This window comes from Microbulbifer sp. ABF4_143 (genome assembly GCF_056160225.1).
In genome coordinates this window covers 1-57,267 of sequence record NZ_JBSWWT010000009.1, presented here as the reverse complement: position 1 = coordinate 57,267, position 57,267 = coordinate 1, and the positions used below count along the sequence as shown (strand labels likewise).

The following is a 57,267-nucleotide window of genomic DNA, read 5'->3' as shown; positions in this document are numbered from 1 at the left end:
GGAGATCAACCGCAGCTCCGCCGGCTCCAGATAACCGGCGTGGGCCGCGCCGGCGGCGAAGATCTCGAAGAAGCGGCTGCCGTTGGCGGAATTGCCCATCAGCCGGTCGATATTGACGGTCACCATAACCGGAATCGGATTGCCGTCGCTATCGAGAATCAGATTGCCGTCCTCGTCGGTTTCGAACACCGGGTTGCCGTCGTCATCGCGCTCCTGCACCAGTATCTCTCTCAGGGCGCCGTCCACCAGCTCCTGGCTCGGGTTGTCGAACAGCAGCTCCACATAGGAGGTCATCCAGTCCGCATTGGCCGGCGACGCCGCCGAGGTCAGATCCAGCTGCGCCGCCGGTACCCGCGGCATGCCGGCGGCGTCGCGGCTGGAGTGGCAGACGGTGCAGGTGCGGTCCTCGATTACATTGCCGCCCGCGTCGGTAATTTCCCGCGCCCGCTCCCAGAGCGGCTGTATATGCACCGGGTAGTGGATCACGCTGCGGCAGCTGCCGCTCCAGTCGTCCAGGCAGGGGGCCGGAATCGGCAGCGGCGTGGCCAGGTCCGCGTAGGCGATACTGCTGCTCGGATCCTTGCCGAGGGCCGGATCGGTCCACAGGTCGCTGAAATTGATATCGCCCTCGAGATCCGCCTCTCCGGCGATGCGCGCCAGCAGCTGCGCCATGGTCTCGCCCATCTCGGCCACCAGCGCCGGCTCTGTGTTCGGAAACGGAATGCCCGAGGTGGGCGCTCCGGCCCAGGCGGAGGCGGGCTCCTTGTCCGGGCGGCCGTGGGGCACTTCACTGTCGCCGGTGTGGCAGCCGTTGCAGGTGCGCACCTCGCCGGCGCGCAGCTGCAGCCAGCTGCGGTGGCGGCCGACGATGCGGCGGCCGTCGGCGTCGACGACGGCAATCGCCAGCGGCATATCCGCCGGCAGTTTGACCCGCACCGAGCCGTCCGGCTGAATCGGCGTGTAGCCGAGAATTTCACGCATGCCGTTGGCGCGGTTGCGGCCGAAGGCGGAGCGGTCGAAATCGAGGGTGTCGTCGTCGGGAATGCCCACCGCCTTGAGCACGCGCAGGTAGCGCGCCGGGCGCTGATCGGCGCCGGTGATCGCCGGGTCGGCGAGGGCCGGGATACCGGCCCCGCCCTCTGCCGCCAGAATGTCCACGCCGTCGAAGTCGTAGACACTGCGGATATCCAGAATGCCGACGCCCTGCTGCACCAGGTCGCCATCGATATCCACGCCGGGCACCGGCTCGGGCCTATAGGCCGGCTCGGTGCGCGGCTCCAGCGTGACCCCCTCGGAGATCATCTCGCCTTCATCGGCGACGACGATCGGCAGCTGGGTGCCCTGCGCATAGTCGTAAATCCACAGACCGTAGAGCGGGTCCGCCGGCACCACTTCCTCCTGACTCAGCCACTCGTCGGTGCAGGGGCGCGGCAGCTCGGTGCCCATCTCCAGCACCCGGCATTCGCTCCAGCTGACCAGCAGGCGGCTGCTGCCGTCGTAGAAAGGCCAGGCGGAGGCGAACAGGCCGTGCGGCGACAGGCTGCCGTCGGTGATCACCTCCTCGACCGAAATCGAGGCCTGGCCCACCAGCTCGCCCTCGCCCTCCGGCTCGCTGAAGGCCTCGGTGTGCTCGGCGCTGTCGATGGCCACCAGGTCGCCGCCATAGGCCAGGCCCGCGGGCGAGCGCAGGGTGACCAGCAGCCTGCCGTCGGGCATCTCGCGCGGTTTGACGAAGGCGGCCGCCGTCCGTTCGCCGTCGGCGTTGAGGCTGCCGGTCTGCTGGCTGTGGTAGCCGTAGTGGAAGGCGAGGCCGGTGCCATCCGGCTCTATTGTGTAGAGGCTCAGGTTGTCGACGCCGCCCATATTGTCCCAGCGGTTGAACAGTATGCGGCCATCGTTCAGTACCGTCGGGTGCAGGTCGTGGCTCTGGTTGAAGGAGATCTGCCGTATATCGCTGCCGTCCGCGTCCATGACGTGCAGCACCATGGCCTCCTCCTGCAGATCTTCGTTCAGGGAGGAGAACTGCGGCTTGTTGTCGTCCAGCAGCAGCGCGCGGGCGCGGCGCTGGCGGGTCGAGGAGAAGACGATGCGGCCGTCCGGCAGGAAGGCCGGCGCCATATCCTGGCCCTCCTCGGCGATCAGGTCCGATTCGATCACGCGCTTCAGTTCGCGGGTTTCGAGATCGTAGAGCCAGATATTCCAGGTGGGCTGCTCGTCCTCATCGGCGTCCTCGATTTCCGGCGCGCGCATCGCGAAGACCAGGCGCCGGCCGTCGGCGGAGGTGTTCAGGTCCTTGACGTCGTAGTCGCCATCGAAGAGCCCGGCGGTCAGCACGGTTTCCGGCGCGCTGGGCGTGGCGCGGTCCTTCAGCACCAGTTCGGCGCCGGGGTTGAAGCTGGCCGGGGAGTAGATATCGTCCTCGACCAGTGCGCCGTCGTCCTCGAAGTTCAACTGGCGGCGCACGAAGGCAACGGGATAGTCCACCACCACCGGATCTTCGGCCTGGTCCCCGCCGGCGGAGGTGTCGCCACCGCCGCTGCACGCCGCCAATAACAGCAGTGGCGGCAGCGCGTGCAAATATTTCATTTTTTCTCTACCCGCTTCCGGCCCGGCGGCGCACCGGGGCCACCGAAAGAGTTCGCCGTGAATTCAATATTTCTCATTGCGTGACATCTGTCCGCAAGGCGCATTCTCTCAAACCGCGCACAAAAATTTTGCCAACTGCCCCCCAATTCTCGTAACCGCCGCTGGTATTAACGGGCTCAGCTCTTAGTATTTGATGCCATCCCCACAAATGGTCACGTCAAGCCATAATCCGATGAAAATTCAATCGAATCGACTGCGCGGCACCTGGTCAAGAGCCGCGGGCGCACTCCTCACTGCCAGTCTCTGGACCGGTATCGCCAGCGCCGCCCCCCAGGACCAGGCCCTGCAGATCTACAGCCGCCTGACCGGCGTCAAGCCTGCAGAGAGCGTACTGCTCGAAATGGCCGAGGATATCGCCAGTGGCGATCCGCACTCGGCCGCCTACACGGCGATGGACGACGACGCCTTCTACAATGTGACGCTGAAGAACCTCGCCACCCCCTGGACCAACCGCGAGCGCGATGTGTTTGCACCGCTAAACGATTACACCGCGACGGTCATCGGCATGGTGCGCGACGATGTGGATTTCCGCCAGGTGCTGCACGGCGATATCCTGTATACGGGTGATATCTCCGGCCTGCCCCCCTACAGCAACAGCAACAACGACCACTACGAGGCACTGGAAGCCGGCGGCTACTCGCTGAAAGACAGTCTGGTGCGCCGGGCCCAGTCATCGGTCACCGGCCTGCCGGCGGAGGCCACCGCCGGCGTCATGACCAGCCGCGCGGCGGCCAAGTCCTTCTTTATCGCCGGCACCAACAGGGCCATGTTCCGCTTTACGCTGCTCAATCACCTGTGCCGGGATATGGAGCAGGTGCAGGACACCACGAGGCCGCCGGACCGCATCCGCCAGGACGTGAGCCGCAGCCCCGGCGGCGACAGCCGCGTATTCCAGAACAACTGCGTCGGCTGCCACAGCGGTATGGACCCTATGGCCCAGTCCTTCGCCTACTACGACTTCGCCTACGACGCGGACAATGATCCCGAGGGGGAAAACGGACGCCTGGACTACAACGGCGCCGGCCAGACGGACCCGGTCACCGGCAGCCGGGTCAAGGCGAAAAACCATATCAACAGCGCCAACTTCCCCCACGGCTATATCGTCCCCGACGACCGCTGGGACAACTACTGGCGCCAGGGCCCGAATATGCACCTGGGCTGGAGCAACGCCCTGCCCGGCGGCGGCAACGGCGCCAAGTCGATGGGCGAGGAGCTGGCCAACAGCCGCGCCTTCGCCGAGTGCCAGGTCACCAAGGTGTTCCGCCAGGTGTGCCTGCGCGAACCGGAGGACGCCGACGACCGCGCGCGCATCGACGCAATCGCGGACGACTTCAGCAATACGGGCTACCGGCTGAAGCAGGTGTATGCGGACACTGCCGTTTACTGTGCGGGGGAATAAGTAATGATTTTCCGAACAAGCTTCCGCAAATGCGACTCCGCTGTCAGTCCGGTGGCGGCCCTGCTGCCGGTATGGCCTAGCGGGACACGCCGTGAATCCATCCCTGGAGGCTTGTCGGCGAGGTGGCCCGGCCGCTCCAGGTATTCACGGCGCCTTCGGCCCCTCTCGCCGACAGTCCCGCAAGGCCATACCGGCATCAGCGCCTTCGCGTCTGGTATGCGACTTCGATCAATGCTGCGTATCTCCGGGTTGTTTTTTGCCGCGGCGGTTCTTTCCGCCTGCAGCGGCGGCAGCGGCCAGGACACCGAGGCGCGCCCCAACACCAACCCCGGCGGCGGCGGTGCCAGCTATTCCGGCCCGGCGCCGGAGACAGAGGACGCACAGCAGTACAAGCGCTATATCTGGGATAACCTGGCGGCGGAGAACCGCTGCGGCGGCTGCCATGTGGAGAACAACCAGAGTCCGCACTTCGTGCGCGGCGACGATATCAACGCGGCCTACGACGCGGGGCGCGGCCTGGTGAACCTGGCCAGCCCGGCGGAGTCGCGCCTGGTGACCAAGGTGGCCGGCGGCCACAACTGCTGGCTATCGAGCGCCAGCGCCTGTGCCGAGATCATCACCAACTATATCGAGGAGTGGGCGCGGGCCAGCGGCAGCCTGAAAAACAGCATCACACTGACCGCGCCGGTGGAGCGCACCGTCGGCGCCAGCAAGAGCTTCCCCGCGGATGGCGGCAACTTCTCCACCACCGTCTACCCGCTGCTGCGCAACTACTGTGCGGGCTGCCACAGCGAGGACGCCGGCACCGCGCAGCAGCCCTATTTCGCCAGCGCCAATGTGGATCAGGCCTACGAGGCGGCCAGGAGCAAGATGAACCTGGACAACCCGGCGGACTCGCGCTTCTCGGTGCGGCTCGGAGCCGAGTTCCACAACTGCTGGAGCGACTGCGCCGACAACGAGGCGGCGATGACCGCGGCCATCCAGGCCTTCGCCGACGGCATTCCGCTGACCGAGGTGAATCCCGACTGGGTCATCAGCAAGGCGCTGCTGCTGACCGACGGCATAGTCGCCAGCAGCGGCGGCCGCATAGAGAACAACGCAATCGCGCTGTACGAATTCAAGACCGGCAGCGGCACCACCGCCTTCGACACCTCCGGCGTCAACCCGGCCATCGACCTGACCCTGTCCGGCGACGTGGAATGGCTCGGCTCCTGGGGTATCCAGTTGAAGGGCGGCAAGGCCCAGGGCGCGACCGCCACCAGCCGCAAGCTGTACGACACATTGACCGCCACCGGCGAATACACCATCGAGGCCTGGGTGGCCCCGGCGAACGTCTCCCAGGAGGGGCCGGCGCGTATCGTCAGCTACTCCGGCGGCAACGATATCCGCAACTTCACCCTCGGCCAGGCGATGTACAACTACACCTTCCAGAACCGCAGCGACAGCACCGACGCCAACGGCATGCCGGCGCTGATCACCGACGATATGGCCGAGCGCGCCCAGGCGACCCTGCAGCATGTGGTCGCCACCTACGATCCGATCGAGGGGCGCAAACTGTACGTCAACGGCGAATTCACCGGCGACGCCGACCCGGCCGCGGCGGAACTGCTCAGCACCTGGGACGACACCTTCGCGCTGGTGCTGGGCAGCGAGGTCTCCAACGACAACAAGTGGGAGGGCTCGATACGCCTGCTGGCGATCCACTCCCGCGCCCTGTCGGCCGAGGATATCGCCACCAACTACGCCGTGGGCGTGGGCGAAAAATATCTGCTGCTGTTCAAGGTGGAGGAGCACACCGGCGTGCCACAGTCCTACGTCATGCTCACCGTGCAACAGTTCGACAACTACGGCTACCTGTTCAGCGAACCCACCTTCGTCAGCCTCGACGACAGCGCCGACCCGACCGGTATCGCCATCGAGGGCATGCGCATCGGCATCAACGGTCGCGAGGCGGAGGTGGGCCAGGCCTGGGCGAACCTGTCCGCGACTATCGACGGCAGCTATGTACCCGGCCAGGGTCAGCGGCTGTCGAGGCTCGGCACCATTATCACGCTGGACAAGGGCCCCGAGTTCGACGAGTTCTTCCTGACCTTCGAACGCCTCGGCAGCGAGACCTTCACCCGCGTGGAGCCGACGCCGCCACTGCCGGCAGAACCCGCGCCCCTGGACCCGCAACCGCGCATCGGCCTGCGCCGCTTCGAACAGATTCACGCGGCCCTGTCCCGCGCGACCGGCATCTCGATGGCGCACCCGGATATCGCCGAGACCTGGGAAAAGGTCAAGCGCCAGCTGCCGGTGGAGAGCGATATCCAGGGCTTCCTGGCCGCGCAGCAGATGGGCATCACCCAGCTGGCGGTGAAGTACTGCAGCACGCTGGTGGATTCACCCGCGCGCGGCAGCTACTTCCCCGGATTCGATTTTACGCAACCGGCCAATGACGCCTTCGACAGTGCCGCCGAGCGTGCGCAGATTATCGATCCGCTGATCGAAAATCTGCTCGGCCACGAGATGACCTGGCCCGACGGCAACCACTCGCAACTGGCCAGCGCGCCGGACCTGACCGATGTGGAGACCGAACTGAACAGCCTGATCGATACCATGACCGCCTGCGGCGGCAGCTGCGCCGCCGATCGTACCGAGACCACAGTCAAGGCGGTGTGCGCGGCGGCCATGGGCAGTGCGATGATTTTGATTCACTAGACGCAGAGACATCGATCGCGGCCACGGGCCGCTCCTACAGTAGCCAGTAGCTTGCAACGCACATTGTAGGAGCGGCCCACGGCCGCGATCGGAATCGAAGAGAACACCGGGCTCCAGATGCGAAGGGCCTGATGCCGGCGGCTTCCCGGCAAATATTTACCGATCAGGTTTTTTGCCGGGAAGCCGCCGGCAGCAGGCCCGCCCGAAATAAATGTATTGCACCGCGGATTAGAAAATCCGGAAAAAACTATGAGCAAGAAAAAACACTTCGACCTGGATCAGCCCCTGCGCCACCCGGACCACCACCGCCCGGTGACCAGGCGCGATTTCCTCGCCCAGGGCTTCCGCGCCGGCCTGGCAACGGTGCTCGGCGGCTCCGTGTTCAGCCTCTTCGCCGATCCGAGAAGCGCCCAGGCGGCACTGTCTTCGGACCTGGAAGCGCTGCGCGGCCCCTGCGGCATCAGCGCCGCCGGCGGCGCCGGCAAGATTCCGTTTATCTGTTTCGACCTGGCCGGCGGAGCCAATATCGCCGGCTCCAATGTGCTGGTCGGCAAGCAGGGCGGACAGCTGGACTTTCTCAGCACTGCCGGCTACGGAAAGCAGGGCCTACCCGGCGATATGGTGCCGTCGCTGACCGACGCCGCCGGCAACCCTTTTATCAACACCGACCTGGGCCTCGCCTTCCACAGCGACAGCGGTATGCTGCGCGGCATTCTCGACAAAATCACCGCCGGAACCGCATCGGCCACCAACGGCGCGGTGATTCCGGCGCGCTCGGAAAACGACACCGGCAACAACCCCCACAACCCGATGTACGGTATCAACCGCGCCGGCGCCAACGGCGAGCTGCTGGCGCTGATCGGTTCCAGCTCCAGCGAATCCGGCGGCAACTCCCTGGCGCCGATGGCGATGATCAACCCGGAGGTGCGGCCCACCAAGGTGGACAGACCCACGGACGTCACCGGCCTCGTCGATGTCGGCGATCTGGTCGGCCTGCTCAGCCAGGAGGATACGGTCAAGGTGATGGAATCCATGTACCGCATTTCCGATTCCAAGCTAGGCAATGTGGACACCAAGATGGGAGCCTCCGCCGACGCGGTGATCAAGGATATGGTGCGCTGCGGCTATATGAAGAGCGCCGACCTGGCCGACCGTTTCGGCAATCCGGCGCAGCTGGACCCGGCCGCGGACCCGGATATCGTCGGCCCGAGCGGCATCTTCACCAGTGCCGAGTTCAATAACGACCGCGAATTCCAGAAGACCGCCTCGGTGATGAAACTGGTGATCAACGGCTACGCCGGCGCCGGCACCATCACCATGGGCGGCTACGACTACCACACCGGCGACCGCGCCACCGGCGAGATCCGCGACCTGCGCGCCGGCCGCTGTATCGGCGCCTGCCTCGAGTACGCCGCGCGCCGCAACCAGCCACTGATGATCTATGTGTTCAGCGACGGCTCGGTGTTCTCCAACGGCATGATCGACGACTCCATCGAGGGGCGCGGCAAGGGCGTCTGGACCGGCGACAACCAGCAGACCGCGGCCTCCTTCTTCCTGGTCTACAACCCGGCCGGCCGCCCACGGCTGCTCGGCGGCAGTGTGGATGAGCAGGCGCGCCACCAGCAGCTCGGCTATATGCGCCCATCCGGCGATGTGGAAACCGCGTCCAGCCCGGCGGCAAACAATGTCAACCTGCTGGTGGAAACCGTCGTGCTGAACTATATGGCGCTGCACGGCGAACAGGGCAACTTTGCCAGTCTCTTCCCCAACCACGGTCTCGGCAACGCCAGCCTGATAGACAGCATGACCGCCTTCGAGCCGATTGTCTGATGCGCAGATTGTTTAAATTTTTGCTGCTCTGCTGTACCGCCCTCCACGGGGCACCGTCGCTGGCGGAGTGGCACTACAAAAAGCAGGCCATTATGGGCACCGAGGTGTCGGTGCAGCTGTGGCACCAGGACGGCGAACAGGCCGAGCGGCTGATCGGCCAGGTGATGGCGGAATTCCGCCGCCTGGACCGCGAACTGTCCCCCTACCGGGAGGACAGCGAACTGTCGCGGCTCAACCGCGAGGCCGCCGCGGGCCCGGTTCCGCTGTCCGATGAACTGGCGGCGCTGATCGACAAGTCCCTCTGGTACAGCGATCTGACCGGCGGCGCCTTCGATATCAGCTACGCGACCCTCGGCAAACACTACGATTTCCGCAACAAACAGCGCGCGGACGCGACCTTGACCGAATCCCTGCTGGAGGCCCTGAACTACCGCCACCTGCATTTCGACCAGGGCGCGCAGACGCTGCGCTTCGGCCACGCCGAAACCAGAATCGACCTGGGCGGCATCGCCAAGGGCTACGCGGTCGACAAGGCGGTGGCGATTCTGGAGCGGGCCGGCGTCTGCAGCGCCAGCGTCAGCGCCGGCGGCGACGCGCGCATGCTCGGCGACAAGCGCGGCCAGCCCTGGCTGGTGGGCATCCGCCACCCCCGCGACAAAGGCAAAAACGCCGCGGTAATACCGCTGGCGGACAGCGCCATCTCCACCTCCGGCGACTACGAGCGCTACTTTATCGACGACGGCAACACGCGCGTGCACCATATCTTCGACCCGGCCACGGGCCAGCCCGCCGACACCGCCGGCGACAGTGACAAGCTGATCAGCGTCAGCATCATAGGTCCGCGGGGTTTCGACACGGATCCACTGTCCACCAGCGTCTTCGTGCTCGGCAAGGAAAAAGGCCTGGCGCTGATAGACCGGCTACCCGACTTCGAGGCGGTGGTGATCGACAGCAACAAGCGCCTCTACTTCAGCCGCGGCCTGGACGCGTCGAAATAAAGTCGCCGTCACCGTAAGAGAAATGCCAACCGGATCACATCAGCCATATGATCCCTTGAGATAATTCACCTGTGGACCGCGCCCGCTGAGAAGCCGCTTACAGGCGACTCCACCGGAGCAGCGATTGATTCCCTTTATATCTGCTTGCCAACAAGCGCCTCTACAAAAGCTCGTAAAAAGGCCGCCCATGCGACGCTGTATCCAATTTCTGTTTTTCTCCCTCGCCATTGCCGCCGGGACACCGACACTGGCGGAGAACGAGGCCTTCCCCGCGGACCAGCTGGAAGCGCTGAAGCGCGACGTGCTGAAGCTGAACCGCGACCTGCTGATCCTCGAGGAAGACCTGCTCTACCCGGCGCAGAGCCAGGTGGCCTTCTATGTCTCCATGGACGTGGGCGAGTACTTCAAGCTGGACGCGGTCAAGCTGCATATCGACAACAAGCTGGCGGCCAGCCACCTGTACACCGAGCACCAGCGCGACGCACTGATTCGCGGCGGCATACAGCCGCTGTTCAAAGGCAACCTGAAGTCCGGCAACTACACCATTTCCGCCTTCTTCACAGGCACTGGTCCCGCCGGGCGCGAGTACAAACGCGCGGCCACGCTGGAGCTGGAAAAAACCAACGAGCCGGCGGTGATCGAACTGCGCATCGCCGACTCCGCGCAGAAGCAACAGCCGGAATTCGAACTGGTTGAGTGGCCGGCGCCCTGATCCGCGATGCAGTACCGCCCCCTATTCCGCGCCCTCTCCCTCACGGCCGCCCTGCTGGGCGCCGCCGCGCCCGCCTGCGCCGACGGCGAAGACAAGCGATACCGGCAGGCCCAGGACATGGCCTACGGCGCGGCCCTCTATGACTATTTCCAGGGCAACTACTTCGACGCCCTCAGCGGGCTGCTGGTCGCCGAAGAGCGCGGCGCGATCAATGTCCACCGCGACAATGCGGCCCTGATCGAGGGCGGTATCAGCCTCGGCTTCGGTCTGCGCCAGCGCGCGGCGGAACTGTTCGAGCAGCAGCTGCGGCAGAGCGACGGCGACAGCGAAGCAGACGCGCGCCGCCGCCGCGTCGCCTGGCTGAAGCTGGCGGAACTGAACTACCTGCAGGGAAACTGGCCACTGGCCGCGCAGCAGCTGCAGGAGTCCGCCGCCGCGCAAGAATCCCCGCTGGCCCTGAACCTGGCCCTGCGCGAGCGGGACTTTCCCGCCGCGGGGGCGCTGCTCGAAGCCGCGCCCCTGCCGCTGGAGCAGCGCCTGCTGGGCAGCATCAACCTGGCCGCGGCGCTGGCGCGGGACGGGCAGCTGCCCGCGGCCGCGGCGCGCTATGTCGAGGCGGCGGCGCTGGCGTCCGCGCGGGAGGACGCACCGGCGGAGATACAGATCCTGGCCGACAAGGCGCACACCGGCGCCGGCTACGCCTATGCGCTGCAGAACCGCCACGCCGAGGCGCTGGCGGAATTCCGCCAGGTGCGCCTGCACACCCCCTGGGCAAGCAAGGCGCTGCTGGGGCTGGCCTGGTCCGCTATTCACAGCGGCGAATACCAGTCCGCGATCGACGCGCTGCAGTTTCTGGTGGACAACCACGGCGACTCGGCGGCGGCGCGCGAGGCGATGGTGGTGCTGCCCTACTGCTACGAACAACTGCAGCGCTCCGCCGCCGCCCTGGCCGCCTACCGGCGCGCGGAGGAGCACTACCAGGGGCTGCTTGGCCAACTGCAGCGGCTGCAGGAGGAGATCGAATCGACAGTGTTTGCGCCGGCCGGTGACGGCGGCGCACAGCGCTACGGCTGGCTGCAGCTGGCGCAGGCGCCGCAACTGATGTGGGACAACCAGCGCCACCTGCAGTCGATACTGCAGAGCGACCGCTTCCAGCTGCGCCTCTCCGAACTGCGCGACCTGCGCCAGCTGGCACGGGTCATCGAGGGCTGGCAGGAGAAGCTGCCACAGTTCGAGCAGCTGATCGACGAGCGCAGGCAGCGCCGCCAGTCGATCCTGGAAAACTACCAGAGCGCCCAGTTCGACCAGCAGCTGGATATCGCCGCGCAGCAGTACCGCCAACTGCAGGCATCGCTCGCGCGCATAGAGCGCGAGCGCGACTTCCTCGCCCTGCTGGCCGCGGACGAGAGCGAGGGCGGCGAGATGCTGTCGCTGCTAGAACGCGCCGAGGGGCGCTATCGGGCGCTGCAAGATCTGGGCAGGGCGCGGGAAAACCAGCGACAAACCCTGCAGCGGGCCCGCGGCCTGCTGCTGTGGCAGGCGAGCGAGCAGTACCACGACAAGCTGTGGCAAAAGCGCAGGGAATTGAAACAGCTGGGCGAGCAACTGGATAGCGCCGGGCGCCAGCGCCGCGAGACCGATCTCGTCGCCCGGCGCGCGCCGCAACTGAGCCGCCTGCGCGACAAGATAAGCGCCGCCGCGCCGCAACTGGCCGCGCGACACGGCGCCATCGCCCGCGCCAGCGACATTATCGAAGCCTCGATCAAAGAGGATGTGGTCGCCGAACTGGCTCGCGAGCGCGCACAGATAGCCCAGTATATGGCGCACAGCCGCCTGGCCATCGCGCGCCTGCAGGATGCGGCCATGCAGATGCGACCGGCGGCAGACGGCAGCGAGGGTGGCGCCAATGAATAATACGCCGCGCCGGACAAGGTTCACCGTGAAGAAAGGCTTCGCCGGGAAAAAGGCACTGGCGCTGGCGATCTGCTGCGCCGTCGCGGCCTGCAGCAACCATTCGGTACAGACACTGGCGGATTTGCCCGCGGTCGAGCTGCCGCCGGAGCAAGGCCCCGTCATCGAGGCGCCGCAGGTGGATGTCTCCGCGCTGCAGCAGAGCTACCGGCAGGCGCTGGCCAGCAACCGGGATCCGGACACCCGCCGGCAGATACGCCTGCGCCTGGCGGATCTGGAAATGGAGCGTCTGGAACAACAGCAGGCGGAAAACCCCGAAACCGCCGTCTCCTATACCAGCGCCGTGCGCCAGTACGAGGCGCTGGCCCGCGAGATGCCCGGCGACGACTACCTCCTCTACCGCCTCGCGCGCGCGCGGGCCCTGGACGGCCGGCCGCAGGAATCGCTGCGGGCACTGGAGGGCATCGCCGCAACCGCGCCCGAATCCCCCTTTATTGCCGAGGTGCTCTTCCGCCGCGGCGAGGCCGCGTTCAACCGCAGAGACTACGGCGCGGCGGCGCGGGACTTCCGCGCGCTGCTCGATCACGGCGACACGCCCTTCGCCGACAATGCGCGCTATATGCTCGCCTGGTCGGAATTCAAATCATCCGATTACCGCGCCTCGACGCGGACTTTCCTGCAGCTGCTGGACCGGCTCCGGCAACGGGCGCCCCTCGAGGATCTGCCCCTGGGGCAGAAGCGCCTCGCCGACGACAGCCTGCGCGGCCTCGCCCTCAACTTCAGCTACCAGGGCGGCGCCGCAGTGATCGAATCCTTCAGCGGCGGCGAAGAGCGGGCCTACCAGCACCACCTGTACCGCGCCCTCGGCGACTGGTACCGGGAGAAGGAGCGCTACCGGGACGGCGCCGACACCTACCTGACCTATGTCGAACACTACCCGCAGAGCCCGCAGGCGCCGGCGCTGCACCTGTCCGCGGTGGAGACACTGCAAAGCGCGGGGCTGCGCGGCGAAGTGCTGCCGGCCAAGCGCGAGTTCGTGCGCCGCTACGGCATCCGCAGCGACTACTGGCAGCAGGCGGACGAAGCACAGCGGCAGAGGCTCGGCGGCTGGCTGCGCCCCTGGCTGGAGGAGCTGGCCAAATACGACCACGCCCGCGCCCAGGCGCTGACGGCGCAGGCGGAAAAAATTTCGGCGAAAAAGCTCCGCGAGCGGCAGCGTCTGGCCGGCGACGCCCGCCGCGCCTACCTGGCCGCGGCGGATCTCTACCGCCAGTACGCGGACACCTTCCCGGAGGATCCGAACACGCCGCCACTGGTGTTCCTGATGGCGGAGTGCCTGGAGCAGGCCGGCGACTACGCCGGCGCCTGGCGGGCCTACAGCCGCGTGGCCTGGGAATTCCGCGACGAGAAGCACGGCGTCGAGGCCGGCTACGCGGCGATTCTCACTTCCGCACAGGTGCGCAAGCAGCTCGCCGGCAGCGAAGATCCCGAGCAGAGGATTCTGTGGCAGGACCGCAATATAGAGGCCAGCCAGAAGTTTGCCGACACCTGGCCGCAGGACAGACGCGCGCTGCCGGTACTGCTGGCGGCGGCCGACCAGCTGCTGCAACAGACCCGCTACCAGGAGGCCATCGCCGCCGCGGACAAGGCCGGCAAATGGCAGCCGCCGCCGGACAGCCGCCAGCAGCTCACTATCGCGATGATTCTCGGCCACAGCCGCTTCGAGCTCGGCGACTATCCCCGGGCGGAACAGGCCTATGCGCGCGCGCTGCAGCTGGCCGGCACCGATACCGCCATCGGCGACAGCGCGCAGCAGCGGCTGCAGGCGGCCATCTACCGCCAGGCGGAACTGGCGCTGGCGGAGGGCCCCGGCGAGGAGGGCCTCGGCCACCTGCTGCGCATCCGCGACAGCGGCCGCACCGCCATCGCCGCCACCGCCCAGTACGACGCGATCAACTACCTGATCGAGCTGCAACAGTGGCAGCGGGCCGCCACCGAACTGGCGGATTTCCGCCGCCACTACCCGGCCCACAAGCTGACACCGACACTGGCCGCCAAGGCGGTGGTGATCTTCCGAGCGCTGGAGCTGCCCGGCGCCGCCGCCGGCGAGCTGCTGCGGCTGGCGCAGAGCGATCCGGACGGCGAGGTGCGCCGCCAGTCGCTGTATATGGCCGCAGAGAGTTTCCAGCAGGCCGGCGATAAACAGCGGGCCATAGACGCCTACCGCCGCTACAGCGAACAGTGGCCGCAGCCGGCGGAACAGCGGCTCGAGGCCCAGTACCAGTTGGCGCAGCTGCTCGCAGACGGCAAACAGCAGCGCGAGCGCAACTTCTGGCTGCAGCAGCTGGCCGGCAACGGCGTGGACTCGCCCCGCGGCCGCTACCTGGCCGCCTTCGCCCAGAGCGCGCTGGCGGAGCAGAGCTACCGCATCTTTGCGCGTATGCCGCTGCGCCTGCCGCTGAAGAAAAGCCTCGCCGACAAGAAGCGCGCGATGGATACCGCCGTGGCCGACTACCGCAAGGTGCTGAAATTCAATATCGCCGAGTTCACCACCCAGGCGAATTTCCGCCTGGCGGAAGTCTACCGCCAGCTGAGCCGCGACCTGATGGAGTCACAGCGGCCGACGAACCTGAACGCACTGGAACTGGAGCAGTACGAAATACTGCTGGAGGAACAGGCCTACCCGTTCGAGGAGAAGGCGATAGAACTGCACGAGGCGAATATCCGCCGCACCGGCGACGGCATCTACGACGACTGGGTCAAGCGCAGCTTCGACTCCCTCGGCCAGCTGCTGCCGGCGCGCTACCGGAAACAGGAAAAGGTGTTGGCGTGGAGCGAGGCACTGCACTGACATGGCTGCGAAAAAAATGACAAAGCGCGTTAACTTCCTGCTGCTGGCGGCGACACTGGCACTGCTCGGCGCCTGCGCCAGCAGCGGCCCGCAACCGGACGCGGCAAGCGCCGACGAACTCGCGCCGACCGCCAACCCCTACCTGGCGGAGGCGGGCAGCGTGCCGGTGGCGGTGCGCGAGGGAATGGAAATTGCACGGCAGCGCTACGAGGCCGGCGAGTTCGCGGTTGCCGAGGCGGAGCTGAAGAAACTCACGGAGCGCTGGCCGGATCTGTCCGGCCCCTGGCTGAATCTGGGCATAGTGCAAAGCCGCGCCGGCCACGCGGAGGCGGCAGAACAGAGCCTGCGCCGGGCGATCGCCGCCAACGACAACAATGTGTTTGCCTGGAACCAGCTGGCGGCGCTGCTGCGCGACGCCGGCCGCTTCGATGAAGCGCTGCGGTGCTACCGGGAGGCGCTGGCGCGCTGGCCCGACTACGGCGATGCCCATATCAACCTGGGTATATTGTTCGACCTCTACCTGCACCAGCCGGAGAAGGCGCTGGAACACTACCGGACCGCGCAGGCATTGCGCGAAGAGGAGGACAAACAGCTGGCCGGCTGGATCGTCGACCTGGAGCGCAGACTGTGATGAAAAAAATCCAACTGCTGCTGGCAGCGCTGTGTATTGCAGCCCCCGCGGCGGCCGAGGAAGTCATAGAGCTGGAATCCACGGTGATCGGCAGCCAGGAACAACCCAAGGTGCTGTATATCATCCCGTGGAAGCAGGCGGACAGCCTGCAGCGGCTGGACAGCGTGTTGCCGCAGACGATGCACGATGTGTTCAAACACCAGGAATATTCGGAACTGCAGCGAGAAATCAAATTGTTGCAGGGCGACATAGAAAAACAGTAGGTAACCGCTTCACTCTCGAAAAAGTACGGAGCTTGATGCGAAGGCCCTGATACCGGGGGAAGTTTGCGGGACTGTTGGCGAGAGGGGCCGAAGGCGCCGTGAATACCTGGAGCGGCCGGGCCACCTCGCCGACAAGCCTACAGGGATGTATTCACGGCGTGTCCCGCAAACTTCCCCCGGTAGCAGGGCCGCCACCGCCCTCCCTCTTACTGGCGAGGGAGGGGCGTTTACAAATAGAAAAATATTTCAACTACTTACCCATTGCGGAGTTTTACTATGGAATTCACCCAGGCGCTGCTGCGCTTCTTTCAAAACGGCGGTCCCTTCATGTACCCGATCGCGCTGGTGCTGGTCATCGGCCTGGCGATGGTGGTGGAGCGCTGGATCTTCCTGAGCCGCGCCAAGGCCGCCAATCGCCGCGCCTACCAGCAGCTGCTGCCGATGCTGCAGAAGCGCAACTACCAGGGCGTGCTGCAGCTCGCGCGGGAAAACAAGGCGGCCATGGGCCGTATCGCCGCCGCCGGTATCGGCACACTGCAATATGCCAAGCGCGATGAGAATATCGCGCTGGCGATCGAGGAGGGCATCCTCGAGGCGGTGCCGCGCCTGGAAAAGCGCACCAGTTACCTGGCCACCCTGGCCAATATCGCGACCCTGCTGGGCCTGCTCGGCACCATCATGGGCCTGATCGCCGCCTTTACCGCGGTGGCCAGCGCGGACCCGTCGGAGAAGGCGACCATGCTCTCGACCAGTATTTCCGTGGCCATGAACACCACCGCCTTCGGCCTGATCTCCGCGATTCCGCTGCTGTTGTTCTACTCCATGCTGCAGAACAAGACCAACGAGATTATCGACAGCCTGCAGATGGCCGGCGTCAAGTTCCTGAATCTGCTCACCCTGGGCCGCGCGGCGGCGGAACAGAAAGCGGCCAGAAACTGACGGTAGCACCATGCTCAAACTGAATATTCGCCGACGCACGCACCAGGAGGGCGAACTGGACATCACCTCCTTTATGAGCCTGATGACCATTCTGGTGCCGGTGCTGCTGCTCAATATGGTCTTCTCGCATATCTCGGTGCTGAAACTGAATCTGCCCGGACCGAGCGACAGCAGTGCCGCGAGCAGCGAGGAGAACCGCCAGCTGGAACTGGTGTTGCGCCAGTCCCATATCGATATCAACTATCCGGCGGGTATGCGCGTGAAACGCATTCCCCATCGCGACGGCGAGCCGGACTTCGCCACCGTGTCGACGGTGCTGCAGGAAGTGAAAAGGCAACTGGGGGAAAAATCCATCGACAAGAAGGACCTGGTGATCCTTTCCGAACAGGGCACCCCCTACAAGACACTGGTGCGCGCGATGGATACCGCGCGCAGCTACCGCGCCGTGGTGGCCGCCTCGGTGGTGGATGCGGAACTCTTCCCGCAGATCTCCCTCGGCGACGCACCGCGGGAACAGATGCAGACCGCAGCGGGGCAATAATATGAATCTGAATGTGGCCGCCAAGCTGCAGGAGCGGAAGCAGCGGCAGAAAAAGCAGCAGTCGAAACTGAACCTGGTTTCGCTGATGGATATTTTCACCATCCTGGTGTTCTTCCTGCTGGTGAACTCCTCCGATGTGGAGGTCCTGCAGACCGACAAGACCATCAAGCTGCCGGAATCCACCTCGCAGCAGAAACCGGAAGTCACCACCGTGGTGCGCGTCAACAACGAGCAGCTGTTCGTCGGCGACCGCCTGATCGCGCGCATCGAAGACATAGACGCAGACGCGGACAGTATCGGGCCGCTGCTGCAGGAACTGAAATACCGCGCCAGCCGCGCCGGCGAACTGCCCGAGCACAAAAAAGACCTGGGCCACCCGGTGACCATCATGGGCGACGAGCGGGTGCCCTACCAGCTGCTGAAACAGATAATGCAGACCTGCGCCGCGGCGGACTTCCGCGATATGTCCTTCGCGGTCAGCCAGACAGCGCCGGAGGCCGTGTCGCCAACAGGGCAGGGGGTGGACAGCTGATATGACCACCGCAAACACTGTCTACGCCCCCTGGCAGCTGCAGGAAACGCTGCTGCCCTGGTCCGCCTCCGCGGAGGAGGACCGGCGCTTCGCCAGATTTGTGCGCAACGGCCTGATCGCCTTCGCGATCCTCGGCACCGCCGTGGCGCTGATCCCGGTACCGGAACTGACCCGCGAACAGGCGGAGCGGGTACCGCCGCAGCTGGCCAAGGTGATCCTGGAAAAGAAGGAACTGCCGAAACCGAAACCCAAACCGAAACCGGTGGAAAAGAAGAAGCCGGAGAAAAAACCGGAGGCGAAGAAACCGGAGCCGAAAAAGCCGCAGCCCAAGCCGGTGGTGCGGGAAAAACCACCGGCGGCCAAGGTCGAACTGGCGCGGGAGAAGGCCGCCAACAGCGGCCTGCTGCAGATGCAGGACGACCTGCTGGCCATGCGCGAGAGCATCGACGTGGCCGAAGTCAGCAGTGGCCGCTTGGCCGCGGGCGCGGCCCAGGCGAAAGCCATTGACCGCAGCCTGATCACGGACAGGTCCAAGACCGCGAGCGGCGGCGTCAACACCGGCAGGCTGAGCCGCGACACCGGCGGCGTGGCCCTGGCCGCGCGCGAGACCACGCGCGTGCAGAGCAGCGAGGCGGCCGGCGCCGCGCGCGAGGTGGCGAAAAAGGTGCAGCGGCAGAAGACCGCGCGCGCCGAGGCGGCCATCCGCAGCGTGATGGAGGCCAACAAGGGCGCCATCTACGCCATCTACAACCGCGCCCTGCGCCGCGATCCGACCCTCCAGGGCAAGGTCACGGTGCAACTCGTCATAGAGGCGAACGGCAGCGTTTCCGCGATCAAACTGGTGGGCAGCGAGCTGAACAGTCCGGACCTGGAACGCAAGCTGCTGGCGCGCATACGCCTGATCAACTTCGGTGCGGCCAATGTAGAGAGAACCACGCTGAACTACTCCATCGACTTCCTGCCGTCCTAAAGCCGCCGGGCCAGCTACGTGAGAGTCCGGCCCGGCGCCGGCCGAGGCGCGCCGGCAGACGTTGAGCTAGGCTATCCCGGAGCCCTGTCCGCAAAGCGCGAGAGCCCGCCAGCAGGAATACCGGATGGCTATTCTGGCCCTAATCAGAAATACCGACGAAATTCCCCAGGTGATCTGCTGGTCGGCGGAGATTGCACTGGCGCGGAATCTGCCACTGCGCGTCCTGTGCCACCACGAGTCCCCGGTATCCGTCGCCGACAAAGACTTCCCCGGCCGGGAACTGACCGAGGCCGTGCAGCACTTTGTGCGACGGTGCGGCGAGACGCCGTCGATAAGCCGCCTGGCGGATGCCGGCAGACTGCAGATAGTGGAGGTCGGTCACCGCGATTCCGCGGAGTGCGCCATCGATATGGCCCGCGGCGAGGGCTCTGAACTGATCGTCGCGGCCGCCGAAGACCAGACCGGTGAGCGCGGCGCGACCTACGCCAGCAATCCGCTGCTGCGCAACGCCCCCTGCAACACCGTGATACTGTTCGGCGGGCCGCGGCGCGCGCGCAGCCCGCACAGGATCTTCGTCGCCGCCACCGACAATCCGCACGACGGGGCGGCCCTGTTCCTCGCGAACCAGCTGGCGGAATCACACGGCGGGGACATCACCCTGGCCCGCGCCGAGGCGGACTACGAGGAGGTCAATATCGAGGTGGGGCGGCGCGACCTGCTCCAGCTGATGCGGGATGCCGGTGTCGATAGCGCCGAGCGCATCCACTGCCGGGTGTTCGATAAAAACGAATACAGAAAAATCGCCCGCGAGATGGACGGGCATGACCTGGTGCTGATGGGCGCCAACGTCAGGGATCTCAACGCCGCCGTGGCGCTGACCAAACGCCCCGCGCTGGCGGTGGTCAAGCGCGGTCCGGCGCTTCGCCCCTGGCGGCAGCGCAAGATCGGCGAGGACTGGAACCCGCTGCTCAGCCCCTCGGATTACGCGGATCTGCTCGAGGGCCTGCGGCGCGGATCGCAGCTGAGCCTGGACTTCCTGACCATGCTGGGGCTGGCCGCCGTGGTCGCCTCCATGGGCCTGTTGCAGGATTCGACCGCGGTGGTCATCGGCTCCATGCTGCTGGCGCCGCTGATGACGCCCATGCTCGGCTGCGGACTGGCGTTGACGCAGGCGAATCCGAAACTGGGCAACAGCGCGCTGCGCTCGGTCGGGATAGGGCTGACCTTCACGCTGGTAATCAGCCTGCTGATCGGCTTCCTGACCCCGGGCGCGGAGTTGACCAGCGAGATCTACGCCCGCGGCGATCCCAATATTCTCGACCTGGTGATTGCGGCGGCCTCGGGCGCCGCTGCCGCCTACGCATCGGCGCGCCCCAACCTGGTCGGCTCCATCGCCGGTGTCGCCGTTGCCACCGCCCTGGTGCCACCGCTGTGTTCGGTGGGTATATCACTGGCTTATTACGACCTGACCAACGCGCGCGGCGCGGCGCTGCTGTTCACCACCAACTTTGTCGCCATAGTGCTCTGCGCGGCGGCCACCTTCCGCCTGATGGGCATCAGGACCGGCCGCACCGGCTCCCGGCAGCGCCGCTGGGTCGTGGCAACGGTCGCCGCGATGGCGATCGCGGGCCTGGTTCTGCTGGTGCCGCTGCAACTGTCGCTGCTGAAGGGCCTGCTGCAGGGAAAGCCGCAGCCGAGCTACTACCCACTGTCCCGCTCGGTCATGAACGCGCTGGAAGACTATGTCGAAGAGGATCCCAACGTGGAAATTTTCGACGCCGGCCGCCCGTCGTCACCCTACCACGCCGCGGATGTCGTGCTGGTGCTGGGTGCGCCCTACGATCTGGACAGGGAATACGCGAATGAACTGATCAGGATAGTGCGGCGGGAAATGCGCAACCCGAAACTCAAGGTCGAGGTGCACCTGATCAGGGAGCTGTGGCAGGTGACCAGCCAATAGCCGGCCTTCGATGCGCCCGCGGCCGATCAGTTGAGGTCCACGGCGTACTGGCGCAACAGCGCCAGCGGCACTATTTCCAGCGCCTTGACATGGGTGCGCTGCAGATAGACCCGCGGCGCCATATCCTGCTGCTGCGCCTCCAGCCAGCGCGCCGCGCACAGGCACCAGCGGTCGCCGGGATTCAGGCCGGGAAAGCCGTACTCCTCCACCGGTGTGCTGAGGTCGTTGCCGCGACTGCGGGAAAAGGCCAGAAACTCCTCGCTCACCTCGACGCAGACGGTGTGGGAGCCATAATCCTGCTCGCTGGTGTTGCAGCAGCCGTCGCGGAAAAAGCCGGTCACCGGTTCCAGGCTGCAGGCCAGCAGCGGATCGCCGAACACATTCACAGAAGCTTCCATTTGCATTTTTCCGCTCACTCCTCGCTTAGCAGTTCCAAATCCACCAGCCGCCAGCGCAGCCCGCGGCGCTCGAGTATCAGGCGCAGCTGCGCCGCGCTGCCTTCACCGTAGTCGGCGCTCACGCGGTTGGCTCCAACAAAGCCCCAGCGTTGCAGCTGCCAGCCGGCCGGCGCGGACGCCTCCGCTTCCGGCGGCTGCCGCGGCGCGGGGCTGGACTGGCGGTAGAGCTCGCGCTCGAACTCGCGCAGCTCTCTGCCGCCGCGCAACAGCTCGCCGATACCCTCGGGGGTCACCAGCTGTTGCAGCAGCGGGCCGATCAACAGATTGGCGCCGGCGGCCAAGAAGTCGCCAAATTCCTCCGGCATTCCGGCACCCATGGATTCGCGCAGCTGGCGCTGCAGGCGCGACTGTAAATTGTCGCGCAGGGCGGGAAAGTCGATATGGCGCTGCAGTTGCTCGCGGTTCTCGTTTCGCGCGGCCTGCTCCAGCCGTTCGATGGTATAGCGCGGCAGGGCGATATAGCCCGCGGCCAGCAGCGCCAGCGAGAGCAGGGCGGTAATCAGCCACTTCTTTATCAATGTATTTTTCCTTTCGTTGCGCCCGGATTTTATCCCCTTGACAGTTAATTTTGCCAACCCGGCGATGGCGCGGGATTGTCCCTGGGCCACGGCTGTGCGATATTGCCCGCCTAAGGCTCTGTACCCATACCAACAAGGAACTGCGAAAGGACATCTGACGATGAGCGATATTTACAAGGCCCCGGAAGCACAATTGACCACCGGGGAGGAGAGCGGCGGCTACGGCTCTCTGGAAAAGGGGGTTGCCGGGGACTACGCCATCAATATCGGCGAGATTTTCAGCGAAGCCTGGCGCCGCACCAAGGGCAACAAGGGCACCATCTGGCTGGCAATTATCCTGTATGTCGTCGCCTTCATGGTGGTCAGCTTCGCAGCCGGCGCCATCACCGGCTACTCCTCTTTCGATCTCGAGCAGCAGGCCAACGCCTCCTTCGGCTCGATGATTGTCTACCAGATACTGGTGAACCTGGTCACCGCACCGCTGACCGCCGGCATGATGCTGATCGGCATCAAGATAGCGCGGGACCAGCAGACCTCCGCCACCGAGATTTTCTCCCATTTCGACAAGCTGCTGCCGCTGGTGGTGGCCAATATCCTGATGTCCATCCTGGTGACCATCGGCTTCGTGCTGCTGATCATCCCCGGCATCTACCTGGCGGTGGCCTATATGCTGACCCTGCCGCTGATCGTGGACAAAGGCCTCGGCCCCTGGCAGGCGCTGGAGACCTCGCGCAAGGCGATCACCAAGCACTGGTTCGCCTTCTTCGGTTTCCTGATCGTCGCCCTGCTGCTGTATATCGCCGGCGCCCTGCCGCTGCTGATCGGCCTGATTTGGGTGCTGCCGCTGCTGGCCATCGCCTTCGGCGTCGTCTACCGCACTATCTTCGGCGGCGCGGAAGACTGAACCACCTGACCTGATGGGAGTGGTGGTTTGCTGGACACCACCTGCTTGGATACCACCTATAGTGTCGAGACCCCGGAGGGGATCGACCTGCGCGCACAGGCCGCCGGGCCTGTGCCGCGCATTCTCGCCTACGGCGTCGACCTCTTTTACCGCACGCTGATCCTGATCGCGCTGGCCATAGCGCTGGCGTTTGCCGAGCGCGCCGGCTGGGGCATCTGGCTGTTGTGCTCCTTCCTGCTCGAGTGGTTCTACCCGGTCTATTTCGAAGTGCTGCGCGGCGGCCAGACGCCGGGCAAGAAGGCCTTCGGCCTGATGGTGGTCAACGACAACCTGACCCCGGTCTCCTGGGGGGCCTCCCTGCTGCGCAACCTGCTGCGCTTCGCCGACTTCCTGCCCCTCGGCTATGCCGGCGGGGTTCTGTGTATGACGCTGGGCCGCAACTTCCAGCGTCTCGGCGATCTGGCCGCGGGCACCCTCGTCGTCTATCGCCCGGCGGAAAAAGCCCACAGCGTCCCGGCGGATATCACCCCGCTGGCGCCGCCGCGCGGTCTGCGTCTGCAGGACCAGCAGGCGCTGATCAGCCTGGTCGAGCGCGGCGGCGAGCTGAGCGAGGCGCGCCAGTGCGAACTGGCGAATCTGCTCGAACCGCTGACCGGCAAGAAAGACCGCGCCGGGCTCGACTACCTGCGCGCGGTGGGCAGCTGGCTACTGGGCGGCAGAGGCTAGCCGCGATGAAGCAACGGGATTTTGAAAATCGCTATCGCGACGACTGGGAGCGGCTGGAAAAGTGGCTGAAGACCGGCGGCGCCGGCGAGTCCGCGGCGCTGGATCTGCCGGCGGCCTACCGCAGCCTGTGCCAGCAGCTGGCGATGGCCAAGGAGCGCCAGTACACCAGCGCGCTGGTGGACCGCCTCAACCAGTTGGTGATGGCCGCCCACCACCGCGTCTACCGGCAGCAGACACTGCGCCGCAACACCTGGCTCCGCTACCTGCTGGCCGACTTCCCGCGCGCGGTGCGCGCGCAGATACGCACCGTGGGGCTCGCCACCGCGCTGTTCCTGCTGCCGGCGCTGGTGCTCGGTATCGGCGCCTACAAGAATGATGCACTTATCTACGCGGTGATGTCGCCGGCGCAGGTTCTGGATTTCGAGGCCATGTACGACCCGGGCAACCGGGTGCTGGGGCGCGAGCGCGGCTCCGATTCGGACCTGATGATGTTCGGCTTCTATATCAAGAACAATATCGGCATCGCCTTCCGCACCTTCGCCGGCGGCGTGCTGTTCGGGCTCGGCTCCATCTTCTTCCTGGTCTTCAACGGCGTCTACCTTGGCGCCGTCTTCGGGCACATCACCCGCGTCGGCTTCGTGTCGACCTTCTACCCCTTCGTGATCGGCCACGGTGCCTTCGAGTTGACCGCGATAGTACTGGCCGGCGCCGCCGGCCTGATGCTCGGACGCTCGCTGGTGGATCCGGGCCGCCAGCGCCGCCTGGTGGCACTGCGCCAGGCGAGCGTGGAGGCGATGAAGATCATGTACGGCACCTTTCTGATGCTGGTGATCGCCGCCTTCCTGGAGGCCTTCTGGTCTTCCAGCACTGAAATTGCGATCGCCGTGAAGCTCACCGTCGGCGCACTGCTGTGGCTGCTGGTCATCGCCTACTTCGCGCTGGCCGGGCGCGGCGCGGTGCCTCCCGGGGAGGCGGCGCAGACTGGAAAAGGGGTGCGCCGTGGAACTTGAACGCCTGGCCGTGCGCGCGCGGCTGCGCTCGCCGTGGGAATCCATCGACCTGGGGGTCGCCCTGGCGCGCGCGCAGTGGCTGCCGCTGTTTCTGGTGTGGCTGCTGCCGGCGGCGCTGCTGTTCGGCGCCCTCTACTGGCTGCTGCCGGACGCCCCCAACCTGTCGCTGTTTTTGGTCTGGTGGATGAAACCGGTGTTCGACCGCCTGCCGCTGTTTATCGCCAGCCGCGCGCTGTTCGGCGAGCGGGTCTCCGCGGCCGCCGCACTGAAGCAGTTTTTTGCCCAGAACCGGCGCGACTGGTTCCCCTGGCTCACCTGGCGCCGGCTCAGCCCGACGCGCGCCTTCGATATGCCGGTGACCCTGCTCGAACAGAGCAGCGGCGCCGCCCGCGCCGCGCGCATCGGCGTACTGCACCGCAAGCACGCCAATGCCGCCATGTGGCTGACGGTGCTGGGTTTCCACCTCGAGTCGCTGCTGCTGATCGCACTGCTCGCGCTGGTTTTCCTGTTCGTTCCCGAGCAGGCGCAGATCGACTGGATGCCGCTTTTGGGCAGCGACACCCTGTGGCTGGAGTGGAGCATCAACGGGCTCTTCGTGCTGGTGATGGCCGCGGTGGCCCCCTTCTACATAGTCGCGGGCTTCTGCCTCTACCTGGGCCGGCGCATCGAACTGGAGGCCTGGGATATAGAAATCCAGTTCCGCAGCCTGCTCGAGCGGCACCGGCGCGAGCGCAGGCAGCAGCGCTCCCGCGCGGCGGCCACGCCGCTGGTGCTGCTGTGCGCACTGGCCCTGACCGCACCTCTGGAGCCGGCCCGCGCCGCGCAGACACCGGAACAGGCGCGCGAGACCATCGACGAAATTCTCGCCGGCGAGGACTTCCACCGGGTGGAGGAGGTCAGCGGCTGGCGCCTGAAGGAAATCGACTGGGAACAGAGCAAATTTCCCGAGTGGCTGATCGCCTTTCTCGAGTGGCTGGAGAGCCGCCCGAGCGAAGCCGAAGACGAGTCCGAGTGGGGCCCGCTCCTGGGCCTGCTGGTCGAGGTGCTGCTGTGGCTGGGCGCGGCCTGGCTGCTGGGGTACCTGCTGTGGCGCTACCGCGAGCCGATCCGCCGCAGCCTGCACTTTTCCGGCAAGCCCGAAGGGAAGAAAGCCGCACCGGAGACCCTGTTCGGCCTCGACGTGCGCCGCTCCAGCCTGCCCGCCGACGTCTGCGCCGAGGTGCTGCGCCTGTGGCACGGCGGCGACCAGCGCGCGAGTCTGGGCCTGCTGTACCGGGCGACCCTCGCGCACCTGATCGAGCGCTACCAGTTCGAGTTCGGCGACCACCTGACCGAGAGCGAGTGCGCGCAGCTGGTACGGCAGCGGCAGCGGGTGCCGGCGCAGGATGCGCCGCGGCCGGTCAGCGACGCACTGAGCGACCTGGTGCTGCAGCTGACCGCCAGCTGGCAGCAGCTCGCCTACGCGCACCGCGCGCCGCAAACGGCGCGGGTGGAAATGCTGTGCGACAAATGGCGGGAGGCCTTCGCCGATGACCGCTAAGCGCCTGCTGCTCGGCCTGCTGTTGCTGCTGCTCGCGGCCCTGGTGGCCCTGTTCTTCACCTTCTTCGAGCGCTATACCGAGGAACTGGACCGCGGCTGGGGTCCCGAGGCCTGGCGCAACCCCTACCTGGCCGCGGAGCGCTTCCTCGCCGCGTCCGGGCTGCAGTCCCGCCGCGCGGACAATATCTCCGTGCTCGCCGAGATGAGTGGCCGCGACACCCTGTTCCTGGCCAGCTCCAGCCAGGTGTACAACCCGCGCCGCGCCGCGGAACTGCTCGACTGGGTCGGGCGCGGCGGCCACGCAATAGTGGTCGCCCACGGGCTCGACGGCGAGCGCGACTGGCTGCTGGAACAGCTGGACGTGACCCTGCAGGAGGGCCGCGAGGATCTATTCTTCGAGCACCCCTTCCGCCAACTGCTCGGCGAGGACGCCGACCAGTACCGCGGCAAGAGCGCCAGCGAAATACTGCGCGAGCACAACCGCAAGCTCGAAGGCGGGGAGGAGGCGGAACAGAGCGCCGCGGCGCAGGAGCCGCCGCGCAACCCGGATGTGGATCCCGCCGACCTGGTCACCCTCGCCGGCGACGACGGCGAATATCAGCTGCACTTCAACGCCGGCCAGCTGCTCCACCACCCGGCCCTCAACGGCGGGGACTCCACCACCGAGCCGGTGTTCTGGGCCAGGATCTGGCGCGGCGACACCGGCGTGCCCTTTATGCAGTTCGAGCGCGGCGACGGCCTGATCACGCTGCTGGCGGACGGTGGTATCTGGCGCAACCGGCGCATCGGCCACTTCGACCACGCCTATTTCCTGCAGCAGCTGGCCTCCGACGGCGAATTCGTGTTTCTGACCCAACCGCGCTTCGACTCCCTGTTCGAGCTGGCGCGCCGCTACGGGGCCGAGTTCTTTATCGCCGGCGCCCTGGCACTGCTGGCCTGGCTGCTGCTGCGCGCGCGCCGCTTCGGCCCGCCGGCGCCGGAGCCGGAGCCGGCGCGGCGCTCGCTGCTGGAACATATCTCCGCCTGCGGCCACTACTACTGGCGCGAGGACCACTGCGAGCGGCTGTTGCTCGGCCTGCGCCGCGCCGCGCTGCGCCGCCTCGGCGGCGACAACGCAGACACAGCCACCAGGCGCCAGCTGTGCACCCGGCTCAGTGCCGACACCGGCCTGAGCGAATCCCAGATTGCCGCCTGCCTGTGGGGGGACCCGCCCCGCAGCGAAGAGGCGTTTACCGAGCGAATGCGCAACCTGCAGCAAATCGAGGCAGTCCTATGAGCGACACCATCTACCAATCGGACCAACAACCGCAGGCCGCCGCGGCGCAGCCGGACTGGCAGGCCGCGACGGCGCAACTGGCGCTGCTGCGCAGTGCCATCAACCGGCTGCTGATCGGCCAGGAAGCCGTGGTCGACCAGGTGCTGATCGCGCTGCTGGCCTCCGGTCACGTGCTGCTGGAGGGGGTGCCCGGCCTCGGCAAGACGCTGCTGGTGCGCTCCCTGGCCAACTGCTTCGGCGGCGGCTTCCGCCGCATCCAGTTCACCCCGGACCTGATGCCGGCGGACGTGACCGGCCACGCCATCTACCACATGGGAGAGAGCCGCTTCGAAGTGCGCCGCGGGCCCGTGTTCACCAACCTGCTGCTGGCGGACGAGATCAACCGCGCCCCGGCCAAGACCCAGGCGGCACTGCTGGAGGTGATGCAGGAGAAGCAGGTCACCATCGACGGCGAGGCACTGCCGGTGCCGCGCCCGTTCATGGTGCTGGCGACCCAGAACCCGATCGAGCAGGAGGGCACCTACCCGCTGCCGGAGGCGGAGCTGGACCGCTTCCTGCTCAAAGTGCTGATCGACTTCCCGAGCCTGGAGGCGGAGCTGAAACTGGCCGCCGCGGCCAGCGCCGGTCGCATCGAGAAGCAGCTCGCGCAGCCGCCGGCCGGGCAGATGACCGTGGAGCAGCTGCAACAGCTGCAGGCGCTGATCCCGCAGGTGGCGCTGGACCAGCAGGTGCTGGACTACGCGGTGCGCCTGGTGCGCGCGACCCGCGAATCCGCGCAGCTGCGCCGCGCCGCCGGCCCCCGCGCCAGCATCGGCCTGCTGCAGGCCGCGCGCGCCCAGGCGCTGTTGGCCGGGCGCGAGTTCGTGCTGCCGGACGACGTCAAGGCGATGGCGATTCCAGTCATGCGCCACCGCATTGGCCTGTCGCCGGATATGGAAATCGACGGCGAGACGCCGGACTCGGTGCTGGCGCAGATCATCGACACGGTGGAGGCGCCGCGCCTGTGAGCCGGCCCGCCGCCGACACCGGGGCCGCCGCACAGGCGCGCCCGGCCGCGACGGCGAAGGCCGCCGGCACCGCCCCCAGCCGCCGCCTGGTGGCGCTGCTCGGCAGCTGGTGCCTGGCGGCGCTGGCCATCAGTGCCGCGCGCATCTGGCAGCCGCAGAGCGCCGGTGCGCTGCAGGACCTGTGGTGGACCGCCGGCGCGCTGCTGCTCGCCGGCGCGCTGCTGGATTATTTCACCGGGCGCAGGGTCGCGGGCCTCGAAGCGGAGCGGCGGCTGCCCGGCAACCTGGCCCTCGGGGTCGAAAACCGGGTGCGGCTGACGCTGGACAACGGCGGCCCGCGCGCGCTCGCGCTCGATGTCTGCGACAGTGTGCCGGCGCAGCTCTCCGCCGCGGACCTGCCGCGCCGCGCGCGGCTGGATCCGGGCCAGCGGGTCGCCATCGACTACCCGCTGGTGCCGCGGCGCCGCGGCCGCGCGGATTTCGGCCGTATCGAAGTGCTGGCGGACTCCCCCTGGGGCCTGTGGCAGACGAAGCTGCTGTTGGGGCGGCCGCAGTCGGTCAAGGTCTACCCGAACTTCCTCGGCATCTCCTCGCTGCAGGCCCTGTCCACCGAACAGAGCCTGCGCTTCCTCGGCCTGCACCGGCAACAGCGCCGCGGCGAGGGCATGGATTTCCGCCAGCTGCGCGAATACCGCCAGGGGGACAGCCAGCGCCAGGTGGACTGGCGGGCCAGCGCGCGCCTGCGCAAGCTGATCAGCCGCGAGTACCAGGACGAGCGCGACCAGGAGATCGTCTATATGCTCGACTGCGGCCGCCGCATGCGCGCCAAGGACGGCGAGCTCTCCCACTTCGACCACGCGCTGAACGCGCTGCTGCTGTCCGCCTATGTGGCCATCAAGCAGGGGGACGCGGTGGGCCTGCACGCCTTCGCCGCCGATGAAAACAGTTCCGGCGGCCAGCTGCCGCCGGTCAAGGGCGAGGGCGGCATCAACCTGCTGCTGAACGGCGTCTACGACCTGCACTCGGGCACCGCCAACGCGGACTTCAGCAGCGCCGCCCAGCAGCTGCTGGCGAAGCACCCGCGCCGCGCGCTGGTGATACTGGTCACCAACCTGCGCGACGAGGACAGCGATGAACTGCTGGCGGCGGTGCAGCTGCTGTCGCGGCGCCACCTGGTGATGGTGGCCAGCCTGCGCGAAACGGCGGTGGACGCGCTGCTGCGCCGGCCGGTGGAGAATTTCAGCGACGCGATTGACGCGGCGGCCGCCGCCGATTTCCTCGCGCGCCGCGGGCGCCTGCTGCAGCAGCTGCGCGCGCGCAACGTATTGGTGGTGGACTCGGCGCCGGAGCAGCTGCATATGGCGCTGGTGGAGACCTATTGGCAATTGAAGCGCAGCGGTAAAATCTGACCCGACTGGAACGGGCCCGAACAGACAGCGACAATGGCACAGCGCAAAACACACGCTCCGCGTCCGGCCGCACGCCTGTCCCGCTGGCAGGCGTCGGCGCTGCTGTGCCTGTTCCTCGCCGTGCGCGGCCTGGTGCCGGCGGGCTTTATGCCCGCTCCCGTCGCCGCCGGCACACCCTACGATCTGTGTCACGGCGACAGCCGCAGCGCGCTGCTGCTCAGCGCACTGGCGCAAGCGGAGCGCGCCCATCACGGCCACGGCGGCCACGACCACGATGCGCTGACCGCGCAGAGCTTCGCCGACAACCACTGCAGTTTTTCCGCCGGCGCCGGCCTCGCCGCCGCGCCGGCGCTGGAGGCACTGCACCTCCCCCGCCGCGAGCGCGGTGTGCCCGCTGCCGCGCCCGGCGCGGCCTCGCCGCGGCCCGCCTATCTGCGACCGCCACAGCGGGCGCCGCCCCTCTCCCACAGCGTTTGAATTCCAGAACAAATCTCTTTCACCGCGGCCGGGCCCACGACGGCGCCCCGCCGCCAACAGTTTGTCGCGGCCGCCGCCCGGCGGTGGCCGCGCACCGCTATGGGAAATCACTATGAACAACTGTCAGAAAACCCTGCTGGCCGGCGCCATAGGCCTGGCCGCGCCCCTGGCACTGGCCCACGAGAACTCCCCCACCTTCCTGCCCGAGGGCCACGCGCCCGCCGGCGTCATGGCCGACCACCTGCACGCGAAAGGGGAGTGGATGTTCGGCTACCGCGCGATGCGCGAGGAGTACCGCGACCTGTACCGCGGCTCGAAGAAGGCCGACGCGATGGATCTGGCCATGGCCGGCTACTCGATGATGCCGACCGACATGACGATGGAAATGCATATGCTCGATATCATGTACGCCGTGTCCGACGACCTGACGCTGATGCTGATGCCACAGTACATGAGTATGGATATGTCGATGCAGATGGTCGACCACGGATCCATGGGCGGCATGGGGGATATGCACGGCGGGCATGGCAGCGGCGGCCACAGCCACGGCGTGTCCGGCGCGGGCGACACCATTGTCGGCGGCCTCTTCCGCATCGCCGACGCCGCCGGTTATCGCCTGCACGCGACCCTGGCCTTCAGCGCGCCGACCGGCTCGGTGGAGGAGAAGAACGCGGACGGCAGCTTCACCCACTACGGCATGCAGCTGGGCACCGGCACCTGGGACCTGCTGCCCTCGATCACCTACAGCAGCGCACTGCAGCGGCTCAGCTGGGGCGCGCAGCTGTCGGCGCGCCTGCCGCTCGAGGACGAGAACGACTCCGGCTTCGCCTTCGGCGAGCGCTACGGCGCCACCGCCTGGAGCGCCTACCGGCTGGCGGACTGGATCAGCCTGTCGGCGCGGCTGCAGTATACGAAGGAGGGGGATATCAACGGCCACTACAACGGACCGCACAGGCACGCCAGCCCGGCGGACCTGCAGGCCAACTACGGCGGCGAACTGCTGGACTACGGGCTGGGCGTGAACCTGGTGGCTCAGCGGGGGGCGCTCGCCGGCGTGCGCCTCGGGCTCGAGTGGGTCGGAGAGCTGTCCGCGGATTACAACGGCTTCCAGCTGGCGCGGGAGGACGGTCTGAACCTGAGCCTGAGCTACGCCTTCTGATTTTTCACTGACCTGGGGATCGATCGCGGCCCATGGCCGCGATCGATATTCAGAAGCGGTAGCCGAAATTCAGCGTCAGCGAGCGCAGGTGCCCCAGGTCGTACTGGTAGGAGGTCACCCTGCCGACATCGTAATAGTTGTACTCCACCGAGGTGTCGAAAGAACGGGTCCAGTTGTAGCGATAGCCGACGCCGGCATTCCAGTAGTTGTCGTCGCCGTCCTCGTTCACCAGGACGAACTCGTCCCCGCGCCTCACCTTGTCGACATCGAAGTCGCCGTAGTTCCAGCCCGCCATCCAGTAGAGGCACTGCACGTCGCAGTTCAGGGTGAAGTCTACCTTGAAGTTCACCCCGTACTGGTCGACGGAGATATTGCCGTCGTCGAAATTCGAATAGCGCAGCTCCACCTGCCACACCCCCACGGTCGGGGTGATGCCGATACTGACCTGGCCGAAGGTGTCGTCGTCCTTGTTGATCTGCTGTTGACCGGTGCCGGCGCCGAAGTTGGTAATCACGCGGTACTCGCCGGCACAGATACCCTCGAAGGGGTTGTTCCAGGCCTGGGCGGCGGCCGCTGTGGAGTGGATCAGGGCGAGAGCGAACAAAACTTTCTTCATTGCGACCTTCCTTGGCACTTTGTTGCAGACCGTCAGGGTTCGGCTTTGGGGGAGCTGTGGGCCTGGGCCACGTCGATGATGGCCCAGATGCCACCGGAGAACGCCGGGTTGCTGCGCAGGATTTCAATATCGCCCGGCTCCGGCGGCGGGTCGCCGGCCGCGCGCAGCTCGTCCAGCCGCTGCACTATGGTTTCCGCCATCTTCTGCAGGGCGGCATCGAGCGAATCGGCGTGGCAGTGACAGTGGGGCAGGTCCGGGGCAATGGCTCCGAAGCCGGCGTATTCGATATTGTGGACCACGACCGGATAGCGCATCGGGGAGTTACTCTTGTGACATTGACCCACCAAGCGTAGACGGATTTCATTTTTTCGTGGCCCGCGGCGGCGAGAAAATGGCGCGAGGGGAATTTGGCAGCAAAAAAATAGCGCGCGCCCCGCCGGTGCGGCGCTCAGCGCGGAATGCGCCCGAGCAGCGCGCGGCGGGAGAAGATCATTTCCTTGTAGGTCTGCTGCAGCGAGATATCCAGATCCGACTCGGCGCCGCCCATCTCATCCATCTGCCGCTGCAGCCAGGTGATCTCGGTTTCCAGCTGCCGGCGCAACCGGCGTATCTCGCTCTCGCTGATATTGATATGGGCGCTGCGAAGGCTGGACATGGCTCTATCCCGGCAGTGGCGCCCTGCGGCGCCGAAAACGACACAACCGCCACCGGCAGTGGCGGTTGCATAGAGCTTAGTCGATGACCGGTTATTCAGTAAGCAGCTGGCGCCAATCGAAGGACGGGTCGCCGATCACATAGAAGAAAGGATTCAGCAGGGAGTCCTTGCTGTTGTAGCGCAGCAGCTGGAACCGGTCGTCCACCACGATGCCGCCGGCGGCCTCCACCACCGCCTGGGCGGCGGCCGTATCCCACTCGCAGGTGGGCGCCAGGCGCGGGTACAGGTCCGCCTTGCCCTCGGCCACCAGGCACAGCTTCAGCGAGCTGCCCATATTCACGCAGGCCACGCTGCCGAGATCCGACTCGATGCGCGCCACCAGCCGGTCCACCGCACCGGCGCCGTGACTGCGGCTCGCCACCAGTTCCACCGGCTGGCCCGCGTCCAGGCGCGGCTGCAGCGGGCGCACTCGGATCGCCCGCTCGCCCTCGGCGCTGCGCTTGAAGGCGCCGGCGTTTTTTGCACCGGCGTAGGTGATATTCAACACCGGCACATGCACCACCCCCAGCACCGGCTCGCCGCCCTCGATCAGCGCGACATTGACGGTGAACTCGCCGGTGCGGCGGATAAACTCCTTGGTGCCGTCCAGCGGATCCACTATCCAGTAGCGCTGCCAGCGGCTGCGCTCGGCGAACGGCGGCATCTCCTGCTCCTCCGACAGCACCGGCACCCCCTCGATCAGCTGCGCCAGCGCCGGCGCCAGTATCGCGTGAGCGGCCAGATCGGCGGCGGTCACCGGCGAATCGTCGGCCTTGGTGTCCACTTCCAGCTCGGCGCTGCTGTTGTACACGTCGAGGATCGCCTCGCCAGCGCGGGTGCAGATCTCGATGACCCGCTCCAATAGTGCTTTGTCCATCATTCCCCCTTTTGTGAGCGCGGCATTATACGCGCTCGCCAGTACCTGGCCACGGCGCCGGGACCGGAAAGCGCAATCGCGGCCATGGGCCGCGATCACAATATCCGCTGGCAATCCACGCTTAAGCCGGAAACAGGTCGTCGATGGAGAGATAGCGCTCGCCGGTGTCGTAGCTGAACACCAGCACTCGGCTGCCGGGGGCGAATTCGTTCTCGCGCTTTTTCACCGCCGCGAGGCTGGCGCCGGAGGAGATGCCGACGAAGATACCCTCCTTCAGCGCGCACTGGCGCGCCATCTCGAAACTCTCCTCCTCGCCCACCAGAATGGTGCCGTCCAGCACCTCTCTGTTCAGTATGTCCGGCACGAAACCCGCACCTATGCCCTGCAGCCGGTGCAGCCCCTTCTCGCCGCCGCTGATCACCGGCGACTTCTCCGGCTCCACCGCGAATACGCTCAGCTTCGGGAAGGCCTCCTTCAGCACCTCGCCGCAGCCGCTGATATGGCCGCCGGTGCCGACGCCGGTAATCAGGTAGTCCAGGCCCTCGGGGAAATCCGCCAGAATCTCCCGCGCGGTCGTCTCCCGGTGCACCTGCATATTAGCCGGGTTGCGGAACTGCTGCGGTATCCAGCTGTTCTCAATCTCGCTGTGCAGCTCTTCCGCCTTCTCGATCGCGCCGGCCATGCCGCGCTCTTTCGGCGTCAGCACCAGCTCCGCGCCCATCGCCTTCATCACCTTGCGCCGCTCCACCGACATGGACTCCGGCATCGTCAGTATCAGGCGGTAGCCCTTCACCGCCGCCACCATCGCCAGGCCGATACCCGTGTTGCCGGAGGTCGGCTCCACGATCACGCCGCCGGGCTTCAACTCGCCACAGGCCTCGGCGGCCTCGATCATCGACAGCGCGATGCGGTCCTTGATACTGCTGCCGGGATTGAAGCGCTCCACCTTCATCCACACCTCGATATCCGGCCGGAACAGGCGGTTGATCCTGACGTGGGGGGTGTTGCCGATGGTCTCGAGAATATTGGCTGCCTTCATGTGCGAAGCTCTCCCTTATTAATTTCGCAATTGATCAAAGACTCTGCGGTTCTGCCGCGACGGAAGATTGCCCCGCCCCGGCGTTTGCCGAATACTGGCCGAAGCTATCCGTTCACCAAACCGAGCAAACCACAAAATCACCACAAGCGCGAGAAAAGCCATGACCACCACAGACAGCCACAACGCCGCAGCGCTGCAACAGGCCGCCAGCCGGCTGCCGCTCGCATTTGCCGCCCTGGCCACCGGCTATATGGCCCTGGACGCCGCCGGGCTGAGCGGCCCCTGGATGGCTTCGCTGAAGGCCGCGCCCATCGCGGTGCTGGCACTGATCGCACTGCGCAGCCTGAACGGCCTGACCCGCACCCTGACTCTGGCCGCGCTGGCCTTTTCCGCCCTCGGCGACCTGCTGCTGGCGCTGGAATTCCCCAACCAGTTCGTCTTCGGCCTCGGCGCCTTCCTGCTGGCGCAGCTGATCTACGCCGGCAACTTCCTGCGCCGCGCCACTCGGCTGGAAGACTGGCGCAACCGCCGCACCCTGCTGCGCGCGCTGCCGCTGCTGCTCGCCGCGCTGCTGCTGGCGCGACTGCTGCTGCCGGCGGCGGGGGAACTGGCCCCGGCGGTGCTGGTCTACCTGCTCGCGATCGTCGCCATGGGCCTCTGCGCCGCCGCGCACCGCGGCGATTCCGCACTGCTGTTCACCGGCGCCGTGACCTTTATGGTCTCCGACACACTGATCGCGCTGAACAAGTTCGTGACCCCGCTGCCGCTGGCCGGCACCGCGATCATGCTGACCTACTACGGCGCCCAGTTGATGCTGCTGTACGGCATAGGCCGCGCGCGGGCATAATGGCCGCGGCGACAGGGAGCGGTCTATGCTGTATTCCCCGAGGCCCCGAACGAGAGGTAACCCGACTCCATGCCCGACTGGCCCACATTCGACTGGCGGGAGATCGACACGGTGCTGCTGGATATGGACGGCACCCTGCTCGACCTGCACTACGACAACCACTTCTGGCTCACCCACCTGCCCAGGCGCTACGCCGAGACCCACGGCCTGCCGCTGGAGCGGGCGCAGCGGCAACTGGACGCGGAGATAGAGGCGCGCCGCGGCACCCTGGAGTGGTACTGCCTGGATTTCTGGAGCCGCGAACTGAAACTGGATATCGCCGCGATACTGCGCGAGATCGAAGACCGCATCGCGCTGCGCCCGCAGACGGAGCCCTTCCTCGCCAAGCTGCGGCAGTTGGAAAAAAACACCCTGCTGGTCACCAACGCCCACCGCCGCGGCCTGCAGCACAAGCTGGAGATCACCGGTATAGACCGCTGGTTCGACGGCATCGTCTCCTCCCACGACTTCGGTCACGCCAAGGAGAGCGTCCACTTCTGGCACGCGCTGCGCGAGGAGACAGACTTCGACCCGGCGCGCACCCTGTTCGTGGACGACAACCAGAGCGTCCTCGCCGCCGCGCGCGACTACGGCATCGCCCACCTGCTGTGTATCCGCCAGCCGGACAGTCTAGGGCCGGTGCGCGAGATCGACGACTTTCCGGCGATTCACCACTTCAATGAGATAATGGCGATTTGATTCAGGACTCGAAAAGAACACCTGAACCAGATGCGAAGGCCCTGATGCCGGGCCGCCCGATTAGCCTTACCCGCAATAGGGATCACCCCCGAAAATAGACTTAATCGCCCCCCAATGGAAAAAGTACGCATCGACAAGTGGCTCTGGGCCGCGCGCTTCTTCAAGACCCGCAGTCTCGCCAAACAGGCGATCGAGGGCGGCAAGGTGCACGCCGACGGCCAGCGGATCAAAGCCAGCAAGGAGATCACCACCGGCATCACCCTCGCCATCCGCCAGGGCTGGGACCTGGTGGAAGTGGAGGTGCTGGCGCTGTCCGACCAGCGCCGCGGCGCCGATATCGCCCGCACCCTGTACCGGGAGACCGAGGCCAGTGTGGCCAGACGCGAGCGGGCGCGCGCCGAGCGCCAGGCCAGCCACGCAGGCCTGCACAGCGAGAGACCCAACAAGAAACAGAGACGCCAGATACACCGCTTCCTGCGCGAACAGGACTGAAAACCGCTGCGCGTGCGCCCGGCGGTGTCCGGCGCTGCCCGCTACGTTTTCCGGCTTCCCCGGCGGCCTGCTAAACTGGCCCCACGCAATTCGAGAACGACGCCGTCCAAGATGAAAAGACTCCTCGCCCTAGCCACCCTGCTCCTGTTCGCCGCCCAGGCCGCCCTCGCCGACAGCCGCGAACACGAACAGCTCAAGCGCTCCATCATCAAGATCTACACCACCGCCGCGGCGCCGGACTACTTCAACCCCTGGGCGCTGCTGAACGCCAAGCAGCTGTCCGGCTCCGGTGCCGTGATCAGCGGCAAGCGCATACTGACCAACGCCCACGTGGTCGCCAACGGCAGCTTTATCCAGGTGCAGCGCCACGGCGACGCGCAGAAATTCCGCGCCCAGGTGCAGTTCGTCTCCCACGAGGCGGACCTGGCGCTGCTGACCGTCGAGGACGACAGCTTCTTCGAGGGCACGCGCCCGCTGGCGCTCGGCGAACTGCCGGAGCTGCAGGAGGAGGTCACCGTGTACGGCTACCCGATCGGCGGCAAGTCCCTGTCCATCACCCGCGGCGTCCTCTCCCGCGTCGAACACCAGTACTACGCCCACGCCGAGAGCTACCTGATGGCCGGACAGATAGACGCCGCCATCAACCCCGGCAACAGCGGCGGCCCGGTTATCTCCAACGGGCGTATCGTCGGCGTCGCGATGCAGACCAACCAGGGCGCCGAGAACCTCGGCTACTTCGTGCCGCCGAGCGTGATACGGCATGTGCTCGAAGACGCGAAAGACGGCGTGCACCAGGGCTTCCCCGAACTCGGCGCGGTGACCCAGAGCCTCGAGAGCCCGGCGATGAAAAAGGCCGCCGGCCTGCGCGAAGGCCAGGACGGCGCGCTGATCGTCAAGGTGTTCCACGACGCCCCGGCCGCCAGCGTGCTGCAGCCCGGCGACGTGCTGCTGGAGGTGGACGGCTACAAGGTGGCCGCCGACCGCACCGTGGAGTGGCGCGAAAACCAGCGCACCAACTACCACTACGCGGTGGACCAGTACCACGTCGGCGACAAGCTGCCGGTACGCTTCTCCCGCAACGGCGAGATCATGAGCGCCGAGATCACCCTGGCGGCGCCGCCGCCGTCGCGCTCCCTGGTCGTGAACGAGCAGTTCGACCAGCGCCCGCGCTACTACATCTACGGCGGCGTGGTGTTCGTGCCGCTGAACATGAACCTGATCAAGCGCTGGGGCAAAAATTGGCACTCCAAGGCACCGATCGACTACCTCTACGCGCGCAACCAGTGGAGCGACGAGCAGCGCCGCGAGCTGGTGGTGGCACTGAAGGTACTGCCCGCCGGCGTCAACCTCGGCTACCACGACTGGAAAAACTGGATCATCGATTCGGTCAACGGCCACCGCGTGGCGGACTTCGACGAGTTCGCACAGCTGATGGAGAGCAACCAGGAGCCCTTCGTGGAGCTGCGCGACCAATCCGGCTACCGCATGGTGCTGGACGCCGCCGCCGCGCGCGAGCAGGAGGCGCTGATACTGCAGACCTACCATATCCCCCAGCGCCACTCCCTCGGCCTGTTCAGTACCCTGGCCAGGGGCGAGGAGAGCGGCGAGTGATGAGGAGAGGCCAATGCGCGTAAAAACCGGGATTGGGGCCGCCGCGCTGATACTGGCGGCGGCGACCGCGGCTGCCGGCGAGCTCTACCGCTGGGTGGACGAGGACGGCAAGGTGCACTTCGGCGACCGCCCGCCGGCACAGGCCAAGGCGGAGAATATCGAGGGCGAGCTGCGCCCGATCAACAGCGCGGATGCCGCGACACCGCGGAAAACCGGCGCCGGCCAGCGCGCGGACAATATCGATCGGGAATATGAGAACCGCCAGCAGCAGCGCCAGTGGCAGCAGCAACAGCGCATGGCGCGCGCCTGCAATGACGCGCGCAGGAAGCTGCGCATGCTGCAGGGCCGCGTGGCGTTTATCGACGACAGCGGCGACGAGATCCGGATGACCGAGCGCGAGCGCCAACGCCTGGCCGCGCAACTGCAGGGGGAGATAGGCCGCGTCTGCGGCTGAGCCGCGCGGCCAGGACCCGTTTCGCCAGACTGCCGGACAGTTGGCCTCTGCTACTACCATTAATGGATATCCGCCTCTAAAATCCCGCGGTTTTTTGGCGCCGAGGCACCCGAATCATGTCCGATCAGCTGGAACGCTTTATTTTCTCAAGCCACGATATCCGCGGTCAGGTGGTGACCCTCACCGAGTCCTACCGCGCCGTACTGGAGAACAACCAGCTGCCGCCGCCGGTGGCACGCCTGCTCGGCGAGTTCCTCGCCGCCGCCTGCCTGCTCTCCACCACACTCAAGTTCGAGGGCCTGCTGGTGCTGCAGGCGCGGGGCGAGGGGGACGTGCCGCTGATCCTGGCCGAGTGCACCCACCACAGCGACCTGCGCGGCATAGCCCGCGTCGCCGAGGGTGCACAGATCGATGACGACGCCAGCCTGCGCGACCTGCTGGGCCCGCGCGGCGTGCTAGCGATCACCGTCGATCCCCGGAGCGGCGAGCGCTACCAGGGTATAGTGCCGCTGGAGAAAGACACCCTGGCCGAGTGCCTGGAGGACTACTTCACCCAGTCGGAGCAGCTCGCCACCCGCTTCTGGCTGGCCTCCAGCCCCGATACCGTGGGCGGCATCATGCTGCAGGTGCTGCCGGGCAACAACGCCGCCTCGGCGGAGGAGAACGAAAACGCCTGGGAAACCGCCCAGCACCTGGCCGGCACTGTCACCGCCGAAGAGCTGCACTCTCTGCCCCACGACCAGCTGCTGCACCGGCTGTTCCACGAGCTCAAACCGATGACGCTGGGCACCGCCAATATCCGCTTCAAGTGCAGCTGCTCGCGGGATCGCAGCGCGCGCGCGCTGGTCGCGCTGGGCCCCGAGGAGGTGTACAAGCTGCTGGAGCAGCAGGGCGGCGAGATAGCCGCCGACTGCCAGTTCTGCAACGCCCAGTACCGCTTCGACCGGGCGCAGGTGGAGACGCTGTTCAGCGCGCCGCCGCCGACGGTGCACTGACCCGACCGGCCGCCGGCGCCCGCTACAGCCCGGGCGCCGCCAAGATCGCCACCGTTAGCCGATTTTCCCGCAAAAATTCACCAAATCAATGTAGTAAAACTACACCATCGAAATCCAGAATGTTTCTGCGCTAAATTTCCATTGACAGCGCTATCATTGAATAAAAAATAACCTTTTTCACTGTCGCGCCATTTTGAAGTTTGCCATAATGCGCCCCCCGAATTTGCCCGGTCGCCGCGCTCCGCGGCGGCCCTTACTATTTTCACTGATCAAACTTCACGGGTAATCGACGAATGGCACAGATCGACGACACCGCGCAGGTTTTCAAGAACCTGGCGCCGGCGCAATTGGTTGAGCAGGCGCTGGCGCGCGGCGAGGGCAAATTGTCCGACACCGGCGCACTGGTAGCCGAGACAGGCGCGCGCACCGGCCGCTCCCCGGCGGACCGCTTTGTGGTAGAGGAGCCCTCCACCGCCGAGAGCATCGACTGGGGCAACGTCAACCGCGCCTTCCCGCAGGACAAGTTCGACGCCCTGTGGGACCGCGTCGAGGACTTCGTCGCCAGCCACGACAGCTTCGTACAGCAGCTGCACGTGGGCCAGGACGAGGACCACTACCTGCCGGTGGTCGTGACCACCCAGACCGCCTGGCACAATCTGTTCGCGCGCAACATGTTTATCCGCGCCGAGAAGTACAACCCGAAGGGCAAGGAGGAGTGGCGCATACTGCACGCGCCCAACTTCGTCTGCGACCCCGAGCGCGACGGCACCAACTCCGACGGCTGCGTGATCATCAACTTCGGCGCGCGCAAGGTGCTGCTGGCGGGCATGCGCTACGCCGGCGAGATGAAGAAGGCCATGTTCTCGGTGCAGAACTTCCTGCTGCCGGAAAAGGACGTGATGCCGATGCACTGCGCCGCCAATGTCGGCAAAGACGGCGACACCTGCCTGTTCTTCGGCCTGTCCGGCACCGGCAAGACCACCCTGTCCGCCGACCCGGAGCGTTACCTGATCGGCGACGACGAGCACGGCTGGGCCAAGGGCGGCGTGTTCAACATGGAGGGCGGCTGCTACGCCAAGACCATCAACCTGAGCCGCGAGAACGAGCCGGTGATCTGGGACGCCATCCGCTTCGGCGCCATCATCGAGAATGTGGTCATCGACGAGGCCGGCACCCCCGATTACAGCGACACCAGCCTGACCGAGAACGGCCGCTGCTCCTACCCGCTGGAGCATGTGCAGATGCGCAAGGTCGAGAACCGCGCCGGCGAGCCGAAGAACGTGATCTTCCTGACCTGTGACGTGTCCGGCGTGCTGCCGCCGGTGGCCATCCTGTCCAAGGAGGCGGCCGCCTACCACTTCCTGTCCGGTTACACCGCGCGCGTCGGCTCCACCGAGCTCGGCGCCGAGGCCGGTATCCACCCGACCTTCTCCACCTGCTTCGGCGCGCCCTTTATGCCGCGCGCACCGCGCGAGTACGCGGACCTGCTGATGAAGCGCATCGAGGACTTCGGCTCCCGCGTCTACCTGGTCAACACCGGCTGGACCGGCGGCTCCGGTGACAACGGCAAGCGCTTCCCGATTCCGGTGACCCGCGCCGTGGTGGCCGCGATCCAGAGCGGCGCCCTGGAAAATGCCGCCACCGAGCACCTGGATATCCTCAACCTGGATATCCCGCTGGAGGTGCCGGGCGTGGACAAGTCCTACCTGAACCCGCGCGAGGCCTGGGCCGACAAGGGCGCCTACGACGAGCAGGCCGGCCAGCTGGCCAAGCTGTTCGCCGAGAACATCGAGAAGTTCAACGTCAGCGACGATATCAAGGCCGCCGGCCCCAGGGCTTAAACCCCGGGATCGCGGAGCTCCGGCTCCGCAAACAGGCCCCGGGGGCGAACACAAGTTCGCCCCTGCGCTAAGCCCCCGCGACGCAAGTCGCGGGGGCTTTCTTTTTTGCGGCTATAGTGAATAAAGAGGCGCCGGCGAACGACACGCCTGCGCCGGGCTTTCCCCGACAGCAGCAGTCGCGAACGCAGTATGTCCGCAGACAACGCCTATTCCCGCTTCCGCACCGGCTACCCCGCGCAACCCCCGGGGCAGCGCGTCAATCACCTTGTGATCGCCGGCGTGGCGACCCTGCTGCTGCTGATCGTCGCCGCGCTGTGGCTCTACCTCTATCTCAAGTCCCTGGAGAAACCCTATATCGAAGTGAAGGGCTACCGGGTGGCCAGCGCGCAGGCCTTCAACAATTTCCTGCGCCGCGGCGGCAACCGCGCCCGCGTCGAAGAACTGACGCTCTTCCTGCGCGAGCAGGGTGTCGGCGACGTGGCCGCGGTGCGCGACCTGCTGCGCCAGGGCACCGACTGGCTCGATATCGACGAGCCACCCTTCGCGATTCCCCCCAGCGACCGCTGGCGCAACATGGTCGCCACCCTCGCGATCCTGCGCGACGAGGTGGAGCCCGCGATCGGACCGGTGGACGTGCTCTCCGCCTACCGCACCGCCAACTACAACCGCAAATCCGGCGGCACCAACGGCAGCAGACACCGCGATTTCTGCGGCCTGGATCTGGTGCCCAAATCCAATATCAGCCGCAAGGAGCTGGTGGAAGAGCTGCGCAGCCTGCACGCGCGCCTGGGCCCCAAGAGCAATTTGGGACTCGGCATCTACAGCGATGTGCGCTTTCACATAGATACCTGCGGCTACCGCATCTGGTGACAGGCGTACGCCTATGGATATTCACGAAAGCGAAGACCACGAATACGTCGACATACACATAGAGCGGCGCCGGGTCATCTGGATATGCGGCCTGGTGCTGGCCGGCATCATTGCGCTGGTGGTGCTGACCATGGACAAGGTGCGCGAACTGGCGGAGCGCATCGTCACCCCGGTGGAGCTGAGGCCGGTGCCGGAAATGCCGGACGTGTACGACATCAAGGGTTACGCCGCTGCCTCGGAAAAGGCCTTCGACCGGTTTCTGAGCAAAGGGGACAACCGCGAACTCTACGCAAAACTGGAAAACTTCCTGCAACTCAACCAGGTGGACAAGGTGGTGCCGCCCTACGAACTGCTGCGCCAGGGCAGCGACTGGCAGGAGATAGACGAGCCGCCCTTCGCGATACCGCCGGAGGAAAACTGGGAGACGATGGTCGACACCCTCAAGGTCCTGCAGGAGGAGATAATCCCGCGCATAGGTCCGGTCGTTGTGCTCTCCGGCTGGCGCACCTCCAGCTACAACGCCAAGGCCGGCGGCTCGCGGCGCAGTAAACATATGCACTTTTGCGGCCTGGATATGGTCCCGAAAAACAAATACACGCGCAAACAGCTGGTGCCGATACTGCGCGATATCCACAAGCGCGTCGGCAAGGAGTGGAATATGGGGCTCGGCATCTACAGCGGTATCCGCTTTCACGTCGACACCTGCGGCTACCGCCGCTGGTAGGGCGCCAGCGGCCACTGGTAAAAAGCACCGCCTTCTGCTTACATAGGGCGCGGACCGGGCGCCCTCAATTCCAAACGCGCCACAACAATAACCGGGGAACCATCGGTGCACGAACAACTGGAAAGACGCTCGTTTATCTTGTCACTGTTGCTGGTCACGCTGGCCTTCACACTGCTGCTGAAACCCTTCTTCACCCCCATCTTCTGGGCCTGTGCCATAGCGCTGATATTTTTCCCGGTCTACCGCAGGCTGATGCGGCGCTTTCCCAAATGGCGCAACCTGATGGCGCTGCTGACACTGCTGCTGTGTATGGTGCTGGTGGTAATTCCGGTACTGCTGGTGGCCAGCTCGTTTATCAACGAGGCGGTCCAGCTCTACCACAAGGCCCAGAGCGGGCAGATCGATATTTCCAAACCCATAGAACAGGTGCGCCAGGCCTTCCCCGGCATCAACGCCCTGCTGGAACGCATCGGCGTCGACCTGGAGCAGCTCAAGGAGCGCCTGCTGGGCGGTCTCATGAGCGCCGGCAGTTTCCTGGCCAAGAACGCGCTGGCCCTGGGGCAGAACACCCTGAACTTTTTCCTGATGCTGGGCCTGATGCTCTACCTGACGTTTTTCCTGATCCGCGACGGGGAGAAACTGGTAGACCTGCTGATCCGCGCGCTGCCGCTCGGCGACGAGCGCGAACATCTGCTGCTGGCGAAATTTGCCGAAGTGACCCGCGCCACCATCAAAGGCAACCTGGTGGTGGCCCTGACCCAGGGCGCCCTGGGCGGGCTGATCTTCTGGATCCTCGGCCTGCCGGCACCACTGCTGTGGGGCGTCGTCATGACCGTGCTGTCGCTGCTGCCCGCGGTCGGCGCGGCCATTATCTGGTTTCCGGCCGCCCTCTACCTCTACGCCGTCGGCGAGCCGATCAAGGCGACGGTACTGATGGTGTACGGCTTCGCCGTGATCAGCCTGGTGGACAACCTGCTGCGACCTATCCTGGTGGGCCGCGATACCAAGCTACCGGACTATATCGTGCTCTTCTCCACCGTCGGCGGCCTGATGATGTTCGGCATCAGCGGCTTCGCCATAGGCCCGCTGCTGGCGGCACTGTTTATCGCCTTCTGGGAAATCTTTATGCGGGAATTTATCCACCCGCCGGAAAAGAGTGTGTCCTAGGGAACCTCTGAATAAGTCCGGAATACCTAGACCTTTCAAGAAGTCGCAACGCAGTGTGTGAATCGCTCTGAAAGCCCCGCAGAGACATTACGGACTTAATCAGAGGTTCCCTGGCAGGTTGTTGAAAAAGTATTTTTCAACAACCTGCCAGGGCCTGCTTATCCCGGCGGCACCACAAGGCCCTGTTTTCGCTTGAGGCGCTGGTTCAGTTCCGAGATCGGCGCCTGATCCACGATCAGGAAACCCTCGTAACTGCGGTCCAGATCCTCGATCAACAGGATCACCAGGGAAAAAGCCAGCGCCAGCGCCAGTGCCACCTGCGGCGATCCCCGCCGGCTGGCGCCCAGCTGGAAACCGATGGCGAACATCGCCAGCGCCGTGAGCGAGTAAAGCGCCGCCCATATCGGCCTCGGAATCTGGTAGCGCAAGCCGACGACCATGCGCGAGGTGTGAAAGTCGATAAGCCGGTTGAGCGGCAGAAAAAAGTCGCGCAACTTGAGCGGATCGTAGCCCTGCGCACTGAGCTCCGCCACCAGGGACCAGAGCGCTTCCTGAATCTCTTCACTGCGCCGCAGGCGCAGGTCAAAGTCGCCTGGATCTTTGGGGTCTATATCCCTGAGCTCGACATACTCGGCCAGCAGCGCCCGCACCCGCTCCCGGTGCTGCGGGTCCAGCAGGTCCGCCCGCAGGTAGGTGGTGGAAATGGTATTGGCCTCTTCGAGCACCAGCGCCTTGCGCGCGGCGAAGCGCTCCGCCGCCATATTGAACGTAAACGCCAACAGGAAGGCCAGCAGCCCCAAGGTCGCGGCCACGGCACTGCCGAGAGAGGCATCGCCAACCCCGCCGCGCCGCGACGCGCGGCGGCCGAAATAGTGGCCCACCGCCAGGGTCACCAGTACCAGCAGTATCGAGATCCAGTAGATCTGGGCGAGGGAAAAGAGGGCAGAGGGGTCTATCTGCGTCATCGGACATTCCGCTAGTTACCGCCAAGTCTGGCCGACACCGCGCGGTTCCGCCAGCCGGGTCCGCTTATGGCTTGCCGGCGGCGGAGCTAGCCTATAAATTCAGGTCAGGTAAAAAGGTAAGGGAGACACCATGAAAAGATTAGCCGCTCTGCTGCTCACCGCCATCGCCAGTCTGCCGCTGATGGCGCTGGAAGTCGGGGCCCCAGCGCCCGACTTTTCCCTGCAGGCCTCGGACGGCAACACCTACCAGCTGTCTGACTTCAAAGGCAAACGGGCGGTCGTCATCGCCTGGTATCCGAAGGCCTTCACCAAGGGCTGCACCATCGAGTGCAAGTCCCTGGCCGAGAAGGGCCACCTGATACGCGAATACGACGTCGCCTATTTCATGGCGAGTACCGACGAGGTGGAGGTCAACGCGCGCTTTGCCGAGGAACAGGACGCCGATTTTCCGCTGCTCAGCGACCCGGGTGGCGAGGTGGCAAAGGCCTATGGTGTGCTGATTCCAGAGAAGAACATAGCGCGCCGTGTCACCATCTATATCGGCAAAGACGGCCGCATCCTGAAAGTCGACCGGGAGATCCACCCGGCCACCAGCGCGGAGGATATAGCGCGGACGCTGGATGAGCTGGGTGTTGCTCGTAAAATCTGAACCGCTAAATACTGAGTCGGGAACACTGCCGTTATAACAGCCCGCAGGCCCGACCCGTCAATCAGCGGAACCTTCAAGCGGCTCGGAGTTGAGAGCAATATCGTAATAGTAGGGGCCAGCCCACCTTACGCGCCGCTTGTAGGATTCGTATCGGTGATTGACGTCCCGGAGATCCCACTCCAATCGTCCGGCAGCATCAATGGCTTGCTCCTGCAAACGCTGCGCCATCTCGAAATCAGACTCTGCCGCAGCTACCGCTGCCTTAGTCTCCAGAATGCGTACGTCATCAAAGTAATCTACGGACTCCGCAGCTACCAGATCCTTCGCCAGCAGCAGGTCTTCTGTCGACGGTTTTTCAGGCCCTGTCACCAGCTCCCAGGCAAGCATCAGCCCGGAGAAATAGTGGCCGTTCATAGAGGCGTTTTTCAACCACCGTATGGCGTGCTCCCGCCGTTCCTCATCCGGCATAGCATCGGCATTGGTTGCGAGATAGCTCTGCGCTTCCGGCAATCCGCCTACCGCCGCAGCACTGATCCACTTCATGCCATTTTCGATATCCGCTTCGCACCCTCGCCCCACAACCATGTTGCGGCCGATTTCGAACTGGGCCTGGGGTATACCTCTCTTCGCGGCCTCCAGGTACCATTTGTTTGCGGTCTGGTATTCCAGATCCACGCCCTTCATATACTTTTTAAAAGAGCGAAATACGCCTAGCCTGAAGGCATAGACATACTGGGCAATCGGATCACCCGCCTCCGCCTTGCCTTTCCATTCGTTCAGTTCGGCAACCAGTTTGCGCTTGTTGCCGACGGGGCCGGCAATGTTAAATGTGACCGCGGTCTTGATACCGCTGGTCGGCTCGGCTAACGCTATCGGTTCGTAGCGGTAGTACAGGGCCGATTCAGCAGCCGCCCGCGAGAATGCGGAACCGCTCGATTGCGACACAGTTACATCCCTGACATGGCCGGCGGGCATTACGGTATATTCCAGAATTACCCGGCCGAATCTGCCCCGCGCAAGTTCTCTGGGGGGATATTTCGGCGGCTTCTTACTGACCGGGATCCGCTCCACGTCGCACTCGTCGTCCGGCAGAAGCGTCGGGCTCAGATCGCCGAGAATCTTCTGTTTGCCGTGGCTATGGAGCAGTTCCTCCAGTCGCGCCCGAGCAGCGGCCTGCTCCTCAGGTGTGAATTTTGAAAAGATGTTACTGGCAGTGTGGGACAGGCCTTCGTCTTCAGTCTGGGATACCGCCAGCTGCATCCACGCCCAGGCCTCAACCGGATCGCGATCGACATATTCGCCCCGGTAGTACATCACGCCGATATTGAACGCCGAGCCATAGTCGCCAATCGCGGCCAGCGCATCAAAACTGCGGTAAGCTTCCGCATATTTCCCCGAACGATAGGCCTCCATGGCCTTGTCAAAATTGGCCTGCACCGGCAGTACTGTGCCGGCGAGCAAAAAAAGTACCCCCAGAAAAATCCGTTTCACAGTGGTCCCCTGCTGTTATTTTCCGCCGAGTCTAACAGACGGGCACGAAACAATCATAACACTGTGCCGCCGAGTGCTTCGGGAGTGGCCAACTCAGTCGACATCGCCGTTCATCCCCAGCTCCTTGAGCTTGCGCGTCAGCGTGTTGCGGCCCCAGCCGAGCAGTTCCGCCGCGTCGCGCTTTCTGCCGGCGGTGTGTTTGAGCGCGATTTCGATCAGCGCGCGCTCGAAGGCCGGCACCGCTTCGCTGAGAATTTCCCGGCGGCCGCTGGCCAGGGCCTGGTCGGCCCAGAGGCGCAGGGCTTTTTGCCAGTCCTGTGGCGCCTCACTGCCGGCGCTTTGCTGGTGCAGTTCCTGGGGCAGGTCTTCGATATGCACTTCGCGGCCGGAGGCCATGACGGTGATCCAGCGGCAGGTGTTTTCCAGCTGGCGCACATTGCCGGGCCAATCGAGGCCGGCCAGGTATTCCTCCGCCTCCCGGGTGAGGATTTTCGGCTCGACGCCGAGATCCTTGGCGGCGGCGTTGAAGAAGTGGCGCACCAGGCGCGGTATGTCCTCGCGGCGGTCGGCCAGGCGCGGGATATGGATGCGGATCACGTTCAGGCGGTGGAACAGGTCCTCGCGGAATTTGTGCTCTTCCACCAGTTTTTCCAGATCCTGGTGGGTGGCGGCGATGATACGCACGTCCACCTTAACCGGCGTGTGGCCGCCGACGCGGTAGAATTCGCCGTCGGCGAGCACGCGCAGCAGGCGCGTCTGGGTCTCCGCCGGCATATCGCCGATTTCGTCCAGGAACAGGGTGCCGCCGTCGGCCTGCTCGAAGCGGCCGGCGCGCTGGGCGCTGGCGCCGGTGAAGGCGCCCTTCTCGTGGCCGAAAAGCTCCGATTCCATCAGGTCTTTCGGAATAGCGGCCATGTTCAGCGCGATAAAGGGTTTGTTCTTGCGCGGGCTGTGGTTGTGCAGCGCCTGCGCCACCAGCTCCTTGCCGGTGCCTGACTCGCCGTTGATCAGCACGGTGATATTCGAGTGGGAGAGGCGGCCGATGGCGCGGAACACCTCCTGCATCGCCGGCGCCTCGCCGATGATCTCCTTGCGCTCCCGGCCGTTTTCCAGCACCACCTGTTCGGCGCCGCTCTGTTCTTTGGCGTGTGCCAGCGCGCGGCGGGTGACCGCAACGGCCTCGTCGACGTCGAACGGCTTGGGCAGGTATTCGAAGGCGCCGCCCTGGTAGGCGGCCACGGCGCTGTCGAGATCCGAGTGCGCGGTCATGATAATGATCGGCAGCGCGGGGCGCTCGGCCTGGAAGCGGGCCAGCAGCTTGAAGCCGTCGGTGCCGGGCATGCGGATATCGCTGATCACCACGTCGGGCGAGTCGCTGTAGAAGTCGTCCAGCGCGCGGTCGCCGCTCTCGTAGCACCTGGTCTCGATACCCGCCTGAGTCAGCGCGCGCTCCAGAACCCAGCGGATCGACCGGTCGTCGTCAATTATCCAAACGCGATTGCTCATACTCGTACTTCCGCTCGTCAGTTGTTCGTAGGCGCTCTACGCCTCGGAGAGGGGCAGGTAGATCTGGAAGACGCTCTGCCCCGGGCGGCTGTCGCATTTGATCAGGCCGCGGTGCTGATTGATGATGTTCTGCGAGATGGACAGGCCGAGGCCGGAGCCCTCGGCGCGCCCGGAAATCATCGGGAAGAAGATCCGGTCGCGGATCTCCTCGGGGATGCCGGGGCCGTTGTCCTCTATTTCGATGCGGCACACCAGCGGGCAGTGGCGCCGGCCGATGGTGAACTGGCGCTGGATGCGGGTGCGCAGCACAAGCTCGCCGGCGGCCAGGCCGATGCTCTCGTCGATGGCCTGCATGGCGTTGCGGGCGATGTTCAACAGCGCCTGAATCAGCTGTTCGGCATCGCCGGGGACTTCCGGAATCGAAGGGTCGTAGTCGCGGCGGATCTTCAGTGCGCCGTCGCACTCGGCGTCGACCAGCTGCGCCACCCGCTCGAGTATCTCGTGCACATTGGTGGGCTTGAGCTGTACCGGCACGCGCGGCCCCAGCAGGCGATCGACCAGGTTCCGCAGGCGGTCCGCCTCGTCGATGATGATCTGTGTGTATTCGGCCAGCGCCGCGTCCGGCAGTTCGCGCTGCAGCAGCTGCGCCGCGCCGCGAATGCCGCCGAGAGGGTTTTTCACCTCGTGGGCCATGCCGCGCACCAGGTTGCGGGTGGTTTCCTGGGCGCTGATCAGCGCGTCCTCGCGCGCGATGCACAGCAGCCGGTCCATGGACTGCACCTCGAGCAGCAGCAGGCCCAACTCCGGCACCGGGCTCACCGAGTAGTCCACGGTGCGCGTCTCCAGGTTGTGCAGCCGCCAGCTGGCGCGGCGCACAGTGTATTTCTCGCCGCTGGCCAGGGCGCGGCGCATCGCGTTCTGCGCGGCCGCGGATTCGCGCACCACCTCCTCCAGCGGCTGGCCGCTGACCCGCGCGCTGGACGCGGCGAGCAGATCCTCGGCGGCGGAGTTCAGATAGCAGAGCAGCAGGCTGTCATCCAGCACCAGCACGGCGGAGTTGAGGCTGTCGAGCAGCTGGCGCAACTGGCGGTCGTTGAGCATGTCGGTTTCCGGTTTGTTCGAGTGCACAGGGCGCCGCGCGGTGCGGGCGCCGTGCCACTTTTCATTCAGTGCAAGAAGTAAACCAAAATGGCGCGCCCCGGTGCCGGCGGCGCCGTTTGGCTGCACTGGCGGATAGGCGCGGGGCGCGGCGCACCGCCGATCGCCCATAAGCGCACCATTATGGTGCGCCGATCAAAAAAACGCCAGAAATGGGAGGGGAGCGGAGAGGGGGCGGGCCGCACAGCGGCCCCCGGGATCAGCGCCGCCGCTGCTGTTGTTGCGGCTGGGCCTGGGGCAGGCCCGGCGCCACCGGCGCCTTGGGCGCCTGCTTGGCCCGGGGCGCGGCTATATCCGGCACAGTGCCGCCGGGGCGCTTCACGTAGATGGTGATGACCTGGGACCGGGCCAGCACTTCGCCGCCGGCGCCGACCAGCGCCGCCTGCACGCTGTGGCTGCCGCGCTCCAGCGCGGAGATATCCAGGCTGTCGCCGGAGGAGCCGCCGCGCCAGGGCTGGCCGTCGATGACCGCGTAAAACTGCGCGCCCTCCGGGTATTCCGGCGTCACCGCGACCTGCAGCGCGATAAAGCGCTGCCCGGGGGGAATGGTGGCGCCGTCCTGGGGGCTGACGATGCGGATATCCACCGGACCCGCGTATCCATCGCCGTCGCGGCTCTGGCTGCGGTCCCGCGGCGACAGCTTGCGCGTGGGCAGCGGGCGCGGCAGGGCGATGGGCTGCACGTTGGTCGGGGCCAGCTCCACCTTTTCCGTTTTCTCCCCCGGCAGCGGCTTGTCGCTGAACACCACCTGCCCGTCCGGGCCCACGGTCTTGTAGATGGCGCTGCCGCTCTGTTGCGGTTCGTCCATACCGTCGCCGCCGGCCAGGGTGGTCAACGGGGCGGTCAGCAACAGTGCCAAGAGCAATTTGCGCGCTTTCATCGGTCCTCGATTGCGGCCGGCGGCCGCTCCTACAGGGTGGAGAAGGGTGGAGAAGGGTGGAGAAATCCCGGATCCCGCTCAGTTTAAGGCTAGTGTACCCGGAATAAAAAAACCCGCACCAGGCCGGTGCGGGTTTTCGCGGCTGCCGTGCGCTTCCGGGTTCAGCGGAAGCGGCTGCGGCCTTACACCGAGTAGTACATATCGAATTCGACCGGGTGGGTGGTCATCTGCAGGCGCTCGACCTCGGCGCGCTTCAGTTCGATATAGGCGTCGATGGCGTCGTCGGTGAAGACGCCGCCCTCGGTCAGGAAGGCGCGATCCTGATCCAGCGCGTCCAGGGCCTGCTCCAGGCTGGAGGCGACGGTCGGGTACTCGGCCAGCTCTTCCGGCGGCAGGTCGTACAGGTCCTTGTCCGCGGCGTCGCCGGGGTGGATCTTGTTCTTGACGCCGTCGAGACCGGCCATCAGCAGCGCGGCGAAGGCCAGGTAGGGGTTGGCGGTCGGATCCGGGAAGCGGGTCTCGATGCGCTTGCCCTTCGGGCTCGGCACGAACGGAATGCGGATGGACGCGGAGCGGTTGCGCGCGGAGTAGGCCAGGATCACCGGCGCCTCGAAGCCCGGTACCAGGCGCTTGTAGGAGTTGGTGGAGGCGTTACAGATGGCGTTCAGCGCACGCGCGTGCTTGATGATGCCGCCGATGTAGTAGAGGGCGGTCTCGGACAGGCCCGCGTAGGCGTCGCCGGCGAACTGGTTGACGCCGTCCTTGCTGAAGGACTGATGCACGTGCATGCCGGAGCCGTTGTCGCCCACCAGCGGCTTGGGCATAAAGGTGGCGGTCTTGCCGTAGGCGTGGGCCACGTTGTGCACCGCGTACTTCAGGATCTGTACCTCGTCCGCCTTCTTGGTCAGGGTGTTGGCGCCGACGCCGATCTCACACTGGCCGGCGGTGCCCACTTCGTGGTGGTGTACTTCCACCTTCAGGCCCATCTGCTCCATCGCGGAACACATGGCGGCGCGCACGTCGTGCAGGGAGTCCACCGGCGGCACCGGGAAGTAGCCGCCTTTTACGCCCGGGCGGTGGCCGATATTGCCCTCGGCAAAGCTCTGGCCGGAGGACCAGGCCGCCTCCTCGGAGTTGATCTTGTAGAAGGCGCCGCCCATCTCCGCGCCCCAGGTGATGTCGTCGAACACGAAGAACTCGGGCTCCGGGCCGAACAGCGCGGTGTCGCCGAGACCGGTGGACTTCAGGTACTCCTCGGCGCGCAGCGCGATGGAGCGCGGGTCGCGCTCGTAGCCCTGGCCGGTGATCGGATCGACGATGTTACAGCGCACTATCACGGTGCTCTCGTCGGTGAAGGGATCCAGGAAGGCGGTGTCGTCGTCCGGCATCAGGATCATGTCGGACTCGTTGATGCCCTTCCAGCCGGCGATGGAGGAGCCGTCGAACATCTTGCCCTCTTCGAAGAACTCGCCGTCAATTTCCGACGCCGGAATGGATACGTGCTGTTCTTTGCCTTTGGTGTCGGTGAAGCGCAGGTCTACCCACTTGGCCTCACTCTCTTTGATCAAACCGAGCGTTTTCGCTGACATTGCAGTCCTCCAGGTCTCAAAAAGTAATTTATCGCTATGCCGCCGATCGGCATTCACTCCCTACCTGGCGTGTAACAAAGCAAGGAGTGTGCCAAATTGGGGCAGGTGCGCCGCCACGGCGGTTGCGGCGGTCGGCGGGACAACTGGGGGCAGGATAGAGGCTAAGGCGCCGCCCGGCCACCGGCTTTTGCACCAAAATGACGCGCTTTTGGCCGACAGTGCACGAATGCGGTGCGCGACCAACTTTTCGCCAGCTAGTTTATAATGCCGCACCTTCAATTCACCGCGGTATCCACAGGTTCCCATGCACTTCGTCGTCAAGTTCTTTCCCGAGATCACCATCAAGAGCAATCCGGTGCGCAAGCGCATGTCGCGCCAGCTCAAAGACAACCTGCAGCGACTGCTGAAACCGCTGGACGACCGCATCCAGGTGCGCAAGGACTGGGAGAAGATAGACGTGATAGCCCCGGACGCGGTGGCCCACCTGGGCGAGCGCATCGAGGAGGTGCTGGCCCACACCCCGGGTATCGCCAACTTCTCCCGCGTGCGCCAGTTCCCCCTCGGCGATCTGCACGACATCTACGAGAAGACGCTGTCCGTCTGGGGCGAGGCGCTGGCCGGCAAGACCTTCTGCGTGCGCGTGAAGCGCACCGGCGAGCACCCGTTCAAATCCCTGGACGTGGAGCAGTATGTGGGCGGCGGCCTGAACACCAACACCCAAGCCGCCGGCGTAAAACTGAAAGACCCGGACATCACCGTGAAGCTGGAGATTCGCCACGACAAGCTCAACGTGGTGGAGCAGCAGACCCCGGGCCTCGGCGGCTTCCCGCTCGGCACCCAGGACCCGGTGCTGTCGCTGGTGTCCGGCGGCTTCGACTCCACCGTGGCCAGCTACCTGACGATGAAGCGCGGCATCCGCACGCACTTCCTGTTCTTCAACCTGGGCGGGCGCCAGCACGAACTGGGTGTGAAAGAGGTGGCCTTCTACCTGTGGAACAAGTACGGCGCCTCCCACCGGGTGCGCTTCGTCACCGTGCCCTTCGACGAGGTGGTGGCGGAGATCCTCGAGAATGTCGACGACTCCTATATGGGTGTGATCTTAAAGCGCATGATGCTGCGCGCCGGCTCGGTGATCGCGAAGGAGCTCGACGTGGACGCGCTGGTCACCGGCGAGGCCATAGCCCAGGTGTCCAGCCAGACGCTGAAGAACCTGTCGGTGATCGACAGCGTCACCGACACCCTGGTGCTGCGCCCGCTGATCACCAGCGACAAGACCGACATCATCCGCACAGCGCGGGAAATCGGCACCGAGGACTTCGCCGCGAATATGCCCGAGTACTGCGGCGTGATATCGGTAAAGCCGACCACGCGCGCGAAGATCGACAAGGTGGAGTCGGAGGAGAACCGCTTCGACTTCACGGTCCTCGACCGCGCCATCGGCAACCGCGTACTGCAGAATATCGACGAGGTCATGGAGGATGTGCGCGGCGAGACGCCGGAAGTGGAAGTCGTCAGCGAGCCCCACGGCGCCGTGGTGCTGGATATCCGCCACCCGGACGAGGAGGAACTGGACCCGCTGGAACTGCCCGGCACCGAGGTGGAGACGATCCCCTTCTACCGCCTCAGCAACGCCTTCAAGAAGCTGGACAAGGACCGCCACTACCTCCTCTACTGTAAGCGCGGCGTTATGAGCAAGCTGCACGCGTCGCACCTGCTGGACGAGGGCTACCGCAATGTGGGCGTCTTCCGGCCGGAAGTAGAGGCGGAGAAGAAGCCCGCGCACAAGCCCTGACCCCATAGTTGCGCCCAGCTCCGCGGGAAAAAATTCCTCTCAGGGCGCGCCGCACCAGTTTCCGGGCCGCTTAGCGGCCCCTTTTCTACGCTTTTGTTCCCGCTTCTACCGGCCGCCTGTCGGCGCGGACAGTTTTTGATCAACTTTTACCCAATTCCCGCTCCCATTTGTTCCGCATCGCCTCTATAATCGCCGCCTTTGGCCGGACCCCCGCTGTAAACCAGCTCCCCGCCCCACACCATTTCACGCGTTAAGCCCAGAGGCCCCCAGTGATAGAGAAGTTGCGCAATATTGCGATCATCGCCCACGTAGACCACGGCAAGACCACCCTGGTCGACAAGCTGCTGCAGCAGTCCGGCACCCTAGACCGCCGCGACGCCGGCGCCGAGCGGGTGATGGATTCCAACGACCAGGAGCGTGAGCGCGGCATCACCATCCTGGCCAAGAACACCGCCATCCGCTGGAACGACTACCGCATCAATATCGTCGACACCCCCGGGCACGCCGACTTCGGCGGCGAGGTGGAGCGGGTGCTGTCCATGGTGGACTCGGTGCTTCTGCTGGTGGACGCGGTGGACGGCCCCATGCCGCAGACCCGCTTCGTGACCCAGAAGGCCTTCGAACAGGGCCTGAACCCGATCGTCGTGATCAACAAGATCGACCGCCCCGGCGCGCGCCCGGACTGGGTCATGGATCAGGTGTTCGACCTGTTCGACAGCCTCAGCGCCACCGACGAGCAGCTGGACTTCCCGGTGGTCTACGCCTCCGCCCTGAACGGCATCGCCGGCCTCGACGACACCGATATGGCCGAGGACATGACGCCGCTGTTCCAGATGATCGTCGACAAGGTGGCGCCGCCGCAGGTGGACCTGAACGGCCCCTTCCAGATGCAGATCTCGGCGCTGGACTACAACAGCTACGTCGGCGTCATCGGCGTCGGCCGCATCACCCGCGGCACCCTGAAACCGAACCAGCCGGTGGTGGTACTCGACCGCGAGGGCAAATCGCGCAAGGCCAAGGTGCTGCAGGTGATGGGCTACCTGGGCCTGGAGCGGATGGAAGTGGAACAGGCCAGCGCCGGCGATATCGTCTGCATCACCGGCGTCGGCGAGCTGAACATCTCCGACACCCTGTGCGACCCGGACAAGCCCGAGGCGCTGCCGGCCCTGACCGTGGACGAACCCACCGTCAGCATGACCTTCCAGGTCAACGACTCCCCCTTCGCCGGCCAGGACGGCAAGTTCGTGACCTCGCGCAATATCAAGGAGCGCCTGGAACAGGAGCTGATCCACAACGTGGCCCTGCGCGTGGAGCAGGGGGACTCCCCGGACAAATTCAAGGTCTCCGGCCGCGGCGAGCTGCACCTCTCCGTGCTGATTGAAACCATGCGCCGCGAGGGCTTCGAGCTGGGCGTATCCCGCCCCGAGGTGGTGCAGAAGGAAGTCGATGGCGAGATACACGAACCCTACGAGCAGGTGGTGATCGACGTCGAGGACCAGCACCAGGGCGCGATCATGGAAGAGCTGGGCCTGCGCAAGGCGGAGCTGACCAATATGGAGCCGGACGGCAAGGGCCGCGTGCGACTGACCTTTATCGTGCCGTCGCGCGGCATGATCGGCTTCCGCTCCCAGTTCCTGACCCTGACCAGCGGCTCCGGCATCATGACCAGCATCTTCGACCACTACGGCCCGGTCAAGGCCGGCGACGTGGCCAAGCGGGTCAACGGCGTGCTGGTCTCCATGGTCAACGGCAAGACCCTGGCCTACGCCCTCTACGCGCTGCAGGACCGCGGCCGCCTGTTCCTCGGCCACGGCGAGGACATCTACGAGGGCCAGATAGTGGGCATTCACTCCCGCGGCAACGACCTGGTGGTGAACCCCACCAAGGCCAAGCAGCTGACCAACATCCGCGCCGCCGGTACCGACGAGGCCCTGACCCTGAGCCCGCCGATCCGCCACACCCTGGAACAGGCGCTGGAGTTTATCGAGGACGACGAACTGGTCGAGGTCACACCGAACCATATCCGCCTGCGCAAGAAGATCCTACAGGAGAATATGCGCAAGCGGGCGAAGAAGTAGTTTTCCGCTGCCGGTACATCAAAGGGCCCGATTGGGCCCTTTTTTGTTTCTTGGTTTCAAGTAATAAGTGCAATTCTTTCACGCCGCCAGATGGGGCGGCCTACGCTGCTTATGCGCGTAGCGCATAGCGCAGGCCGTCCCGCGGAGGCGCGCAGCGCCGGAGCGTACAGCCTGGCCTTGTTAAATGGCTTCATGGTCGACGCCAGTTCTCTACCGCGAGCCTAGCCGCCTTCCAATTTGAAAAACCTATAATCCCCCGATCGTCAATAAAGTTTTTATAGTTTCCTTCGAAATCTCGCTTTAAACTTTCTAGCAAAGATTGAAAACTTTCTCTGGCCTGAATCACTTCAATTTCATTCAGCTCTACAGTTGAATGACAGGATGCAAATCCTTTTTCTAAACTTACTGTTAGAAATAGACGACCATCACAAGCCTCATAAAGAATATGATCATAGCTCTTCAAAGATAGAACTTTTAGTCTTTCAGGCTCAATCATGGCTTAGCTTACTTCATCATTTAACGCCCTAATAACCGGCATCCGGAGCGTAGCGCAGGCTGTCCGGCGCGCATCATTCGCGCGTGAAGTACATTAGATTGTTGAACGAAGCCGCTTCGCGGCAGAGTAAAAATTCCGACAGCTAAGCTCTTCTCAGTCCAATCCCGGGCTGCAACTCAAAGGAGCTTTTCATGACACCCAAAGAGCAACGCCGTTTCGACACCCTCTACCAGCGCCATCTGCGCACCCTCAAACTGCAAGGGTTAAGCAACAGAACCATCGACTCCTATGCCCGCGCCGTACGGCGCCTCTCTTCACACTTTGACGCCTG

General features: G+C 65.4%; 51 protein-coding genes (1 of these 51 only partly in view). 36 read left to right on the top strand and 15 right to left on the bottom strand.

Annotated elements, in window-relative coordinates:
- On the bottom strand, positions 1–2,586 hold the 5' portion of the coding sequence (locus ACXAF3_RS08945; protein ID WP_475111952.1) for an HzsA-related protein. The gene continues 60 nt to the left of window position 1, outside the view; the window shows 2,586 of its 2,646 coding nt (coding positions 1–2,586); its start codon is at positions 2,584–2,586; its stop codon lies beyond the left edge, outside the window.
- A 232-nt stretch (positions 2,587–2,818) separates the two neighbouring features.
- On the opposite strand from ACXAF3_RS08945, the gene ACXAF3_RS08940 reads away from it, so the two are divergent.
- The 14 genes from ACXAF3_RS08940 (at position 2,819) to ACXAF3_RS08875 (ending at position 20,883) form a co-directional block, all read left to right on the top strand.
- Positions 2,819–4,045, top strand: a complete 1,227-nt coding sequence (locus tag ACXAF3_RS08940) for a hypothetical protein (RefSeq protein WP_475111951.1) — start codon at positions 2,819–2,821, stop codon at positions 4,043–4,045.
- Between the two features lie 231 nt (positions 4,046–4,276).
- Positions 4,277–6,745 (top strand): LamG domain-containing protein, encoded by a 2,469-nt coding sequence (locus ACXAF3_RS08935; protein ID WP_475111950.1) that lies wholly within the window; start codon positions 4,277–4,279, stop codon positions 6,743–6,745.
- Between the two features lie 249 nt (positions 6,746–6,994).
- Positions 6,995–8,575 carry a hypothetical protein gene (locus ACXAF3_RS08930; protein ID WP_475111949.1) on the top strand — a complete coding sequence of 527 codons (1,581 nt, stop codon included), beginning with the start codon at positions 6,995–6,997 and terminating at the stop codon, positions 8,573–8,575.
- Positions 8,575–9,573, top strand: a complete 999-nt coding sequence (locus ACXAF3_RS08925) for an FAD:protein FMN transferase (protein ID WP_475111948.1) — start codon at positions 8,575–8,577, stop codon at positions 9,571–9,573. The genes ACXAF3_RS08930 and ACXAF3_RS08925 overlap by 1 nt, the downstream gene beginning before the upstream one ends.
- Positions 9,574–9,760: 187 nt before the next feature.
- Positions 9,761–10,285, top strand: coding sequence for an AraC family transcriptional regulator (locus ACXAF3_RS08920; protein ID WP_475111947.1), 525 nt, complete (start codon positions 9,761–9,763; stop codon positions 10,283–10,285).
- 6 nt (positions 10,286–10,291) lie between these two features.
- Positions 10,292–12,199: a tetratricopeptide repeat protein gene (locus ACXAF3_RS08915; RefSeq protein ID WP_475111946.1), complete on the top strand. Its 1,908-nt coding sequence runs from the start codon at positions 10,292–10,294 to the stop codon at positions 12,197–12,199.
- Positions 12,192–15,047 (top strand): tetratricopeptide repeat protein, encoded by a 2,856-nt coding sequence (locus ACXAF3_RS08910; protein ID WP_475111945.1) that lies wholly within the window; start codon positions 12,192–12,194, stop codon positions 15,045–15,047. Before ACXAF3_RS08915 ends, ACXAF3_RS08910 begins: the two co-directional genes overlap by 8 nt.
- Positions 15,048–15,063: 16 nt before the next feature.
- A complete protein-coding gene (locus ACXAF3_RS08905; RefSeq protein WP_475111944.1) occupies positions 15,064–15,678 on the top strand; it encodes a tetratricopeptide repeat protein in 615 nt (204 codons plus the stop codon).
- Positions 15,678–15,941 carry a hypothetical protein gene (locus ACXAF3_RS08900; RefSeq protein WP_475111943.1) on the top strand — a complete coding sequence of 88 codons (264 nt, stop codon included), beginning with the start codon at positions 15,678–15,680 and terminating at the stop codon, positions 15,939–15,941. The genes ACXAF3_RS08905 and ACXAF3_RS08900 overlap by 1 nt, the downstream gene beginning before the upstream one ends.
- Positions 15,942–16,217: 276 nt before the next feature.
- Positions 16,218–16,880: a MotA/TolQ/ExbB proton channel family protein gene (locus tag ACXAF3_RS08895; protein ID WP_475111942.1), complete on the top strand. Its 663-nt coding sequence runs from the start codon at positions 16,218–16,220 to the stop codon at positions 16,878–16,880.
- 19 nt (positions 16,881–16,899) lie between these two features.
- The gene (locus tag ACXAF3_RS08890) at positions 16,900–17,421 is read left to right on the top strand and encodes an ExbD/TolR family protein (RefSeq protein ID WP_475112048.1); all 522 of its coding nucleotides are present in this window, start codon (positions 16,900–16,902) and stop codon (positions 17,419–17,421) included.
- 1 nt (position 17,422) lies between these two features.
- Positions 17,423–17,953 (top strand): ExbD/TolR family protein, encoded by a 531-nt coding sequence (locus ACXAF3_RS08885; RefSeq protein WP_475111941.1) that lies wholly within the window; start codon positions 17,423–17,425, stop codon positions 17,951–17,953.
- 1 nt (position 17,954) lies between these two features.
- Positions 17,955–18,923 carry an AgmX/PglI C-terminal domain-containing protein gene (locus tag ACXAF3_RS08880; RefSeq protein ID WP_475111940.1) on the top strand — a complete coding sequence of 323 codons (969 nt, stop codon included), beginning with the start codon at positions 17,955–17,957 and terminating at the stop codon, positions 18,921–18,923.
- Positions 18,924–19,047: 124 nt separating this feature from the next.
- Positions 19,048–20,883, top strand: coding sequence for a DUF389 domain-containing protein (locus ACXAF3_RS08875; RefSeq protein WP_475111939.1), 1,836 nt, complete (start codon positions 19,048–19,050; stop codon positions 20,881–20,883).
- Between the two features lie 26 nt (positions 20,884–20,909).
- Here the strand turns inward: ACXAF3_RS08875 and ACXAF3_RS08870 are convergent, their stop codons facing one another.
- The gene (locus ACXAF3_RS08870; protein ID WP_475111938.1) at positions 20,910–21,281 is read right to left on the bottom strand and encodes a DUF2237 family protein; all 372 of its coding nucleotides are present in this window, start codon (positions 21,279–21,281) and stop codon (positions 20,910–20,912) included.
- Positions 21,282–21,295: 14 nt separating this feature from the next.
- A complete protein-coding gene (locus ACXAF3_RS08865) occupies positions 21,296–21,859 on the bottom strand; it encodes a DUF2939 domain-containing protein (protein ID WP_475111937.1) in 564 nt (187 codons plus the stop codon).
- Between the two features lie 160 nt (positions 21,860–22,019).
- Between ACXAF3_RS08865 and ACXAF3_RS08860 the strand changes: the two genes are divergently transcribed.
- From ACXAF3_RS08860 to ACXAF3_RS08820, 9 genes are all read left to right on the top strand, one after another.
- The gene (locus ACXAF3_RS08860; RefSeq protein WP_475111936.1) at positions 22,020–22,763 is read left to right on the top strand and encodes a hypothetical protein; all 744 of its coding nucleotides are present in this window, start codon (positions 22,020–22,022) and stop codon (positions 22,761–22,763) included.
- A gap of 27 nt (positions 22,764–22,790) precedes the next feature.
- Entirely contained in the window at positions 22,791–23,489 is a 699-nt protein-coding gene (locus tag ACXAF3_RS08855) for an RDD family protein (protein ID WP_475111935.1), read from the top strand.
- A gap of 5 nt (positions 23,490–23,494) precedes the next feature.
- Positions 23,495–24,499, top strand: coding sequence for a stage II sporulation protein M (locus ACXAF3_RS08850; RefSeq protein WP_475111934.1), 1,005 nt, complete (start codon positions 23,495–23,497; stop codon positions 24,497–24,499).
- On the top strand, positions 24,489–26,039 hold the full coding sequence (locus tag ACXAF3_RS08845; protein ID WP_475111933.1) for a hypothetical protein: 1,551 nt from the start codon (positions 24,489–24,491) through the stop codon (positions 26,037–26,039). Before ACXAF3_RS08850 ends, ACXAF3_RS08845 begins: the two co-directional genes overlap by 11 nt.
- Positions 26,029–27,315: a DUF4350 domain-containing protein gene (locus ACXAF3_RS08840; RefSeq protein WP_475111932.1), complete on the top strand. Its 1,287-nt coding sequence runs from the start codon at positions 26,029–26,031 to the stop codon at positions 27,313–27,315. The genes ACXAF3_RS08845 and ACXAF3_RS08840 overlap by 11 nt, the downstream gene beginning before the upstream one ends.
- Positions 27,312–28,322, top strand: a complete 1,011-nt coding sequence (locus ACXAF3_RS08835; RefSeq protein ID WP_475111931.1) for an AAA family ATPase — start codon at positions 27,312–27,314, stop codon at positions 28,320–28,322. Before ACXAF3_RS08840 ends, ACXAF3_RS08835 begins: the two co-directional genes overlap by 4 nt.
- Entirely contained in the window at positions 28,319–29,731 is a 1,413-nt protein-coding gene (locus ACXAF3_RS08830) for a DUF58 domain-containing protein (protein ID WP_475111930.1), read from the top strand. Before ACXAF3_RS08835 ends, ACXAF3_RS08830 begins: the two co-directional genes overlap by 4 nt.
- Positions 29,732–29,764: 33 nt before the next feature.
- Entirely contained in the window at positions 29,765–30,208 is a 444-nt protein-coding gene (locus tag ACXAF3_RS08825; RefSeq protein WP_475111929.1) for a hypothetical protein, read from the top strand.
- 112 nt (positions 30,209–30,320) lie between these two features.
- Complete coding sequence (locus ACXAF3_RS08820) at positions 30,321–31,367, top strand: hypothetical protein (protein ID WP_475111928.1); 1,047 nt, start codon at positions 30,321–30,323, stop codon at positions 31,365–31,367.
- 49 nt (positions 31,368–31,416) lie between these two features.
- Here the strand turns inward: ACXAF3_RS08820 and ACXAF3_RS08815 are convergent, their stop codons facing one another.
- The 5 genes from ACXAF3_RS08815 to cysK all read right to left on the bottom strand — a co-directional run bounded on the left by ACXAF3_RS08815 (position 31,417) and on the right by cysK (position 34,593).
- Positions 31,417–31,983 (bottom strand): outer membrane protein, encoded by a 567-nt coding sequence (locus ACXAF3_RS08815; protein WP_475111927.1) that lies wholly within the window; start codon positions 31,981–31,983, stop codon positions 31,417–31,419.
- 32 nt (positions 31,984–32,015) lie between these two features.
- On the bottom strand, positions 32,016–32,297 hold the full coding sequence (locus tag ACXAF3_RS08810; RefSeq protein WP_475111926.1) for a type II toxin-antitoxin system HicB family antitoxin: 282 nt from the start codon (positions 32,295–32,297) through the stop codon (positions 32,016–32,018).
- 134 nt (positions 32,298–32,431) lie between these two features.
- Positions 32,432–32,638: a hypothetical protein gene (locus tag ACXAF3_RS08805; RefSeq protein ID WP_475111925.1), complete on the bottom strand. Its 207-nt coding sequence runs from the start codon at positions 32,636–32,638 to the stop codon at positions 32,432–32,434.
- 91 nt (positions 32,639–32,729) lie between these two features.
- Positions 32,730–33,557: a 3'(2'),5'-bisphosphate nucleotidase CysQ gene (cysQ, locus tag ACXAF3_RS08800; RefSeq protein WP_475111924.1), complete on the bottom strand. Its 828-nt coding sequence runs from the start codon at positions 33,555–33,557 to the stop codon at positions 32,730–32,732.
- 118 nt (positions 33,558–33,675) lie between these two features.
- Complete coding sequence (cysK, locus tag ACXAF3_RS08795; protein WP_475111923.1) at positions 33,676–34,593, bottom strand: cysteine synthase A; 918 nt, start codon at positions 34,591–34,593, stop codon at positions 33,676–33,678.
- Between the two features lie 160 nt (positions 34,594–34,753).
- Here cysK and ACXAF3_RS08790 point away from each other — a divergent pair, with 160 nt between their 5' ends.
- The 10 genes from ACXAF3_RS08790 (at position 34,754) to ACXAF3_RS08745 (ending at position 44,332) form a co-directional block, all read left to right on the top strand.
- A complete protein-coding gene (locus tag ACXAF3_RS08790; protein WP_475111922.1) occupies positions 34,754–35,440 on the top strand; it encodes a lysoplasmalogenase in 687 nt (228 codons plus the stop codon).
- Between the two features lie 69 nt (positions 35,441–35,509).
- Positions 35,510–36,178: a GMP/IMP nucleotidase gene (yrfG, locus tag ACXAF3_RS08785; protein WP_475111921.1), complete on the top strand. Its 669-nt coding sequence runs from the start codon at positions 35,510–35,512 to the stop codon at positions 36,176–36,178.
- Positions 36,179–36,292: 114 nt separating this feature from the next.
- Positions 36,293–36,670: an RNA-binding S4 domain-containing protein gene (locus ACXAF3_RS08780; protein ID WP_475111920.1), complete on the top strand. Its 378-nt coding sequence runs from the start codon at positions 36,293–36,295 to the stop codon at positions 36,668–36,670.
- Positions 36,671–36,781: 111 nt separating this feature from the next.
- Positions 36,782–38,281 carry a S1C family serine protease gene (locus ACXAF3_RS08775; RefSeq protein ID WP_475111919.1) on the top strand — a complete coding sequence of 500 codons (1,500 nt, stop codon included), beginning with the start codon at positions 36,782–36,784 and terminating at the stop codon, positions 38,279–38,281.
- A gap of 13 nt (positions 38,282–38,294) precedes the next feature.
- A complete protein-coding gene (locus ACXAF3_RS08770; RefSeq protein ID WP_475111918.1) occupies positions 38,295–38,735 on the top strand; it encodes a DUF4124 domain-containing protein in 441 nt (146 codons plus the stop codon).
- 116 nt (positions 38,736–38,851) lie between these two features.
- Positions 38,852–39,730 (top strand): Hsp33 family molecular chaperone HslO, encoded by an 879-nt coding sequence (gene hslO, locus ACXAF3_RS08765; protein WP_475111917.1) that lies wholly within the window; start codon positions 38,852–38,854, stop codon positions 39,728–39,730.
- 293 nt (positions 39,731–40,023) lie between these two features.
- Entirely contained in the window at positions 40,024–41,571 is a 1,548-nt protein-coding gene (locus tag ACXAF3_RS08760; RefSeq protein ID WP_475111916.1) for a phosphoenolpyruvate carboxykinase, read from the top strand.
- A gap of 189 nt (positions 41,572–41,760) precedes the next feature.
- Positions 41,761–42,441, top strand: a complete 681-nt coding sequence (locus ACXAF3_RS08755) for a D-Ala-D-Ala carboxypeptidase family metallohydrolase (protein WP_475111915.1) — start codon at positions 41,761–41,763, stop codon at positions 42,439–42,441.
- Positions 42,442–42,454: 13 nt separating this feature from the next.
- Entirely contained in the window at positions 42,455–43,165 is a 711-nt protein-coding gene (locus tag ACXAF3_RS08750) for a D-Ala-D-Ala carboxypeptidase family metallohydrolase (RefSeq protein ID WP_475111914.1), read from the top strand.
- Positions 43,166–43,270: 105 nt separating this feature from the next.
- Positions 43,271–44,332 (top strand): AI-2E family transporter, encoded by a 1,062-nt coding sequence (locus ACXAF3_RS08745; protein ID WP_475111913.1) that lies wholly within the window; start codon positions 43,271–43,273, stop codon positions 44,330–44,332.
- Between the two features lie 158 nt (positions 44,333–44,490).
- Here the strand turns inward: ACXAF3_RS08745 and ACXAF3_RS08740 are convergent, their stop codons facing one another.
- Complete coding sequence (locus ACXAF3_RS08740; RefSeq protein ID WP_475111912.1) at positions 44,491–45,297, bottom strand: bestrophin-like domain; 807 nt, start codon at positions 45,295–45,297, stop codon at positions 44,491–44,493.
- A gap of 130 nt (positions 45,298–45,427) precedes the next feature.
- Between ACXAF3_RS08740 and ACXAF3_RS08735 the strand changes: the two genes are divergently transcribed.
- Complete coding sequence (locus tag ACXAF3_RS08735) at positions 45,428–45,946, top strand: peroxiredoxin family protein (RefSeq protein ID WP_475111911.1); 519 nt, start codon at positions 45,428–45,430, stop codon at positions 45,944–45,946.
- A gap of 57 nt (positions 45,947–46,003) precedes the next feature.
- Here ACXAF3_RS08735 and ACXAF3_RS08730 read toward each other — a convergent pair whose 3' ends face one another.
- The 5 genes from ACXAF3_RS08730 to glnA form a co-directional block, all read right to left on the bottom strand.
- Positions 46,004–47,437, bottom strand: coding sequence for a TonB family protein (locus tag ACXAF3_RS08730; RefSeq protein WP_475111910.1), 1,434 nt, complete (start codon positions 47,435–47,437; stop codon positions 46,004–46,006).
- A gap of 93 nt (positions 47,438–47,530) precedes the next feature.
- Entirely contained in the window at positions 47,531–48,943 is a 1,413-nt protein-coding gene (gene ntrC / locus ACXAF3_RS08725) for a nitrogen regulation protein NR(I) (RefSeq protein WP_475111909.1), read from the bottom strand.
- A 36-nt stretch (positions 48,944–48,979) separates the two neighbouring features.
- Positions 48,980–50,044: a nitrogen regulation protein NR(II) gene (gene glnL / locus ACXAF3_RS08720; protein ID WP_475112047.1), complete on the bottom strand. Its 1,065-nt coding sequence runs from the start codon at positions 50,042–50,044 to the stop codon at positions 48,980–48,982.
- A 256-nt stretch (positions 50,045–50,300) separates the two neighbouring features.
- The gene (locus tag ACXAF3_RS08715) at positions 50,301–50,981 is read right to left on the bottom strand and encodes a DUF4124 domain-containing protein (protein WP_475111908.1); all 681 of its coding nucleotides are present in this window, start codon (positions 50,979–50,981) and stop codon (positions 50,301–50,303) included.
- A gap of 182 nt (positions 50,982–51,163) precedes the next feature.
- A complete protein-coding gene (glnA, locus tag ACXAF3_RS08710; RefSeq protein WP_475111907.1) occupies positions 51,164–52,570 on the bottom strand; it encodes a glutamate--ammonia ligase in 1,407 nt (468 codons plus the stop codon).
- A 304-nt stretch (positions 52,571–52,874) separates the two neighbouring features.
- Between glnA and thiI the strand changes: the two genes are divergently transcribed.
- On the top strand, positions 52,875–54,362 hold the full coding sequence (thiI, locus tag ACXAF3_RS08705) for a tRNA uracil 4-sulfurtransferase ThiI (protein ID WP_475111906.1): 1,488 nt from the start codon (positions 52,875–52,877) through the stop codon (positions 54,360–54,362).
- A 269-nt stretch (positions 54,363–54,631) separates the two neighbouring features.
- Positions 54,632–56,440: a translational GTPase TypA gene (gene typA, locus ACXAF3_RS08700; protein ID WP_475111905.1), complete on the top strand. Its 1,809-nt coding sequence runs from the start codon at positions 54,632–54,634 to the stop codon at positions 56,438–56,440.
- A gap of 190 nt (positions 56,441–56,630) precedes the next feature.
- Here typA and ACXAF3_RS08695 read toward each other — a convergent pair whose 3' ends face one another.
- Positions 56,631–56,936, bottom strand: coding sequence for a hypothetical protein (locus ACXAF3_RS08695; protein ID WP_475111904.1), 306 nt, complete (start codon positions 56,934–56,936; stop codon positions 56,631–56,633).
- Positions 56,937–57,267: the final 331 nt, after the last annotated feature.

Excerpts from the sequence above, each read along its gene's own strand:
- ACXAF3_RS08930 (WP_475111949.1), top strand. The coding sequence starts at position 6,995 with ATGAGCAAGAAAAAACACTTCGACCTGGATCAGCCCCTGCGCCACCCG.
- ACXAF3_RS08920 (WP_475111947.1), top strand. The coding sequence starts at position 9,761 with ATGCGACGCTGTATCCAATTTCTGTTTTTCTCCCTCGCCATTGCCGCC.
- ntrC (WP_475111909.1), bottom strand. The coding sequence starts at position 48,943 with ATGAGCAATCGCGTTTGGATAATTGACGACGACCGGTCGATCCGCTGG.
- ACXAF3_RS08900 (WP_475111943.1), top strand. The coding sequence starts at position 15,678 with ATGAAAAAAATCCAACTGCTGCTGGCAGCGCTGTGTATTGCAGCCCCC.
- ACXAF3_RS08825 (WP_475111929.1), top strand. The coding sequence starts at position 29,765 with ATGGCACAGCGCAAAACACACGCTCCGCGTCCGGCCGCACGCCTGTCC.
- ACXAF3_RS08770 (WP_475111918.1), top strand. The coding sequence starts at position 38,295 with ATGCGCGTAAAAACCGGGATTGGGGCCGCCGCGCTGATACTGGCGGCG.
- ACXAF3_RS08870 (WP_475111938.1), bottom strand. The coding sequence starts at position 21,281 with ATGGAAGCTTCTGTGAATGTGTTCGGCGATCCGCTGCTGGCCTGCAGC.
- ACXAF3_RS08850 (WP_475111934.1), top strand. The coding sequence starts at position 23,495 with ATGAAGCAACGGGATTTTGAAAATCGCTATCGCGACGACTGGGAGCGG.
- glnL (WP_475112047.1), bottom strand. The coding sequence starts at position 50,044 with ATGCTCAACGACCGCCAGTTGCGCCAGCTGCTCGACAGCCTCAACTCC.
- ACXAF3_RS08760 (WP_475111916.1), top strand. The coding sequence starts at position 40,024 with ATGGCACAGATCGACGACACCGCGCAGGTTTTCAAGAACCTGGCGCCG.
- ACXAF3_RS08695 (WP_475111904.1), bottom strand. The coding sequence starts at position 56,936 with ATGATTGAGCCTGAAAGACTAAAAGTTCTATCTTTGAAGAGCTATGAT.
- ACXAF3_RS08755 (WP_475111915.1), top strand. The coding sequence starts at position 41,761 with ATGTCCGCAGACAACGCCTATTCCCGCTTCCGCACCGGCTACCCCGCG.
- ACXAF3_RS08790 (WP_475111922.1), top strand. The coding sequence starts at position 34,754 with ATGACCACCACAGACAGCCACAACGCCGCAGCGCTGCAACAGGCCGCC.
- ACXAF3_RS08915 (WP_475111946.1), top strand. The coding sequence starts at position 10,292 with ATGCAGTACCGCCCCCTATTCCGCGCCCTCTCCCTCACGGCCGCCCTG.
- ACXAF3_RS08715 (WP_475111908.1), bottom strand. The coding sequence starts at position 50,981 with ATGAAAGCGCGCAAATTGCTCTTGGCACTGTTGCTGACCGCCCCGTTG.
- ACXAF3_RS08775 (WP_475111919.1), top strand. The coding sequence starts at position 36,782 with ATGAAAAGACTCCTCGCCCTAGCCACCCTGCTCCTGTTCGCCGCCCAG.
- cysK (WP_475111923.1), bottom strand. The coding sequence starts at position 34,593 with ATGAAGGCAGCCAATATTCTCGAGACCATCGGCAACACCCCCCACGTC.
- ACXAF3_RS08885 (WP_475111941.1), top strand. The coding sequence starts at position 17,423 with ATGAATCTGAATGTGGCCGCCAAGCTGCAGGAGCGGAAGCAGCGGCAG.
- yrfG (WP_475111921.1), top strand. The coding sequence starts at position 35,510 with ATGCCCGACTGGCCCACATTCGACTGGCGGGAGATCGACACGGTGCTG.
- ACXAF3_RS08940 (WP_475111951.1), top strand. The coding sequence starts at position 2,819 with ATGAAAATTCAATCGAATCGACTGCGCGGCACCTGGTCAAGAGCCGCG.
- ACXAF3_RS08895 (WP_475111942.1), top strand. The coding sequence starts at position 16,218 with ATGGAATTCACCCAGGCGCTGCTGCGCTTCTTTCAAAACGGCGGTCCC.
- ACXAF3_RS08880 (WP_475111940.1), top strand. The coding sequence starts at position 17,955 with ATGACCACCGCAAACACTGTCTACGCCCCCTGGCAGCTGCAGGAAACG.
- ACXAF3_RS08805 (WP_475111925.1), bottom strand. The coding sequence starts at position 32,638 with ATGTCCAGCCTTCGCAGCGCCCATATCAATATCAGCGAGAGCGAGATA.
- ACXAF3_RS08735 (WP_475111911.1), top strand. The coding sequence starts at position 45,428 with ATGAAAAGATTAGCCGCTCTGCTGCTCACCGCCATCGCCAGTCTGCCG.
- cysQ (WP_475111924.1), bottom strand. The coding sequence starts at position 33,557 with ATGATGGACAAAGCACTATTGGAGCGGGTCATCGAGATCTGCACCCGC.
- ACXAF3_RS08925 (WP_475111948.1), top strand. The coding sequence starts at position 8,575 with ATGCGCAGATTGTTTAAATTTTTGCTGCTCTGCTGTACCGCCCTCCAC.
- glnA (WP_475111907.1), bottom strand. The coding sequence starts at position 52,570 with ATGTCAGCGAAAACGCTCGGTTTGATCAAAGAGAGTGAGGCCAAGTGG.
- ACXAF3_RS08740 (WP_475111912.1), bottom strand. The coding sequence starts at position 45,297 with ATGACGCAGATAGACCCCTCTGCCCTCTTTTCCCTCGCCCAGATCTAC.
- ACXAF3_RS08875 (WP_475111939.1), top strand. The coding sequence starts at position 19,048 with ATGGCTATTCTGGCCCTAATCAGAAATACCGACGAAATTCCCCAGGTG.
- ACXAF3_RS08815 (WP_475111927.1), bottom strand. The coding sequence starts at position 31,983 with ATGAAGAAAGTTTTGTTCGCTCTCGCCCTGATCCACTCCACAGCGGCC.
- hslO (WP_475111917.1), top strand. The coding sequence starts at position 38,852 with ATGTCCGATCAGCTGGAACGCTTTATTTTCTCAAGCCACGATATCCGC.
- thiI (WP_475111906.1), top strand. The coding sequence starts at position 52,875 with ATGCACTTCGTCGTCAAGTTCTTTCCCGAGATCACCATCAAGAGCAAT.
- ACXAF3_RS08750 (WP_475111914.1), top strand. The coding sequence starts at position 42,455 with ATGGATATTCACGAAAGCGAAGACCACGAATACGTCGACATACACATA.
- ACXAF3_RS08810 (WP_475111926.1), bottom strand. The coding sequence starts at position 32,297 with ATGCGCTATCCGGTCGTGGTCCACAATATCGAATACGCCGGCTTCGGA.
- ACXAF3_RS08820 (WP_475111928.1), top strand. The coding sequence starts at position 30,321 with ATGAACAACTGTCAGAAAACCCTGCTGGCCGGCGCCATAGGCCTGGCC.
- ACXAF3_RS08905 (WP_475111944.1), top strand. The coding sequence starts at position 15,064 with ATGACAAAGCGCGTTAACTTCCTGCTGCTGGCGGCGACACTGGCACTG.
- ACXAF3_RS08935 (WP_475111950.1), top strand. The coding sequence starts at position 4,277 with ATGCTGCGTATCTCCGGGTTGTTTTTTGCCGCGGCGGTTCTTTCCGCC.
- ACXAF3_RS08840 (WP_475111932.1), top strand. The coding sequence starts at position 26,029 with ATGACCGCTAAGCGCCTGCTGCTCGGCCTGCTGTTGCTGCTGCTCGCG.
- ACXAF3_RS08835 (WP_475111931.1), top strand. The coding sequence starts at position 27,312 with ATGAGCGACACCATCTACCAATCGGACCAACAACCGCAGGCCGCCGCG.
- ACXAF3_RS08860 (WP_475111936.1), top strand. The coding sequence starts at position 22,020 with ATGAGCGATATTTACAAGGCCCCGGAAGCACAATTGACCACCGGGGAG.
- ACXAF3_RS08910 (WP_475111945.1), top strand. The coding sequence starts at position 12,192 with ATGAATAATACGCCGCGCCGGACAAGGTTCACCGTGAAGAAAGGCTTC.
- ACXAF3_RS08780 (WP_475111920.1), top strand. The coding sequence starts at position 36,293 with ATGGAAAAAGTACGCATCGACAAGTGGCTCTGGGCCGCGCGCTTCTTC.